The organism is Candidatus Mycolicibacterium alkanivorans (genome assembly GCF_022760805.1).
GTDB classification, from domain to species: domain Bacteria; phylum Actinomycetota; class Actinomycetes; order Mycobacteriales; family Mycobacteriaceae; genus Mycobacterium; species Mycobacterium alkanivorans.
In genome coordinates this window covers 2,972,545-3,030,215 of record NZ_JAIVFL010000001.1, presented here as the reverse complement: position 1 = coordinate 3,030,215, position 57,671 = coordinate 2,972,545, and the positions used below count along the sequence as shown (strand labels likewise).

47 protein-coding genes and 1 pseudogene (2 of these 48 only partly in view) are annotated in these 57,671 nt (G+C 67.9%); 35 read left to right on the top strand and 13 right to left on the bottom strand.

Translation table 11 applies throughout. From position 1 onward, the window contains the following. Positions 1 to 168: the 5' portion of a transketolase gene (gene tkt, locus K9U37_RS14830; RefSeq protein ID WP_243072329.1), read on the bottom strand. Its footprint begins 1,926 nt before the window's first position; the window shows 168 of its 2,094 coding nt (coding positions 1-168); the start codon lies at positions 166 to 168; its stop codon lies off the left edge, out of view. A gap of 245 nt (positions 169 to 413) precedes the next feature. Between tkt and K9U37_RS14825 the strand changes: the two genes are divergently transcribed. Further along, positions 414 to 1,343, top strand: a complete 930-nt coding sequence (locus K9U37_RS14825; RefSeq protein ID WP_243072328.1) for a heme o synthase — start codon at positions 414 to 416, stop codon at positions 1,341 to 1,343. Here K9U37_RS14825 and K9U37_RS14820 read toward each other — a convergent pair. Next, the gene (locus K9U37_RS14820) at positions 1,340 to 2,314 is read right to left on the bottom strand and encodes a quinone oxidoreductase family protein (protein WP_243072327.1); all 975 of its coding nucleotides are present in this window, start codon (positions 2,312 to 2,314) and stop codon (positions 1,340 to 1,342) included. The genes K9U37_RS14825 and K9U37_RS14820 overlap by 4 nt on opposite strands. Before the next feature lie 29 nt (positions 2,315 to 2,343). On the opposite strand from K9U37_RS14820, the gene K9U37_RS14815 reads away from it, so the two are divergent. Next, a complete protein-coding gene (locus K9U37_RS14815) occupies positions 2,344 to 3,282 on the top strand; it encodes an ATP-grasp domain-containing protein (protein WP_243072326.1) in 939 nt (312 codons plus the stop codon). On the opposite strand, the gene K9U37_RS14810 is transcribed toward K9U37_RS14815, so the two are convergent. The 4 genes from K9U37_RS14810 to mptB are packed head-to-tail and all read right to left on the bottom strand — an operon-like array spanning position 3,232 to position 7,652. Then, complete coding sequence (locus K9U37_RS14810) at positions 3,232 to 4,188, bottom strand: COX15/CtaA family protein (protein WP_243072325.1); 957 nt, start codon at positions 4,186 to 4,188, stop codon at positions 3,232 to 3,234. The genes K9U37_RS14815 and K9U37_RS14810 overlap by 51 nt on opposite strands. A 55-nt stretch (positions 4,189 to 4,243) precedes the next feature. Further along, on the bottom strand, positions 4,244 to 5,017 hold the full coding sequence (locus tag K9U37_RS14805) for an ABC transporter permease (RefSeq protein ID WP_243072324.1): 774 nt from the start codon (positions 5,015 to 5,017) through the stop codon (positions 4,244 to 4,246). Further along, the gene (locus K9U37_RS14800) at positions 5,014 to 5,922 is read right to left on the bottom strand and encodes an ABC transporter ATP-binding protein (RefSeq protein ID WP_243073391.1); all 909 of its coding nucleotides are present in this window, start codon (positions 5,920 to 5,922) and stop codon (positions 5,014 to 5,016) included. Before K9U37_RS14800 ends, K9U37_RS14805 begins: the two co-directional genes overlap by 4 nt. A gap of 20 nt (positions 5,923 to 5,942) precedes the next feature. Next, positions 5,943 to 7,652 carry a polyprenol phosphomannose-dependent alpha 1,6 mannosyltransferase MptB gene (mptB, locus tag K9U37_RS14795; protein ID WP_243072323.1) on the bottom strand — a complete coding sequence of 570 codons (1,710 nt, stop codon included), beginning with the start codon at positions 7,650 to 7,652 and terminating at the stop codon, positions 5,943 to 5,945. A gap of 74 nt (positions 7,653 to 7,726) precedes the next feature. On the opposite strand from mptB, the gene K9U37_RS14790 reads away from it, so the two are divergent. The 15 genes and pseudogenes from K9U37_RS14790 to K9U37_RS14720 all read left to right on the top strand — a co-directional run bounded on the left by K9U37_RS14790 (position 7,727) and on the right by K9U37_RS14720 (position 21,980). After that, the gene (locus K9U37_RS14790) at positions 7,727 to 8,437 is read left to right on the top strand and encodes a helix-turn-helix transcriptional regulator (RefSeq protein WP_243072322.1); all 711 of its coding nucleotides are present in this window, start codon (positions 7,727 to 7,729) and stop codon (positions 8,435 to 8,437) included. Between the two features lie 64 nt (positions 8,438 to 8,501). Continuing rightward, positions 8,502 to 11,078 (top strand): Fe-S cluster assembly protein SufB, encoded by a 2,577-nt coding sequence (gene sufB / locus K9U37_RS14785; RefSeq protein ID WP_243072321.1) that lies wholly within the window; start codon positions 8,502 to 8,504, stop codon positions 11,076 to 11,078. Beyond that, positions 11,078 to 12,262 (top strand): Fe-S cluster assembly protein SufD, encoded by a 1,185-nt coding sequence (gene sufD, locus K9U37_RS14780; protein ID WP_243072320.1) that lies wholly within the window; start codon positions 11,078 to 11,080, stop codon positions 12,260 to 12,262. Before sufB ends, sufD begins: the two co-directional genes overlap by 1 nt. Continuing rightward, positions 12,259 to 13,032: a Fe-S cluster assembly ATPase SufC gene (gene sufC, locus K9U37_RS14775; protein ID WP_243072319.1), complete on the top strand. Its 774-nt coding sequence runs from the start codon at positions 12,259 to 12,261 to the stop codon at positions 13,030 to 13,032. The genes sufD and sufC overlap by 4 nt, the downstream gene beginning before the upstream one ends. Before the next feature lies 1 nt (position 13,033). After that, the gene (locus K9U37_RS14770) at positions 13,034 to 14,281 is read left to right on the top strand and encodes a cysteine desulfurase (protein ID WP_243072318.1); all 1,248 of its coding nucleotides are present in this window, start codon (positions 13,034 to 13,036) and stop codon (positions 14,279 to 14,281) included. A gap of 2 nt (positions 14,282 to 14,283) precedes the next feature. Next, the gene (sufU, locus tag K9U37_RS14765; RefSeq protein ID WP_243072317.1) at positions 14,284 to 14,748 is read left to right on the top strand and encodes a Fe-S cluster assembly sulfur transfer protein SufU; all 465 of its coding nucleotides are present in this window, start codon (positions 14,284 to 14,286) and stop codon (positions 14,746 to 14,748) included. Between the two features lie 38 nt (positions 14,749 to 14,786). Further along, positions 14,787 to 15,122 (top strand): metal-sulfur cluster assembly factor, encoded by a 336-nt coding sequence (locus K9U37_RS14760; RefSeq protein WP_272888135.1) that lies wholly within the window; start codon positions 14,787 to 14,789, stop codon positions 15,120 to 15,122. Positions 15,123 to 15,190: 68 nt separating this feature from the next. Further along, the gene (locus K9U37_RS14755) at positions 15,191 to 16,825 is read left to right on the top strand and encodes a VWA domain-containing protein (RefSeq protein ID WP_243072316.1); all 1,635 of its coding nucleotides are present in this window, start codon (positions 15,191 to 15,193) and stop codon (positions 16,823 to 16,825) included. A gap of 10 nt (positions 16,826 to 16,835) precedes the next feature. After that, positions 16,836 to 17,405 (top strand): hypothetical protein, encoded by a 570-nt coding sequence (locus tag K9U37_RS14750; RefSeq protein ID WP_243072315.1) that lies wholly within the window; start codon positions 16,836 to 16,838, stop codon positions 17,403 to 17,405. A gap of 10 nt (positions 17,406 to 17,415) precedes the next feature. Further along, positions 17,416 to 18,555, top strand: a complete 1,140-nt coding sequence (locus K9U37_RS14745; RefSeq protein WP_243072314.1) for a hypothetical protein — start codon at positions 17,416 to 17,418, stop codon at positions 18,553 to 18,555. Positions 18,556 to 18,641: 86 nt separating this feature from the next. Then, positions 18,642 to 19,274 carry an RNA polymerase sigma factor gene (locus tag K9U37_RS14740; RefSeq protein ID WP_243072313.1) on the top strand — a complete coding sequence of 211 codons (633 nt, stop codon included), beginning with the start codon at positions 18,642 to 18,644 and terminating at the stop codon, positions 19,272 to 19,274. Continuing rightward, positions 19,271 to 19,507: an anti-sigma factor family protein gene (locus K9U37_RS14735; RefSeq protein WP_372489574.1), complete on the top strand. Its 237-nt coding sequence runs from the start codon at positions 19,271 to 19,273 to the stop codon at positions 19,505 to 19,507. Before K9U37_RS14740 ends, K9U37_RS14735 begins: the two co-directional genes overlap by 4 nt. 120 nt (positions 19,508 to 19,627) lie before the next feature. After that, complete coding sequence (gene trxA / locus K9U37_RS14730; RefSeq protein WP_243072311.1) at positions 19,628 to 19,993, top strand: thioredoxin; 366 nt, start codon at positions 19,628 to 19,630, stop codon at positions 19,991 to 19,993. Positions 19,994 to 20,040: 47 nt separating this feature from the next. After that, positions 20,041 to 20,333: pseudogene (locus K9U37_RS14725) on the top strand (enoyl-CoA hydratase); the annotation flags it as partial. A gap of 18 nt (positions 20,334 to 20,351) precedes the next feature. Next, positions 20,352 to 21,980, top strand: a complete 1,629-nt coding sequence (locus K9U37_RS14720; protein WP_243072310.1) for an ABC-F family ATP-binding cassette domain-containing protein — start codon at positions 20,352 to 20,354, stop codon at positions 21,978 to 21,980. A 28-nt stretch (positions 21,981 to 22,008) separates the two neighbouring features. Here the strand turns inward: K9U37_RS14720 and K9U37_RS14715 are convergent, their stop codons facing one another. Both K9U37_RS14715 and K9U37_RS14710 read right to left on the bottom strand, forming a co-directional pair. After that, positions 22,009 to 22,575 (bottom strand): TetR/AcrR family transcriptional regulator, encoded by a 567-nt coding sequence (locus K9U37_RS14715; RefSeq protein ID WP_243072309.1) that lies wholly within the window; start codon positions 22,573 to 22,575, stop codon positions 22,009 to 22,011. A 20-nt stretch (positions 22,576 to 22,595) separates the two neighbouring features. Beyond that, positions 22,596 to 25,424, bottom strand: a complete 2,829-nt coding sequence (locus K9U37_RS14710; RefSeq protein WP_243072308.1) for an aconitate hydratase — start codon at positions 25,422 to 25,424, stop codon at positions 22,596 to 22,598. 187 nt (positions 25,425 to 25,611) lie between these two features. On the opposite strand from K9U37_RS14710, the gene K9U37_RS14705 reads away from it, so the two are divergent. The 9 genes from K9U37_RS14705 to K9U37_RS14665 all read left to right on the top strand — a co-directional run bounded on the left by K9U37_RS14705 (position 25,612) and on the right by K9U37_RS14665 (position 34,742). Further along, the gene (locus K9U37_RS14705) at positions 25,612 to 26,175 is read left to right on the top strand and encodes an Rv1476 family membrane protein (RefSeq protein ID WP_243072307.1); all 564 of its coding nucleotides are present in this window, start codon (positions 25,612 to 25,614) and stop codon (positions 26,173 to 26,175) included. A gap of 193 nt (positions 26,176 to 26,368) precedes the next feature. Beyond that, a complete protein-coding gene (ripA, locus tag K9U37_RS14700) occupies positions 26,369 to 27,820 on the top strand; it encodes an NlpC/P60 family peptidoglycan endopeptidase RipA (protein ID WP_243072306.1) in 1,452 nt (483 codons plus the stop codon). 16 nt (positions 27,821 to 27,836) lie between these two features. Then, a complete protein-coding gene (ripB, locus tag K9U37_RS14695) occupies positions 27,837 to 28,535 on the top strand; it encodes an NlpC/P60 family peptidoglycan endopeptidase RipB (protein WP_243072305.1) in 699 nt (232 codons plus the stop codon). A gap of 300 nt (positions 28,536 to 28,835) precedes the next feature. Next, complete coding sequence (gene moxR1, locus K9U37_RS14690; RefSeq protein WP_243072304.1) at positions 28,836 to 29,954, top strand: chaperone MoxR1; 1,119 nt, start codon at positions 28,836 to 28,838, stop codon at positions 29,952 to 29,954. Continuing rightward, positions 29,951 to 30,895, top strand: a complete 945-nt coding sequence (locus tag K9U37_RS14685) for a DUF58 domain-containing protein (protein ID WP_243072303.1) — start codon at positions 29,951 to 29,953, stop codon at positions 30,893 to 30,895. Before moxR1 ends, K9U37_RS14685 begins: the two co-directional genes overlap by 4 nt. A 25-nt stretch (positions 30,896 to 30,920) precedes the next feature. After that, positions 30,921 to 31,928, top strand: a complete 1,008-nt coding sequence (locus K9U37_RS14680) for a VWA domain-containing protein (RefSeq protein WP_243072302.1) — start codon at positions 30,921 to 30,923, stop codon at positions 31,926 to 31,928. A gap of 107 nt (positions 31,929 to 32,035) precedes the next feature. Then, positions 32,036 to 32,800 (top strand): 3-oxoacyl-ACP reductase FabG1, encoded by a 765-nt coding sequence (gene fabG1, locus K9U37_RS14675; RefSeq protein ID WP_243072301.1) that lies wholly within the window; start codon positions 32,036 to 32,038, stop codon positions 32,798 to 32,800. 52 nt (positions 32,801 to 32,852) lie between these two features. After that, positions 32,853 to 33,662, top strand: a complete 810-nt coding sequence (gene inhA / locus K9U37_RS14670) for an NADH-dependent enoyl-ACP reductase InhA (protein ID WP_243072300.1) — start codon at positions 32,853 to 32,855, stop codon at positions 33,660 to 33,662. Positions 33,663 to 33,665: 3 nt separating this feature from the next. Further along, positions 33,666 to 34,742 (top strand): ferrochelatase, encoded by a 1,077-nt coding sequence (locus tag K9U37_RS14665; protein WP_243073389.1) that lies wholly within the window; start codon positions 33,666 to 33,668, stop codon positions 34,740 to 34,742. Here K9U37_RS14665 and K9U37_RS14660 read toward each other — a convergent pair. Then, complete coding sequence (locus K9U37_RS14660; protein WP_243072299.1) at positions 34,711 to 35,580, bottom strand: Rv1486c family protein; 870 nt, start codon at positions 35,578 to 35,580, stop codon at positions 34,711 to 34,713. The genes K9U37_RS14665 and K9U37_RS14660 overlap by 32 nt on opposite strands. A 78-nt stretch (positions 35,581 to 35,658) precedes the next feature. On the opposite strand from K9U37_RS14660, the gene K9U37_RS14655 reads away from it, so the two are divergent. Beyond that, the gene (locus K9U37_RS14655) at positions 35,659 to 36,093 is read left to right on the top strand and encodes an NfeD family protein (RefSeq protein WP_243072298.1); all 435 of its coding nucleotides are present in this window, start codon (positions 35,659 to 35,661) and stop codon (positions 36,091 to 36,093) included. Between the two features lie 34 nt (positions 36,094 to 36,127). Then, complete coding sequence (locus K9U37_RS14650; RefSeq protein ID WP_243072297.1) at positions 36,128 to 37,369, top strand: SPFH domain-containing protein; 1,242 nt, start codon at positions 36,128 to 36,130, stop codon at positions 37,367 to 37,369. On the opposite strand, the gene K9U37_RS14645 is transcribed toward K9U37_RS14650, so the two are convergent. Beyond that, positions 37,366 to 38,079 (bottom strand): TVP38/TMEM64 family protein, encoded by a 714-nt coding sequence (locus tag K9U37_RS14645; protein WP_243072296.1) that lies wholly within the window; start codon positions 38,077 to 38,079, stop codon positions 37,366 to 37,368. The two genes, K9U37_RS14650 and K9U37_RS14645, sit on opposite strands and share 4 nt — an antisense overlap. A gap of 154 nt (positions 38,080 to 38,233) precedes the next feature. Between K9U37_RS14645 and mutA the strand changes: the two genes are divergently transcribed. From mutA to K9U37_RS14610, 7 genes are all read left to right on the top strand, one after another. Next, positions 38,234 to 40,072 (top strand): methylmalonyl-CoA mutase small subunit, encoded by a 1,839-nt coding sequence (gene mutA / locus K9U37_RS14640; protein WP_372489523.1) that lies wholly within the window; start codon positions 38,234 to 38,236, stop codon positions 40,070 to 40,072. 2 nt (positions 40,073 to 40,074) lie between these two features. Continuing rightward, positions 40,075 to 42,330: a methylmalonyl-CoA mutase gene (gene scpA / locus K9U37_RS14635; protein WP_243072295.1), complete on the top strand. Its 2,256-nt coding sequence runs from the start codon at positions 40,075 to 40,077 to the stop codon at positions 42,328 to 42,330. Continuing rightward, the gene (gene meaB, locus K9U37_RS14630) at positions 42,330 to 43,319 is read left to right on the top strand and encodes a methylmalonyl Co-A mutase-associated GTPase MeaB (protein ID WP_243072294.1); all 990 of its coding nucleotides are present in this window, start codon (positions 42,330 to 42,332) and stop codon (positions 43,317 to 43,319) included. Before scpA ends, meaB begins: the two co-directional genes overlap by 1 nt. A 1,236-nt stretch (positions 43,320 to 44,555) precedes the next feature. After that, positions 44,556 to 50,837 carry a sulfolipid-1 biosynthesis phthioceranic/hydroxyphthioceranic acid synthase gene (gene pks2 / locus K9U37_RS14625; RefSeq protein ID WP_308197386.1) on the top strand — a complete coding sequence of 2,094 codons (6,282 nt, stop codon included), beginning with the start codon at positions 44,556 to 44,558 and terminating at the stop codon, positions 50,835 to 50,837. A 24-nt stretch (positions 50,838 to 50,861) separates the two neighbouring features. Continuing rightward, positions 50,862 to 52,298 carry a condensation domain-containing protein gene (locus K9U37_RS14620; protein WP_243072293.1) on the top strand — a complete coding sequence of 479 codons (1,437 nt, stop codon included), beginning with the start codon at positions 50,862 to 50,864 and terminating at the stop codon, positions 52,296 to 52,298. 5 nt (positions 52,299 to 52,303) lie between these two features. Further along, on the top strand, positions 52,304 to 53,695 hold the full coding sequence (locus tag K9U37_RS14615) for a hypothetical protein (RefSeq protein ID WP_243072292.1): 1,392 nt from the start codon (positions 52,304 to 52,306) through the stop codon (positions 53,693 to 53,695). 10 nt (positions 53,696 to 53,705) lie between these two features. Continuing rightward, on the top strand, positions 53,706 to 55,115 hold the full coding sequence (locus tag K9U37_RS14610; protein WP_243072291.1) for a hypothetical protein: 1,410 nt from the start codon (positions 53,706 to 53,708) through the stop codon (positions 55,113 to 55,115). Between the two features lie 8 nt (positions 55,116 to 55,123). Here K9U37_RS14610 and K9U37_RS14605 read toward each other — a convergent pair whose 3' ends face one another. From K9U37_RS14605 to K9U37_RS14595, 3 genes are all read right to left on the bottom strand, one after another. Further along, positions 55,124 to 55,849 (bottom strand): GAP family protein, encoded by a 726-nt coding sequence (locus tag K9U37_RS14605; protein ID WP_243072290.1) that lies wholly within the window; start codon positions 55,847 to 55,849, stop codon positions 55,124 to 55,126. A gap of 10 nt (positions 55,850 to 55,859) precedes the next feature. After that, the gene (locus tag K9U37_RS14600) at positions 55,860 to 57,125 is read right to left on the bottom strand and encodes a glycosyltransferase (RefSeq protein ID WP_243072289.1); all 1,266 of its coding nucleotides are present in this window, start codon (positions 57,123 to 57,125) and stop codon (positions 55,860 to 55,862) included. A gap of 122 nt (positions 57,126 to 57,247) precedes the next feature. After that, positions 57,248 to 57,671, bottom strand: partial view of a hypothetical protein gene (locus K9U37_RS14595; protein WP_372489522.1) — the 3' portion only. Its footprint extends 176 nt past the window's final position; only the last 424 of its 600 coding nucleotides appear in the window; its start codon lies off the right edge, out of view; it ends in the stop codon at positions 57,248 to 57,250.

Sequence of the window (57,671 nt, the reverse complement as noted above, 5' to 3'; positions counted from 1 at the left end):
GGCCAACGGCGCCAGGCTCATCGCCGTGCCGGGGTGTCCGTTGCCCACCTTCTGGACCGCATCGGCGGCCAAAACCCGCACCGTATCGACGGCCAGCGAGTCGATACCGCTCCAGTCGTCCGGATGGTGTGGCTGGGTCAGCGCGGAAATCTGTTCGAGTGTGGTCACTAACTCACTCCTGGCGTCGTCAGAGTGCTGGCAAGCTGGGGTCGTCTTCACCCTAGTGCCGGATGGGGTGCTATTGCAGTGTGCTCCCAGCAGCGTGACCCGCAGGTGAAGCTTTGCGGGTCCCAGCGCATCACCGAGGTGGAATCGCCGTGAATCGACCCTTCGGCTCCGGTCTGGGGCCGGCCGGTCTACCATCGTATGTAGTAGATCGTCGGCTTCGCCGCCGCGTGTCAGGAGTCAGCTGCGTGAGAGTTCGTGAAGTGCACCTCGTCGAGGGCGCGCCCGTTCGATTCCGCGACCGGATGCTGGGCTATCTAGCCCTGACCAAACCGCGGGTGATCGAGCTGCTGCTCGTCACCACCATCCCGGCCATGCTGCTGGCCCACCGGGGCAGCGTCGACCCGCTGCTGATCCTCAACACCTTGTTCGGTGGGATGCTCGCCGCAGCAGGCGCTAACGCGCTGAACTGTGTGGCCGATGCCGACATCGACAAGCTGATGAAGCGCACCGAGCGTCGGCCGTTGGCCCGGGCCACGGTGCCGCGCAGCCATGCGCTGGTGTTCGGGCTGGCACTCTCGGTCGCCTCGTTCTTCTGGCTGTGGTGGACCACCAACATGCTCTCGGCGCATCTGGCCGCCGCCACAATCGCCTTCTACGTGCTCATCTACACGCTGGTGCTCAAGCGCCGCACCTCGCAGAACGTGGTGTGGGGTGGGGCCGCGGGCTGCATGCCGGTGATGATCGGCTGGTCGGCGGTGACCGGCACCATCGGCTGGCAGGCGCTGGTGATGTTCGCGATCATCTTCTTCTGGACGCCGCCGCACACCTGGGCGCTGGCCATGAAGTACAAGGACGACTACCGCGCCGCCGGCGTGCCGATGCTGCCCGTGGTCGCCACCGAGCAGCAGGTGACCAAGCAGATCGTGATCTACACCTGGCTGACGGTTCTCGCCACGCTGGCGCTGATCCCGGGCGCCGGATGGCTGTACGCGTCGGTGGCCACCCTGGCCGGGGCGTGGTTCCTGGTGATGGCCCATCGTCTGCATGCGGGTGTACGCCGCGGTGAGTCCGTCAAGCCGCTGCGACTGTTCCTGCAGTCGAACAACTACCTGGCCGTGGTGTTCGTCGCTCTCGCGGTCGACTCGGCGATCGCCCTGCCCACGATCTTCCCCTAGGGCACCAACACGATCGAACCGGTCGTCTTGCGGCCTTGCAGGTCGCGGTGGGCTTGTGCCGCATCGGCCAGCGGGTAGTGCCCGCCGATGGTGATCGTGATCGAGCCGTCGGCAATGGCATCAAGCACTTCGCCTGCACGCCAGGCGAACTCGTCGGCCGTCCGGGTGAAGTGCGCGAGGTTGGGCCGGGTCAGGTAGACCGAGCCGGCCGCGTTGAGTCGCTGCGGGTCCACCGGCGGCACCGGTCCACTGGACGCACCGAACAACGCCAGCGTGCCGCGGACCGCCAAGCTGGCCAGGCTGGCGTCGAACGTGGTCTTGCCGACCCCGTCGTAGACCGCGGCGACACCGCGACCATTGGTCAGATCCCGGATCTTGGCGGCGAACTCGGCGGTGTTCTCGGGGTAGTCGAGCACCTCGACGGCACCCGCCCGCCGCGACAGCTCCGCCTTGTCGGGCGTGGAAGCCGTGGTGATCACCCGCGCGCCCAGGCTGGTGGCCCACTGGGTGAGGATCAGCCCGACGCCGCCGGCGCCGGCGTGCACGAGCAGGAAGTCGCGGGCCTGCACGGCGTAGACCGACTTGATCAGATAGTGCGCCGTCATACCCTTGAGCAGTGCCGAGGCAACCTCGTCGGACTGCACGGCATCGGGCACGTAGGCAACGAAATCCGCTGGTGCCGTGCAGAATTCGGCGTAGGCGCCGGAGGCGTTCGCGGTGACCACCCGATCGCCGGGCTTGATCGCCGCGACGTCGTCGCCCACCGCCGCGACCGTCCCGCACACCTCCGTGCCGACCACGAACGGGACTTCGCGCGGGTACAGGCCAGACCGGAAGTAGGTGTCGATGTAGTTGACGCCGATGGCGTCGGCCTCGATGAGCACCTCGCCCGGGCCCGGTTCGGGTTTCGGCTTCTCGACGTAGCTGAGGACCTCCGGACCGCCTGTCTGGGCGATTTCGATTGCGTGCATGTCATTATCATCCCCGGTGTGAGAACGGCATGAAGCTGGCCCGCCCCGATGTGTTCCATCCCAGGATCGTTCTGGCCGGCTGCCCGCAGCTGGTGGACGGCGACGGCGACGACGCCGGCCTCGTCGATGCGCTGCGCCGGCGCGGGCTGCACGCGCGGTGGCTGTCGTGGGACGACCCGCAGACCGAAGCCGCGGATCTGGTGATCCTGCGGGCGACGTGGGACTACGCCGCGCGGCGCGAAGAGTTCCTGGCCTGGGCCGCGCGGGTGCGCAACCTGCTCAACGCGCCGCAGGTAGTGGCCTGGAACAGCGACAAGCGCTACCTCGACGACCTGGCCGCCGCCGGTGTGCCGACCCTGCCGTCGTACTTCTTCGCACCGGGGGAGAAGGTTCGCCTGCCCCGGGGCGAGATCGTCGTCAAGCCGGCGATCGGTGCCGGCTCGGTCGACACCCGCCGGTTCACCGACCGTGCGGCCGCCCGCGAACATGCCGCCGCCCTGCAGGACAGCGGGCGCACCGTGCTGGTGCAGCCCTACGACGCGCGCGTGGAGGCGGGGGAGACCGCGCTGGTCTTCCTCGGCGGTGCACAGTCGCACGCCTTCACCAAGGGGCCGATGCTGCCCCCGGAGGGCAGGCTGCCCGAGCTCGACGAGTCCGGCACCTTCGCCGAGGAGTCGCTGACGCCGGCCGACCCGGACTTCGAGATGTGGGAGGTCGCCCACGCCGCGTTGGAAGCCGCCGCCGGACACCTCGGGCTTGCCATCGACGAGCTGCTGTACGCACGGGTCGATCTCATCGGGGGCGCCGACGACCCGCTACTTCTGGAACTCGAGCTGATCGAACCGTCGCTGGGCTGGCGCCAACTCGACGAGAACGCCCGGGAGTCACAGCAGCGACAGTTCGCGTTGTGTGTCGAGTCAGCTCTGGAGCGTCTTGGGCTCGGTCCGCTGTCGCATCGACGCCCATAGCGCCGCGGTCGCCGCGGTACAGGCCGCCGCACCGGCGACGTGGAAGGCCACCAGCACGGCCGGCACCCCGGTGAAGAACTGGACAGCCCCGAGCAAGCCCTGGGCGATCACCACGACGACCAGCACCGAGAGCCGGCGCATGATCAGCCGTGGTGCGTAAACGGCCAGCAGGCCGGCGCCCAGACCGATCAGCAGCGACAGATAGATGAACAGGAACGCGGAGTGCGCGTGCACCAGCGTGAGGATCTCCACCTCGAGACGCGGCACGATCCGCTGCGGGCTCTTGTCGCCGGCGTGCGGGCCCGCGCCCGTCACCGTGGTCCCCGTGACCAGGGTCGCGGACAGCGCGAGCGCGCTCAGTAAGGTCAAGTGCCGCAAGGGTTTCGGCACCAGCGCCGTCGGGATGCCGTCGTCGGGTTCGCCGATCTTGACGTAGAGCAGGGTGGCCAGCCAGACCATCAGCATCGAGGCCAGCAGGTGCACGGCGACCGTCCACCACAGCAGGCCGGTGAGCACGGTGACGCCGCCGATCACCGCCTGCAGCACGGTCGAGGCCGGCATCAGCCACGCGTAGACGAGCACCTCGCGGCGCCGGCCCGCCCGCGTGACGGCCAGCACCGCGAGGATCGCGGTGATCACGACGAGAAAGGTGATCATCCGGTTGCCGAACTCGACGGCCTGGTGGATTCGGGGGACTTCGGCGTGCGGGACGGGGGTGAAGCTGCCGGGGAAGCACTGCGGCCAGGTCGGGCAACCGAGGCCGGAGGACGTCACCCGGACGATCGAGCCGGTGACCGCGATTCCGGCCTGGGTGAGAATGACCGCCGCGGCGATGATGCGCTGCGTGCGCAGGCTCGGCAACGGAAGCAGGTCCACCAACCGCTGGAAAAACCGTCCGACGGGCACGGCCCGATCGTAGAGGACGCCCAACTACGCCCCGTAGTTGGGCGATCGGAACCCCTCAGGTGAAGCGGAACCAGCGCAGCGCGGCCAGCGCCGACAGCCCACCCCAGACCGCGAGCACCGCGATGCCGAACCAGTCGACCGACAAGGCCATCGCCTGCGACAGCGCCTCGGTCAATGCCCCCGACGGCGTCAGCCGCGCCACCCACGACACCCCGCGCGGGATCGCGCCCGTCTCCAGCGTCAGCGCGCCCAGCCCGGCGAACACGAACCACAGCAGGTTGGCGACCGCGAGCACGATCTCGGCACGCAGGGTTCCGCCGAGCAGCAGGCCCATCGCGGCGAATCCCGCGGTGCCCAGCGCGATGATCACCGCGCCGAGCAGAAGCCCTGCCGGATGGGGCCGCCAACCCAGGGCAAGGCCGATGCCGCCGAGCAGCAGCGCCTGCAGGAACACCACCGTCACCACCGCGAGCGACTTGCCGGCGATGATGCCCCACACCGGCAGGGCGGTGGCGCCCAGGCGTTTGAGCGCGCCGTATCGGCGGTCGAACGCGACGGCGATGGCCTGCCCGGTGAGCGCAGTGGAGATGACGGCCAGCGCCATGATGGCCGGTACGAACACCCCGACGCGATGCTCGCCGAACGAGCCCAGCGGCAGCAGCGTGAGCCCGATCAGCAGCGTGATCGGGATGAACATCGTCAGCAGCAACTGTTCGCCGTTGCGCAGCAACAGCCTCAGCTCCAGGCCGTACTGGGCCGCCAGCATCCGCGGCACGCTGTTGGGTCGCGGATCGGGGCGGAAGGTGCCCGCGGGGAAGAGCTCCGTCATGGCCGCAGCTCCTTGCCCGTCAGGTCCAGGAACACATCCTCGAGGCTGCGCTGCTCGACCCGGACCTCGGTGGTCAGCACGTTGAGCCGGGCGCACCAGGCCGTCACCGTCGCCAGCACCTGCGGGTCGATCTGACCCTCGACCAGGTACTCGCCCGGCGAAGCTTCTTTGGCCGAGTAGTTCTCCGGCAGTGCGGAGATCAACAGCGACAGGTCCAGCCGCCGCGGCGCGCTGAACCGCAGCTGACCTTCCGCCCCGTTGTGCATCAGCTCCGCGGGTGTGCCGGCTGCGACCGAGGAGCCGTGGTCGATGATGACGATCCGGTCGGCCAGTTCCTCGGCCTCCTTGAGTTGGTGGGTGGTCAGTACCACCGTCACACCGTCACGGCGCAGCGCGTCGATCAGCTCCCAGACCACCAGCCGCGCATGGGCGTCCATACCCGCGGTCGGCTCGTCAAGGAACACCAGCTCCGGCCGGCCGACCAGCGCGCACGCCAGGGCAAGGCGCTGCTGCTGTCCGCCCGACAGCCGGCGGTAGGTGGTGCGGGCGGCGTCGGTGAGTCCGAGGGTTTCCAGCAGCCAGGCCGGGTCGAGCGGGTTGGCGGCATAGGAGGCGACCAGCTTGAGCATTTCGCCGGCGCGGGCCGCCGGGTACCCGCCGCCGCCCTGCAGCATGACGCCAATCCGTTCGCGGACGCGGGCATTGTCGGCCACCGGGTCCAGGCCCAACACCTCGATGGTGCCGGAGTCGGGCCGCACGAATCCCTCGCACATCTCGACCGTCGTGGTCTTGCCGGCCCCGTTCGGGCCGAGCAACGCCAGCACCTCGGCGGCGTGCACGTCGAGATCCAGGTCCGACACTGCCGTTGTCGACCCGTAGCGCTTGGTGACCCCGCGCAGCCGCACGGGGGTATCGGAGCCAGGACTCACGGGGACTCAGCGTAGGCGTCCGCCGCCGGGCGCGGCGTGGGCGGCTCGGTCGGCGCGGGGGCGGGCTCCTGGCCGCTGAAGGTCTCGGTGGTGCCCGGCACGTTGCGCCACGGCAGCCGGTTGAGGGTCAGCGCGATCAGCAGCAGCACGATCACCGTGCTGGCCAGGGTGGCGTCGATGATCTGGAACAGTGCGAAGCGGTCGCCGTTGGCGGTCGGGCCGAAGATGCCGACGATGAGGGTCACCGCGATCGTCGCGATACGGAATCCCGGCCGAGTGGCCCAGGCGGCCAGCGGGATGATCGCCCACAGCAGATACCACGGCTGCACGACGGGGAACAGCAGGACCGTTGCGCCCAGGGCGACACCCAGGCCGCCGACCGGATGCAACCGGCCCCGCAGCACGGCCAGCAGCAGCCAGCTCACGGTGATGGTGATGATCAGCACGCCCATGGCGCGAGTCAGCGACAGCACAGCGGTGGTGTGATCGCCGAGGCCCAGTAGAATGCCCACCTGTCCGGTGCCCAACGCGAGCAGCGTGGGCGGGGACATCCAGCTGCGAACCACGTTGGCGGTGCCCAGCGTGAAGATCCAGCCGAAGCCCAGCCTGCTGGCCCAGCCGATCAGCGCCATCACCACCAGCGCGATGCTCATCATCAGCAGGCTGGCCGCAAGGAAGGGCTTGATCGTGCCGCCCCAGCGATGGGCCAGCGCCATGGCCACGAATCCCAGCGCGAGCAGCCCGGGCAGCTTGACCTGCGAGGACATCGTGATCAGTACGGCCCCGGCGATCAGCATGCCCAGCGGTAGCCAGGGCGCCCACTCGTCACGCCCGCGCGGCCACCGAAGCGGGTGCGGCCGCAGCGGGCCGGCCGAGTCGATTCCGCGCAGCGCGAACTCGGTTCCGGTCAGCATCAGCCCCAGCATCAGGGCCTCGTTGTGGATGCCCGCCACCAGGTGCATCAGTAGCAGGGGGTTGGCCGCGCCCAGCCACAGGGCGCTGACCTCGGCCACCCCGCAGCGGCGGGCCAGCCGGGGCACGGCCCACACGATCAGTCCGACGCCGATCAGCACCACGATGCGATGGCTGAGTACGGCCGCGACGATGTTCTCGCCGGTCAGTGCGGAGACGCCGCGGCCGATCCACAGGAACAGCGGTCCGTACGGCGCGGGTGTCTCGCGCCACAGGCTGGGCACCGAGAGCGTGAACACGTGGTCGAGCCCCAGCCCCGGAGCAGGGCCGACCTTGTAGGGGTTGAGCCCGATCCGTGAGATCTGGCTCTGCGCAAGGTAGGAGTACACGTCCTTGCTGTACATCGGTGGCGCGAGCAGCAGCGGCACCATCCACAGCAGCAGGGTGTGGTCGAGCTGGCTGCGCGACAAGCGGCGCGGGCCCAGCGTGAAGCGGCCCAGCATCAGCCACGCCAGCGCCATCATCACCGCGCCGGTGGTGGTCATCGTCAGCGAGACGGTCTGGATGCGCGACGGCAGGTTCAGCAGCCGCACCCCGAACGTGGGGTCCTGGACCACCGGCCTGGCCCCGGCGCCCAGGGCGCCGATACCCATCAGCACGGTTCCGGTGGCGCCGAACAGGCGGGTGCGCCGCAGCGCGCGAGCTTCGGCGTCGTTGAGGGGTGAGCCCACGGTGCGTTCGTCGCCGTGCAGACGGGCGATCGACGAACTCAAGGAGAGTTGGCGGGCTGCCACCACAGCACTCTAACCGCCGCAGCGGGGCCTGCCGCCGCCGCTGAGGCTGCCCTTACTGGACATCGCCCGGGGAATTGCGTCACACTGGTGTTGTGAAAATCCCGTCAGACGTTTATTCGGTGCCCGCTCCGGGCCCGGTCGCGCATGACGGTCCGACGCGCCGCGCCATCGTGCGCCTGCTGCTGGAGTCGGGACCGATCACCGCCGCCGAGATCGGACGCCGGCTGGGCATCTCCGCCGCCGGTGTTCGGCGTCATCTCGACGCCCTCATCGAGGCCGGTGACGCCGAGGCCAGCGCAGCGGCGGCATGGCAGCAGGTCGGCCGCGGCAGGCCCGCCAAGCGCTACCGACTGACCCCCGCCGGGCGCGCCAAACTCGAGCACACCTATGACGACCTGGCCTCGGCGGCCATTCGCCAGCTGCGCGAGATCGGGGGTGACGAGGCGGTGCGGGCCTTCGCCCGGCGCCGGATCGATACCATTTTGGCCGGGGTCACCGACGGCCCGCACGATGTCGAGTCGACGGCCGAGCGGGTGGCCGACGCGCTGACGAAAGCCGGGTACGCGACGGCCACGACTACCGTTCGCGGCCCCATCCAGGGCATCCAGATCTGCCAGCACCACTGCCCGGTTTCGCATGTGGCAGAAGAGTTTCCGGAGCTCTGCGAGACCGAGCAGCAGGCCATGTCGGAAATCCTCGGCACCCACGTGCAGCGGTTGGCGACGATCGCCAACGGCGACTGCGCATGCACCACCCACGTACCCCTGAACCCGGTACACCCCTAGCGCCACGACATCTTCGACGCACAGCCCGCGCCGGAGCCACCACGACCGCCTAAGGAGCGTCGCCATGACACTCACACCGGACACCAAGTCGGCCGAGCCGCTCAGTCAGGAGGAGGCGATCGCCTCGCTGGGCCGGTACGGCTACGGCTGGGCGGACTCCGACGTCGCGGGCGCCAGCGCGCAGCGCGGTCTGTCCGAAGCGGTGGTGCGCGACATCTCGGCCAAGAAGAGTGAGCCCGAGTGGATGCTCGACATCCGCCTCAAGGCGCTTCGCACGTTCGAGAAGAAGCCGATGCCGAACTGGGGTTCCAACCTCGGGGGCATCGACTTCGACAACATCAAGTACTTCGTGCGCTCCACCGAGAAGCAGGCGGCGACCTGGGACGACCTGCCCGAGGAGATCCGCAACACCTACGACCGGCTGGGCATCCCGGAGGCCGAGAAGCAGCGCCTGGTGTCTGGTGTCGCCGCACAGTACGAATGCCTCGCCGGGGACACTCTGGTGTGGACCGCCAATCGGGGACAGGTGCCGATCAAGGAGATCGTCTACGGCGATCGGGTTTTCGCCTACGACGAGGATGCCGAGCGGTTCGTCGTGGTACCCGTCAAAGCCGCAGCGCAGACAGATACCCGGCAGACCTACACCGTTCGCACGACCCGGCGCAGCCTGCGTGCCACCGACAACCACCCGATGCTTGTGTTGCGCGACGAACGCAAGCCGGGCCGGCAGCGGGCCCGTTATGCCCGTCGCTGGGTGACCGTCGGCGAGATCCAGCCGGGTGACTTCATCGCCGTGCCCCGCCAAATCCCGGTGTTCGGTGAGGCTGCCGAACTTCCGGCGGTCGCGGGTCTACATGCCCCGGCGACGAGCACTGTCGACCTGATGTGGCTGCTGGGTCTCTACCTCGGCGACGGCAATCTGCACCTGTCGCACAAGACCCATCGCGTTCAGTTCGCGATTCCGGACACCGACGTCGAACTGCGGGCTGAACTGACCCGCGTCGTCGGTGAGTTGTTCGGACTGCGCTGCATCGAGGCCGACCAGTACCGCGTCGTGGCGAACTCGAAGGCGCTGACCGAGTGGATCGTCGAGCTTGGTTTCGACGGACTGTCGCTCACCAAGCGTGTTCCGGATTGGGTCTATGCGCTTCCCGTCGATCAGCGGCTGGCGTTCCTCGGCGGCTGGGTCGACGCGGACGGCGACGTCCAGCCCGATCGAAGCGGCTCGATCATGTTGACCTCGGCCGATGAACCGCTCATCCGGCAAGCTCGAGAACTCGCCGAACTGTCGGGCCTTCGGGCTGCTGGGCCGTGGTCCTTCACCCAGCCCTATCGCCACGCGCCGGAGCGCATACAGACCGCGTGGCGGCTCGGAATCACCAGCGAGTTCGAGAAGCTCGGATGTCGCAACCCCAAGCGGACTGCTCGGTTCGGCCGCCGCCGCTGCTCGCACTCCTCGAACGGTGCGCACGGCACCACGATTCGCGTCCACTGCAACGACTGGCTGGGATTCGAACCGGTTAAGTCGGTGGAGCCATTCGCTGTCGAGCCGGTGTACGACATCGAGGTGGACGGTCCGCACAACTTTGTCGCCGAAGGCCTCGTCGCGCACAACTCAGAGGTGGTTTACCACCAGATCCGCGAGGATCTCGAGGCCCAGGGCGTCATCTTCCTCGACACCGACAGCGGTCTGCGGGAACACCCGGAGATCTTCAAGCAGTACTTCGGCACCGTGATCCCGGCCGGGGACAACAAGTTCTCCGCGCTCAACACCGCGGTGTGGTCGGGTGGCTCGTTCATCTACGTGCCGCCGGGCGTGCACGTCGACATCCCGCTGCAGGCCTACTTCCGGATCAACACCGAGAACATGGGCCAGTTCGAGCGCACGCTGATCATCGCCGACGAGGGCTCCTACATCCACTACGTGGAAGGGTGCACCGCTCCCATCTACAAGAGCGACTCGCTGCACTCCGCCGTCGTGGAGATCATCGTCAAACCCGGCGCGCGCGTTCGCTACACGACGATCCAGAACTGGTCGAACAACGTCTACAACCTGGTCACCAAGCGGGCCCGCGCCGAGGCCGGCGCCACCATGGAGTGGGTCGACGGCAACATCGGCTCCAAGGTCACCATGAAGTACCCGGCGGTCTGGATGACCGGCGAGCACGCCAAGGGCGAGGTGCTCTCGGTGGCGTTCGCCGGCGCGGGGCAGCACCAGGACACCGGTGCCAAGATGCTGCACCTGGCCCCGAACACCAGCAGCAACATCGTCTCCAAGTCGGTGGCCCGCGGCGGCGGACGCGCCTCCTACCGCGGCCTGGTCCAGGTGAACAAGGGAGCGCACGGGTCGCGTTCGAGCGTGAAATGCGATGCGCTGCTGGTCGATACGGTCAGCCGCAGCGACACCTACCCCTACGTCGACATCCGCGAGGACGACGTCACGATGGGTCACGAGGCCACCGTGTCGAAGGTCAGCGCCGACCAGTTGTTCTACCTGATGAGCCGTGGCATGACCGAGGACGAGGCGATGGCGATGGTGGTGCGCGGCTTCGTCGAGCCGATCGCCAAGGAGCTGCCGATGGAGTACGCGCTCGAGCTCAACCGGCTCATCGAGCTGCAGATGGAAGGCGCAGTCGGCTGATGACCAATCTCACCAAGGCGGTCGAAGGTTCACGCCCGGCCGCCTTCAACAAGGGCGAGCAGTTCGCCTCCTTCGACGTCGATGCCTTCGAAATCCCCGGCGGTCGCGACGAGCTCTGGCGGTTCACCCCGCTCAAGCGGCTGCGCGGTCTGCACGACGGCTCGGCACCTGCCACCGGCAGCGCCCGGATCGGCGTCTCGGAGCAGCCCGGAGTGACCGTGGAGACAGTGCGCCGCGGTGACGAGCGCCTCGGCCAGGGCGGTGTGCCCGCTGATCGTGTTGCCGCGCAGGCATTCTCGTCGTTCAACGAGGCGACCGTCGTCACCGTCGCCCGCGCGAGCCACCTCGAGGCCCCGGTCGAAATCACCCTCACTGGACCGGGGCAGGGTGCCACCGCCTACGGCCACCTGCAGATCCGCGCCGAGGAACTGGCCGAGGCCGTCGTGGTCATCGATCACCATGGCAGCGGAACCTACGCCGACAACGTCGAGTTCGTCGTCGGGAACGCCGCCCGGCTGACCGTCGTGTGGATCGCCGACTGGGCCGACGACACGGTGCACGTCAGCGCCCAGCACGCCCGGCTGGGTAAGGACGCTGTGCTGCGCCACGTGGCGGTGACCCTCGGTGGCGAGGTGGTCCGGATGTCGGCGACCGTCCGCTACGACGCCCCCGGTGGTGATGCTGAGCTTCTCGGCCTGTACTTCGCCGACGAGGGCCAGCACCTCGAGTCCCGGCTGCTGGTGGATCATGCGCAGCCCAACTGCAAGTCCAATGTGCTGTACAAGGGCGCGCTGCAGGGCGATCCGGACTCGAAGAAGCCCGACGCGCACACCGTGTGGGTGGGCGACGTGCTGATCCGCGCCGAGGCAACCGGCACCGACACCTTTGAGGTGAACCGCAACCTGGTGCTCACCGACGGCGCCCGCGCCGACTCGGTGCCCAACCTGGAGATCGAGACCGGCGAGATCGTCGGCGCCGGCCACGCCAGCGCAACCGGACGCTTCGACGACGAGCAGCTGTTCTACCTCCAGGCCCGCGGCATCCCCGAGAAGCAAGCCCGCCGCCTGGTGGTGCGCGGGTTCTTCGGCGAGATCATCTCCAAGATCGCCGTGCCGGACGTCCGGGAACGCCTGACCGCTGCCATCGAACACGAACTGGCCATCACCGAAGAGAGAACACAGTGAGCACTCTGGAAATCAAGGACCTCCACGTCAGCGTCGCCAACGAGGACGGCACCGAAAAGGAGATCCTCAAGGGCGTGAACCTGACGGTGAAGTCGGGGGAGACCCACGCGGTCATGGGCCCCAACGGATCCGGCAAGTCCACCCTGTCCTACTCGATCGCCGGGCACCCCAAGTACCACGTCACGTCGGGGTCGATCACCCTGGACGGCGAGGACGTGCTGGCGATGAGCGTCGACGAGCGGGCCCGCGCCGGACTGTTCCTCGCGATGCAGTATCCGGTCGAGGTGCCGGGGGTGTCGATGTCGAACTTCCTGCGCACCGCGGCCACCGCCGTGCGGGGTGAGGCGCCCAAACTGCGGTTGTGGATCAAAGAGGTCAAGGCCGCGATGACCGATCTCGGAATCGACCCGCAGTTCGCCGAACGCAGCGTCAACGAAGGCTTTTCCGGCGGTGAGAAGAAGCGCCACGAAATCCTGCAGCTCGGGCTGCTCAAGCCGAAGATCGCGATCCTCGACGAGACCGACTCCGGTCTGGACGTCGACGCGTTGCGCGTGGCCAGCGAGGGAGTCAACCGCTATGCCGAAGCCGAGCACGCGGGCGTACTGCTGATCACCCACTACACCCGCATCCTGCGCTACATCCACCCGCAGTTCGTCCACGTCTTCGTCGACGGGCGCATCGTCGAGTCTGGCGGTCCCGAGCTGGCCGACGAGCTCGAGGAGAACGGCTACGAGCGGTTCGCCCACCAAGCCACACCGGCAGGGGCATGACATGACCGCCTCGGTTGACCTGGACGTCCCGGCGATCCGTGCCGACTTCCCGATCCTGCAACGGGTGATGCGGGGCGGACACCAACTGGCCTACCTGGACTCCGGGGCGACCTCCCAGAAGCCGTTGCAGGTGCTCGACGCCGAGCGGGATTTCCTGATCAACCACTACGGTGCCGTGCACCGCGGTGCGCACCAGCTGATGGAGGAGTCCACCGACGCCTACGAGCAGGGCCGCTCCGACATCGCGGAGTTCGTCGGTGCCGCACCCGAGGAGCTGGCGTTCACCAAGAACGCCACCGAAGCGCTCAACCTCGTGTCGTACGTGCTGGGCGACAGCCGATACCCCGGCGCGGTGGGATCCGGCGACGTGATCGTGACCACCGAGCTCGAACACCACGCCAATCTGATTCCCTGGCAGGAACTGGCCCGTCGCACCGGCGCCACCCTGAAGTGGTACGGCGTCACCGATGAAGGACAGGTCGACCTGGACTCGCTTCAGCTCGACGAGCGGGTGAAAGTGGTTGCCTTCACTCATCATTCGAACGTGACCGGAACGGCACCGGCAGTGGCCGAGATGGTCGCTCGGGCCAAAGCCGTCGGCGCGCTGACCGTGCTCGACGCCTGCCAGTCGGTGCCGCACCAGCCGGTGGACTTCCGGGCGCTCGACGTGGATTTCGCCGCCTTCTCCGGGCACAAGATGCTCGGTCCCACCGGAATCGGCGCGCTGTACGGCCGCGCCGAGCTGCTGGAGAGCCTGCCGCCGTTCTTGACCGGCGGGTCGATGATCGAAACTGTGACGATGGAGGGCGCCACCTACGGGCCCCCCCCGCAGCGGTTCGAGGCCGGCACCCAGATGATCTCCCAGGTTGTCGGATTGGCGGCTGCTGCAAGGTATCTCGACGGGATCGGCATGCCGGCAGTGGCCGACCACGAGCACCGGCTGGTCGCGGCCGCACTGGACGGTCTGACCGCGATCCCCGACGTGCGGATCATCGGCCCGACCACCGCCGCTGAACGTCACTCCCCGGTGGCGTTCGTGGTCGACGGTGTGCACGCCCACGACGTCGGGCAGGTGCTCGACGACGACGGGGTCGCGGTGCGCGTCGGCCATCACTGCGCGTGGCCGCTGCACCGCCGGATCGGCGTGGCCGCCACCGTGCGAGCATCGTTCGCGGTGTACAACACCCTCGACGAGGTCGACCGGTTGATCGCCGGCGTCCGCCGGGCCATCGAGTTCTTCGGTAGGTAGACATGCGGTTGGAGCAGATGTACCAGGAAGTGATCCTGGACCACTACAAACACCCACACCATCGCGGGCTGCGGGAGCCGTTCGGCGCCGAGGTCCACCACGTCAACCCGACCTGTGGTGACGAGGTGACGCTGCGGGTGGCGCTGTCCGAGGACGGCGAGCGTGTCGAGGACATCTCATACGACGGTCAGGGCTGCTCGATCAGCCAGGCCGCCACATCCGTGCTCACCGATCAGGTGATCGGCCAGACGGTGGGGGATGCGCTCAAGATCGTTGCGGCGTTCTCCGAGATGGTCTCATCGCGGGGGACGATCGAGGGTGACGAGGATGTGCTCGGCGACGGGGTGGCCTTCGCCGGGGTGGCGAAGTATCCCGCGCGAGTGAAATGCGGGTTGCTGGGCTGGCTGGCTTTCAAAGATGCCCTGGCTCAGGCATCGCATCGAAAAGACTTGGAGGACAAGAAGTGAGCGAGACACCGACGGTCAGGAGCGAAGCGACCCGGGAATTGGCACAGCCGGAGGAACTTCTGGCCGACATCGAGGACGCAATGCGTGACGTGGTCGATCCCGAACTCGGCATCAACGTCGTCGACCTCGGCCTGGTGTACGGCGTGAACGTCGAGAAGAGCGACACCGGCACGGTGGCCTTCGTCGACATGACGCTGACCTCGGCCGCCTGCCCGCTGACTGACGTGATCGAGGACCAGACGCTCAACGCGCTGGTCGGTGCCGGACTGGTCAACGAGGCCAAGATCAACTGGGTGTGGAATCCGCCGTGGGGGCCGGACAAGATCACCGAGGACGGCCGCGAGCAACTGCGCGCACTCGGGTTCACCGTCTAGCGGCCTACCGTTTTCTGGGTGTTCACTTCGTCAAAAGTCGGTGACGCACCCGTCGATTAGGGTGAGGCATGCGCAAGGCCTATGCGGCGGTTCTCGCGGCCCTCGTGTTCGTGGCCGGCTGTTCGAGCGGGACGACCACCGCCCCCGGTGGCTACAGCAGCGACCCCAAGGTGCTTAGCATCGTGATGGGCTCCGAACAGCATCTGGTTTTCGACCAGATCGTACGGCCGTGGTGTGAGAAGAACGGACTCACCTGCACCCCAAAGGAACTGGGGTCGGTAGATCAGGCGAACCTGCTCAGCGAGGACTGTTCGAACCTGCCTCCGTATGACGTGTTCTGGTTCGCCTCGACGGTATTCGAGCAGATCGGCAACGAGCGGTGCGGCAAGCTGGTCGACTCCAAGCCGATGTTCTCCTCACCGGTGGTGTTCGCTGGGTGGCGCCATGTCATGGATCGATTGGGTTTCACGCCCGGCAGCAACACCTCGATCCAGCAGATTTTAGACGTGGTGGAAGCGGGCAAGGCCAAGGTCTGGATCACCAACCCGACGCAGTCAAACTCCGGTGCGACGGCGTTCTTCGGCTTCTTGAACTACTTCGCCGGAAACCCGCCCGGAAAAGCGCTCACCCAGGAACAGCTCGATTCGGAGCCGGTGCGCAGCGGCATCACACGGTTGATGAGCAAGTTCGATCACACGCCGCCGTCGACGAAGACGCTGATGGACGACTGCATCGCCGCACCGGACCGCTGCGAGGCCGTATTCACCTACGAGGCGCTGGTCATCGAGACCAACCGCGACCGCGTACCCAAAGGCGAAGAACCGATGACGGTGGTGTACCCGCAGGGATCGCTCGCCTTCGCCGATTCGCCACTGGGCTTCTTGCCGCACGGCGACAATTCCGAGAAGCAGGCCAACTTCGTCAAGCTCCAGACGTATCTGCTCAGCCCGGAGGCGCAGCAGGCGTTGCTGCTGCTGGGCCGACGGCCCGTCAACAGCAGCGGACTGTCGTTGCCCAATCTGCCGCAGGATCTCCGCAACACGGTGTTCCGGCCGGACTGGGGCATCGTGACCGACCGCCAAGAGCAGCCGATCCGGTTCCCGGCTGCGTCGGTCATCCAAAACGCCTTGTACAACTACAACGTCGAATATCGCCAGCCCGGCAACTTCGTCTACTGCCTCGACGGCTCGGGGAGCATGCAGGGGGACGGCTGGAACGGAGTACAGCAGGCCGCCGACATCCTCTTCGACCCCGACACCGCGCGAAGATACATGCTGCTGGCCAATCCCAAGGACAGCACAACGGTGTTCGTCTTCGATGACGGCATCAAGGGCGGTCCATGGACGGTGAACGGAAACCGCAAGGACGATCTGCTCGGGCTGCGCAAAGACATTACCGACAGCAGCCCCGGCGGCGGCACGAACATCCGCGGCTGCCTGCAGCACGCCGTCGACGTGTTCGGCAGCTACGGCGACGACGGCCGCAAGAAGGCCGTGGTGCTGATGACCGACGGACAGGACGGCGGTGACGACAACACCGCCATCGAGGAACTGGCGCAGATGGGCATACCGGTGATCGCGATCGGGTTCGGCGACGTCGACGAACACGATCTGCGCGACGTCATCGCCGCCGGCACCGGCGGCACGTACATCCACAAGGACAGCGTCGTCGGAGCACTGCGCGACGCTGCGGGATTCCGTTGAGGCTCAGCCGATGATGCCTTCGCAGCAGACCGTGCTCGCCGCGCTCGCCGCCGGAGCGGTGGGCTTCGTCGTCCTGTTCGCCCTCGGCGTCGGATGGCCGCTGGCGGCAGGACTCGGGGCTGGGCTGGCGCTGTCGGTGTGGTTCGCGCTCGGCTACCTGACTCCCTCTGACACCGAAGGCGAGCTCAACGACTGCTTCCGGCAGATCGACAAGACCGCCGCCCGCATCCGGGCGCTGAGTTTGCGAGTCAGCGACCGGGCAACAGCGGCTGCGCTGCAGTCCGGCTGCGACGGGATACCGCGCATGGTCGAGCTGATCCGTCAGCGCGATGTTCGGGTGGCCCTGCCGTTGGCGCAGCGCAGTCTGGCTTACGTCACGAACGTTGCCGGCGCGCTCGACGACTACGTCGACGTCCAGCACAGTGGTGACCCCGAATATCTGCGGCTGGGCCGCGAGGAGTTGAAACGGTTGGTGGACTTCACCTCCCAGCCCGACAAGGACCTGTCGGCGCGACAGATGGACGAGTACATCAACTCGCTCACTGCGCTCAACCTCAACCCGCCACCGGAGCTGTCGTGAGCCCGCGGCTATGAAGAAGTCCAAGGGTCTGTTCTATCTCGGGATCGCCGGGATCATCACCGTCGTGGTGGTGGCCATCGTGCTGATCACCATGGGCAGGGGCGGCGGATCGGGTGGCACCTCGGGATCGGGTGAGGGCGCCACCCGGATCACCTGCTACGGCGGATCCGAAAAAGGGGATTTCATCAACGACCCCGAGGTCAAGAAGATCCTGGCCGACAAGTACCGCCTCGAGGTCGACTTCATACCCAAGGGGTCCTACAAGCAGGTGCAGATTCCGCCCGACGAGCTCAAGTCGAACAAGATCGATTGCCTGTGGCCGTCCTCGGCCAGCGCCCAAGCGATCTTCGAAGGGTCCGGCTACAGCAAGGCTTTCGGCAACGATTACGAAGCGGCATCCGTGCTGCAGTCTCCGGAGGTGCTGTACGCCAACCAGGAGGCGGCCGACGGCCTGAAGCGGAGCCGGATCGTCGAGGAACGCGACAACGTCGATTACATCGTCGATTTCCGACGCCTGCTCGAGGACTACCTGCTGCCCGGCAAGTCATGGTCGGATCTCGGTGTGTCGCTGCCGGCCGGGCCCGTGCTGATCAACAGCAGCGATCCGGCGACGTCGAACTCGGGCATGACGCTGGCGCAGCTCGAACTCGCTACCGTCGCATCGGGGAATCCGTACCAACCCGCGAGCACCGCGCAGGCCGGCGCCGCCCTCGGGAAGGTCAAGGCGCTCATCGAAGCCCAGGGGCTGATGCGGACCGGTTCGGACAGCGCGTTCGAGCAATGGGTCATCCAGCAGACGGGCGGGTTACTCGCCGGTTACGAGAACCAGCTGCTGAACTGGATCACGACCCGCAACGGCGGCGCCGTCCCGCCGGGGATCGTCACGCTCTACCCCGAGCCGACGATCTTCAACGATCACCCGATCCTTGCCCTGACACCGGCCGGGCGGGGATTGATTCCGGCGGTGCAAGACGACGCCATTCAGGATATCGCCTGGAAGCGGTACGGATTCCGTTCCGGCACAAGGGTTGTCGAACAGATCTTTCCCGGCGTGACCGTGCCCCCGACGCACACCGTGAAGAAGACCCAGGCCCCCGGCTACGCTGTCACCAAACTGCTGTTGGACTGCTTCGTCAACAACCAGTGCTGAGCCGGATCGCCGGACGTCAGGAATCGCGGACTTCCTCGGCCGCGTCCGGGCACGTCTGTAGGTGCGGCGGTTAGCATCTGCAGTCGATGGCAGCTGCTCCGGACGAGACGGCCTTGATCGCGGCGCTGCGCGCACGCGACGAAGCGGTGTTCGCCCAACTCGTCGATCAACACTCGCCGGCGCTGTTGCGGGTGGCGCGGGGATATGTCTCCAGCCGCGAGATCGCCGAGGAAGTGGTGCAGGAGACATGGATCGCGCTGCTTAAGGGTATCGACAAGTTCGAGGGCCGATCATCTTTGCGCACTTGGCTTTTCACGGTGATGATCAACATCGCCAAGACGCGCGGCGTCCGGGAGCGTCGCGGCGACGACGCCGAGATCGCAGCGTTCACCGGCGGTACCGTTGACCCGGCACGGTTCCGCCCGGCCGGGCAGCGGTGGGCCGGGCACTGGAAGAGCAGTGAGCAGCCCTCGCCATTTCCCGACACCCCGGAGGGGTCGGTGTTGGGGCGCGAACTCGTCGACGTCGCGCGCGCCGAACTGGACAAGCTGCCCGAGCGGCAACGGCAGGTGGTGACCATGCGAGACATGCTGGGATTCGACTCCGGCGAGGTGTGTGAACTGCTGGACATCAGCGTGGCCAACCAGCGGGTGTTGCTGCACCGGGGCCGCGCCGCGGTGCGCAAGGCGCTGGAAGACTATCTGGCGGGATGCGCATGAGAACCCTGGACTGCAACGAGCTCGTCGAGTTGGTGACCGCCTACCTCGACGGCGCACTCGACCTCGACACCCGGGAACGCTTCGACCTGCACCTTGCCGAGTGTGACGGCTGCGAGAACTACCTGGAGCAGTTCCGCAGCACGGTGCGTACCCTGGGCAGAATCGAGGAATCCGACCTCGACCCGGACTTCCGCAATCGGCTGCTCGACGCCTTCCGCGACTTCCGGGACTGAGCGGGGAATCAGGTGGGCGGTGCCGAGGTGCTGCGGGGGCTGGCCCGCGGTCACCACCCTGTCCCGTTTGTCCTGACCCAGGCCGGGAACACACCGGCTGACCCCGACGTTAGCATTTTCGTGGCTATTCGAGACCTCTCCGCAGCGGACTTCAACGACACCGTCACTGGCAACGACATCGTGCTGGTCGACTTCTGGGCGTCCTGGTGCGGTCCGTGCCGCGCCTTCGCGCCGACCTTCACCGCCTCCTCGGAGAAGCACCCCGATGTCGTGTTCGGCAAGGTCGACACCGAGGCCGAGCAGCAGCTCGCGGCCGCCGCGGAGATCCGGTCCATCCCGACCCTGATGGCCTTCAAGAAGGGCACGCTGGTCTTCAACCAGGCCGGCGCGCTTCCGCCCGCCGCGCTGGAGGATCTGATCCGGCAGGTCAAGGACTTCGACGTCGACGCGGCGATCGCCTCTCAATCCCACGCCGAAGACGTCTGAGGGCCCGCACGCGATAGCGTGCAACGGTGATTCGAGACTCTGGTTTCATCGTCGACGCCGTGGAAGCCGAACGGATCGGTCTGGTGTCGCGGCAGGTTCCGGCCGAGGACCTGCTTCCGGGCTGCTCTGAGATGGCCGCACGCATCGCGGCGTTCTCGCGCCCCGGGACCGAATTGACCAAGCGGACGCTGTGGAGCGGGTTGGACGCCAGTACCCTGGAGGGGCATATGCAGGCCGAGGGCCTCGGGCAGCTCTACGTGCGCCTGCCTACCGCCAATTTCGAAGAGGCGGTCGCCGCGCGTGCCGGGAAGCGCGTCCGGTCTTCATCGACGACAAATAGCCACAGGAGAGCAGCGCCGTGATAACCGCAACGGACCTCGAGGTCCGCGCCGGGGCGCGCACGCTGCTGCTTGCGGAAGGTCCTGCGCTGCGGATCCAGCCCGGCGACCGCATCGGTCTGGTCGGACGCAACGGCGCAGGCAAGACCACCACCATGCGGATCCTGGCCGGTGAGGGTGAGCCCTTCGCCGGAACGGTGATTCGCAGCGGCGACGTCGGCTATCTGCCGCAGGATCCACGCGAGGGCGACCTCGATGTCCTCGCCCGCGACCGGGTACTCTCGGCGCGCGGTCTGGACACCCTGCTGGCCGACCTGGAGAAGCAGCAGGTGCTGATGGCCGAGGTGGTCGACGACGCCGCTCGCGACAAGGCGGTGCGCCGTTACGGCCAGCTCGAGGAGCGCTTCGCCGCTCTGGGCGGCTACGCCGCCGAGAGCGAGGCCAGCCGCATCTGCGCCAGCCTGGGCCTGCCCGACCGGGTGCTGACCCAGGCGCTGCGCACCCTGTCCGGTGGTCAGCGCAGGCGGGTCGAGCTGGCTCGGATCCTGTTCGCCGCCAGCGACACCGGCGCTGGATCGGCCACGACGCTGCTGCTCGACGAGCCGACCAATCATCTCGACGCCGACTCGATCGGCTGGCTTCGTGACTTCCTCAAGGCGCACACCGGCGGTCTGGTGATCATCAGCCACAACGTCGAACTGCTGGCCGAGGTCGTCAACCGGGTGTGGTTCCTCGACGCCGTGCGCGGCGAGGTCGACGTCTACAACATGGGCTGGCAGAAGTACCTCGACGCGCGAGCCACCGACGAGCAACGCCGCCGCCGCGAGCGCGCCAACGCCGAGAAGAAGGCGTCGGCGTTACGTGTCCAGGCCGCCAAGATGGGGGCCAAGGCCACCAAAGCCGTTGCCGCCCAGAACATGTTGCGCCGCGCGGAGCGGATGATGGCGTCTCTCGACGATGAGCGGGTTGCCGACAAGGTCGCCAAGATCCGCTTTCCGACACCCGCCCCGTGCGGGCGCACCCCGCTGGTGGTCAAGGGACTGACCAAGAACTACGGCTCGCTGGAGGTGTTCACCGGGGTGGACCTGGCGATCGACCGCGGTTCACGCGTGGTGGTCCTCGGTCTCAACGGCGCGGGCAAGACCACCCTGCTGCGGCTGCTGGCCGGCGCCGAAACCCCCGACGCCGGGGGCCTGGAACCCGGGCACGGTCTGAAGATCGGTTATTTCGCACAGGAACACGACACCCTCGACAACCTCGCGACGGTGTGGGAGAACATCCGCCACGCCGCCCCCGACACCGGCGAGCAGGAGTTGCGCAGCCTGCTGGGCGCGTTCATGTTCAGCGGTCCGCAGCTCGACCAGCCGGCCGGCACGCTGTCCGGCGGTGAGAAGACCCGGCTGGCGCTGGCCGGGCTGGTGGCCTCGACGGCCAACGTGCTGCTGCTCGACGAGCCGACCAACAACCTCGACCCCGCCTCCCGTGAGCAGGTTCTCGACGCGCTGCGCAGCTACCTCGGTGCGGTGGTGCTGGTCACCCACGATCCCGGCGCCGCCGAGGCCCTGGAGCCGCAGCGTGTCGTGCTGCTGCCGGACGGGACCGAGGATCACTGGTCAGAGGACTACCGGGATCTCATTGAACTCGCCTGAGTTCGGCGATCTGATTGACCTCGCCTGACTATTGGCGCTGGCGCACCGATTCCTCGACGACGTCGAGGACCGCAGACAGCCGTCTGGGATCATCGCCTGCGGCCAGCCGAGCCACCAGCCCGTCGAGCACTAGGTCGAGATAGCACTGCAGCACGTCGCTTGGCACGTCGTCGCGCAGCCGGCCCGCCTGCTTCTGGCGCAGCAGCCGGTCACTGGTTGCCGCCGACAGCTCCGCTGAACGCTCGGCCCACCCGCGGTGGAACGCCGGGTCGTTGCGCAACTTGCGGGCGATCTCCAATCGCGTGGCCAGCCAGTCGAATTGGTCGGGTGCGGCCAGCAAGTCGCGCATCACCTGGATCAGACCCTCACGGGAGGCGACCTCGGCCATCCGCTCGGCGTCCTCCCGGGCCAACTCGAAGAACAGCGTGTCCTTGTCGCGGAAGTGGTGGAAGATCGCACCACGCGACAAACCGATGGTCTGCTCGAGCCGGCGAACGGTCGCCTTGTCGTACCCGTACTGGGCGAAGCAGCGCCGTGCGCCGTCGAGGATCTGGCGGCGGCGGGCCGCCAGATGATCCTCGCTGACCCGGGGCATGTCCTTTCGATCGCGTCCGGTTAACCGGCGCGCAGCATGTTGCGCAGCACGTACTGCAGGATGCCGCCGTTGCGGTAGTAGTCCGCCTCGCCGGGGGTGTCGATGCGGACCACGGCGTCGAACTCCACCGCGGAGCCGTCGGCCTTGGTTGCCTTGACGTGCACCGTCTTCGGGGTCTTGCCCTTGTTGAGTTCCTCGATCCCGGTGATGTCGTAGACCTCGGTGCCGTCCAGCTTGAGCGAGGCCGCCGATTCGCCGGCGGGGAACTGCAGCGGGATGACGCCCATGCCGATCAGGTTGGAGCGGTGGATGCGCTCGAAGGACTCGGTGATCACCGCCCGCACACCCAGCAGGCTGGTGCCCTTGGCCGCCCAGTCGCGCGACGAGCCCGAACCGTATTCCTTGCCACCGAGCACGACCAGCGGAATACCTTGTGCCGCATAGTTTTGCGCGGCGTCATAGATGAACGCCTGCGGGCCGTCCGGCTGGGTGAAGTCCCTGGTGTAGCCGCCGGAGACGTCGTCGAGCAACTGGTTGCGCAGCCGGATGTTGGCGAAGGTGCCGCGGATCATCACCTCGTGGTTGCCGCGCCGCGACCCCAGCGAGTTGAAGTCCTCCGGCTTGACCCCGTTGGCCTCCAGGTACTGCGCGGCGGGGGTGCCCTTCTTGATGCTGCCCGCCGGCGAGATGTGGTCGGTGGTCACCGAATCGCCAAGCAGGGCAAGGACTCTGGCGCCCTTGATGTCGGCCACCGGCTGCGGTTCGGCGGGCATCCCGTCGAAGTACGGGGGTTTGCGCACGTAGGTGGAGGCGTCGTCCCACTCGAAGGTGTTGCCCGCCGGCGTCGGCAGGTTCCGCCAGCGCTCGTCGCCCTTGAACACGTCGGCGTAGCTGCTGGTGAACATGTCCCGGCTGATGGAGGAGGCGATGGTGTCGTCGATCTCCTTCTGCGCCGGCCAGATGTCCTTCAGGAAGACGTCGTTACCTTCGGAATCCTTGCCCAGCGGATCGGACTCGAAATCGAAATCCATGGTGCCCGCGATGCCGTAGGCGATCACCAGTGGCGGCGAGGCGAGGTAGTTCATCTTCACGTCGGGGGAGATGCGCCCCTCGAAGTTGCGGTTGCCCGAGAGCACCGCGGTGACACTGAGGTCGTTGTCGTTGATGGCCTTCGAGATCTCCTCGGGCAGCGGGCCGGTGTTGCCGATGCAGGTGGTGCAGCCGTAGCCGCCCAGGTAGTAGCCGAGCTTCTCCAGGTACGGCCACAGGCCGGCCTTGGTGTAGTAGTCGGTGACCACCTGCGAGCCGGGCGCCATGTTGGTCTTGACCCACGGCTTGGAGGTCAGCCCCTTTTCGACGGCCTTCTTGGCCAGCAGCGCCGCACCCAGCATCACCGACGGGTTCGAGGTGTTGGTACAGGAGGTGATTCCGGCGACCACGACGGCGCCGTGGTCGAGCACGAAGTCGCCGTGCTCGGCCGAGCGAACCTGGACCGGCTTGCTCGGCCGGCCCTCGGCGCCGTTGGCGGCCGACGGGCGGACGTCGACCGCGCCGTCGTCGGCGAACGACAGCGCCACCGAGTCGCTGGCCGGGAAGGACTCGTCGACGGCCTCGTCGAGCTTGGTCTCCGGCGCCGGGCGGTTCTCCTCGACGTAGTTGTGGATGTCCTTGCGGAACGCGTTCTTGGCGTCGGTCAGCTCGATGCGGTCCTGCGGGCGCTTGGGCCCGGCGATGGAGGCCACCACCGTGGACAGGTCCAGCTCGAGGTACTCGGAGAAGACCGGTTCCTTGTCGGGGTCGTGCCACATCCCCTGGGCCTTGGCGTAGGCCTCGACCAGAGCCACCTGCTCGTCGCTGCGGCCGGTCAGTCGCAGATAGCTGATGGTCTCTTCGTCGATCGGGAACATGGCTGCGGTGGAGCCGAACTCGGGGCTCATGTTGCCCAGCGTGGCGCGGTTGGCCAGCGGCACCTCGGCCACACCCTTGCCGTAGAACTCGACGAACTTGCCCACCACACCGTGCTTGCGCAGCATGTCGGTGACGGTGAGCACCACGTCGGTGGCGGTCACGCCCGGCTTGATCGCACCGGTGAGCTTGAAGCCGACGACGCGGGGGATGAGCATCGACACCGGCTGGCCCAGCATGGCGGCCTCGGCCTCGATACCGCCCACACCCCAGCCCAGCACGCCCAGGCCGTTGACCATCGTGGTGTGGCTGTCGGTGCCCACACAGGTGTCTGGGTAGGCCACCCCGTCGCGCACCATGGTCACCCGGGCCAGGTACTCGATGTTGACCTGGTGCACGATCCCGGTGCCCGGCGGCACCACCTTGAAGTCGTCGAAGGCGCCCTGGCCCCAGCGCAGGAACTGATAGCGCTCGCCGTTGCGCTGGTACTCGAGTTCGACGTTGCGCTCGAAGGCGTCGGGGCCGCCGAAGAAGTCCAGGATCACCGAGTGGTCGATCACGAGTTCAGCGGGGGCCAGCGGGTTGACCTTCTCGGGATCGCCGCCGAGCTGGGTCACGGCCTCGCGCATGGTGGCCAGGTCGACGATGCACGGCACGCCCGTGAAGTCCTGCATGATCACCCGGGCCGGGGTGAACTGGATCTCGATGCTCGGCTCGGCCGAGGGATCCCAGTTCGCGATGGCCTCGATGTGGTCTTTGGTGATGTTGGTGCCGTCCTCGGTGCGCAGCAGATTTTCGGCGAGCACCTTGAGGCTGTAGGGGAGTTTCTCGGTGCCGGGTACCGCGTCGAGGCGGTAGATCTCGTAGCTGTTGTCGCCGACCTTCAGGGTGTCGCGCGCGTGAAAAGAGTTCAGGGATGATTTCGTCGAATTATCGCTGCTCACATCAACTCCCGGCGTTGGTGATGATGTCGACGGGCTGTGCCGACATCCGGCTTGATACTAACAGTACGGTTGTCCTGCTAAGCGGGCGGTCCGCGTCCGAACCCGGCGGCGGTCCCGGCTGTCCAGTCTTGTCTTCCTCGGCGCGCGGTGCCACCCCCGGTCGCGGTGCGCGGTACGGTCTGGGATCGTGACGATTCCGCACGCGCCGATCTTCGTCCCGGTGGAGGTGTGCAGCAGCGTCGGCCTCGACCCGGCGACGCCGCTGGATCAGTGCATGAACACGGTCCAGGCCGACGTGGCCAGGGACGGCGTCGCCGCGCCGGCCGCCGATGTCGCCGGACTGCAGAAGGTGGTCGAGGGAGCCAGGGCGCACGGCATCGACCTCAAGGTCGTCGTGATGGAGAAGAGCCCGCCGATCGACACTCCGCTGCGCGATGTGGCCACCGAGATCGGCCACGCCAATCCGGGTTCGACGGTGCTGGTGCTCAGTCCCGGTTGGGCCGGCACCTACAGCACGACCTACGACCGGGTGCTGCTCGAGGCCGGCCAGGACGTGGCCAAAACCGCCCCCACCCCGGTGGTCGGGGCGCAGGCATTCGTCGACCAGTTGCAAACGCCCGACTTTCCCTGGATGGGACTAACCATTGCGCTCGTCCTCGGGGTCGCATCAGCGGCGGTATTGGCGCGAGTTCTGCAGCTGAAGGCGAAGCGATCACGAAATAGTAAAACCGCTACCGAGCTGGTCAAATAGCCTATTTTGGCAAATCAATAAGATTACTATTCGGCAACATCCCGTAAATGACAAACATGTAATTCTCGCCTGTAGTTTCCTCTGCGACAAGTGTGACGTACGGTGCAAATGACGCCACTGGTATTGATGTGACTGATGTGACATCAGTGAATGGGCGTGACTGTATGTGTCAAGCAAAGGGGACCAGAGTCGAATGAGAAGTTCCGATCGCGGCTCTCTTTTCCAACCGGCCCGCCGAATCGCCAAGCCGATGTGCCCGTTGGTGCTCACCGTCGCCGTCATCCTGAGCACGCCGGGGCTGGCGCTCGCCGAGCCGCAGCCCGCACCGAACACCCTCGCGGCACTCGTCGCTGACGTCGCCGAAGCCAATCAGCGCCTGCAGGACGTGGGCGCCAAGGTCCAGGCCGAGCAGGAGGCCGTCAACAAGGCGCTCGTCGAGGTGCAGGAGGCGCGCGATGTCGCCGCCACCGCCCGGCAGCAGGTCGATGCCAGCGGCCAGGCCGTCAAGGACGCCGACGCGGCCATCACCGCGGCGCAGAAGCGGTTCGACACCTTCGCAGCGGCCACCTACGTCAACGGTCCGGCGGGCGCGCTGGTGATGGCCACCAATCCCGACGAGATCATCTCCACCGCGACAGCCGGCCAGACCCTGGCGGTCAGCGCCGAGCAGGTGATGACCGACCTGCGACGGGCGCGTACCGAACAGGTCAATAAGGAATCCGCGGCCCGGCTGGCCAAGCAGAAGGCCGATGACGCCGTCGTCGCCGCCGAAGCCAGCCAGAACTCGGCCGTCTCGGCACTGACCGAGGCGCAGAAGACGTTCCGGGACCAGCAGGCCCAGATCGACCGGCTCGCCGCCGAGCGCAAGACCGCCCAGCAGAAGCTCGACGCCGCGCGCGAGTGGTCGGCTCCGGCCGGCGGCCCCGCCGCCGTGCCGCAGTCCGCCGCGGCCGGCGCCGGCACGTCGGGGGACCGCTGGGATCCGGCCGCCCCCGGCGCCAGTGCCGCGCCGGGGGACGCCAAGGTGCCCTACGGCAAGGCCTCCGAATGGGACCTGACCCTGCCCGCGGTGCCGAGCGCTTTTGTCTCCGGTGACCCGATCCAGATCATCAACGCGGTCCTTCAGATCGCGTCGAGCTCGATGCAGGTCACCCAGCAGCTCGGCAAGAGCTTCCTGCAGCAGCTCGGCATCCTGAAGCCCACCGACACCGGGATCACCAACGGTGCGATCCCGTTCGTCTACGGCTCGACGGCCGTCGAGTACGTCATCAAGCGGGGCATGTCACAGATCGGCGTGCCGTACTCCTGGGGCGGTGGCACCGCGGCCGGCCCCAGCAACGGCATCGACAGCGGAGCCGGAACGGTCGGGTTCGACTGCTCCGGGCTGATCCTCTACGCGTTCGCCGGGGTCGGCATCAAGCTGCCGCATTACTCGGGCTCGCAGTACAACATGGGCACCAAGATCCCGACGTCGCAGATGCGCCGCGGTGACGTGATCTTCTACGGCCCGGGCGGCAGCCAGCACGTGACCCTCTACCTGGGCAACGGCCAGATGCTCGAAGCCCCCTACACCGGCTCGACGGTGAAGGTTTCGCCGGTGCGCACCAGCGGCATGACACCATTCGTCGTCCGCTACATCAACTAGCGACGGAGCTGTTTCCATGTCCCGCAATGCTTCTCGACGGCTCCGCGCGGTCGGGACGGTCCTGACCGCACTGGTACTGGCGTTGGGTTTCGCCAGTCCGGCGAGCGCCGACCCCGGCGAGTGGGATCCGACGCTGCCCAAGGTCCTGAGCGCAGGCGCGCCTGGCGACCCCGTCGCCATCGCCAACGCCTCGCTGCAGGCGACCACCCAAGCCGCCCAGGCCACCGTGGACATGGGCCGCAAGTTCCTGGCCGGTCTCGGGATCGGCGGCAGCGGGTCGCGCATGGCACTGCCCGGGGGCCGGGTCAGCGGACCGCAGGCCATCGAGTACGTGATCGCCCGCGGCGCGTCCCAGCGCGGCGTGCCCTACTCGTGGGGCGGTGGCGCGGTCAACGGCCCCAGCGCAGGTGTGGACGAGGACGCCGGCAAGCTGGGCTATGACTGCTCGGGCTTCACCCGCTACGCCTTCGCCGGTGTCGGCGTGCTGCTGCCCAAGTACTCCGGCGACCAGTACAACGCCGGCCGGCACGTGCCGCCCTCGCAGGCCAAGCGCGGCGATCTGATCTTCTACGGGCCCGGCGGCACCCAGCACGTCACGATCTACCTGGGTAACGGGCAGATGCTCGAGGCGTCGTCGGCGGCCGGCCAGGTGACCGTGAGCCCGGTCCGCACCGCGGGCATGACGCCCTACCTGACCCGCGTCATCGAGACCTAACGTCGAGTCGACGATGCCGCCGCGCAGCGGTGGAGGAGGAGCGAGACAGTTCCACGCGTCGAGTCGACGATGCCGCCGCGCAGCGGTGGAGGAGGAGCGAGACAGTTCCACGCGTCGAGTCGACGATGCCGCCGCGCAGCGGTGGAGGAGGAGCGAGACACGGCTACCCGAGCCCTAGGCTCCCGACGCGCCAGCGAACGGGGCACGTCGACGGATTCCGGAACGCCTGGAATAGTTGTGTGAGGGCGGGCCCGGTGCGACGGCGCAGCCCGAGGAATCCAACAGCTGTGGAGGAAGTCGATGACGTCACCAGGTGGGTCACCCGCGGGCCCCGGGGGTTTTGCCGGCCCGAGCGGAGCCCCAGTGCCACCGCCGTCCGGCGGTAACGGGCTGGCCGGTGAGGTCCACACCCTGGAACGCGCGATCTTCGAGGTCAAGCGCATCATCGTCGGCCAGGATCTGCTCGTCGAACGTATCCTCGTCGGACTGCTGGCCAAGGGCCACGTGCTGCTCGAAGGCGTGCCCGGCGTGGCCAAGACGCTGGCCGTGGAAACCTTCGCCCGCGTCGTGGGTGGCACCTTCGCCCGCATCCAGTTCACGCCCGACCTGGTGCCCACCGACATCATCGGTACGCGCATCTACCGCCAGGGCCGCGAGGAGTTCGACACCGAGTTCGGTCCGGTGATGGTCAACTTCCTGCTCGCCGACGAGATCAACCGCGCCCCGGCAAAGGTTCAGTCCGCCCTGCTTGAGGTCATGGCCGAGCGCAAGATCTCCATCGGCGGCAAGGACTACCCGCTGCCCAAGCCGTTCCTCGTGATGGCGACTCAGAACCCGATCGAGAACGAGGGCGTCTACCCGCTGCCCGAGGCGCAGCGCGACCGCTTCCTGTTCAAGATCAACGTCGACTACCCGACGCCGGAGGAAGAGCGCGAGATCATCTACCGGATGGGTGTCACGCCGCCGGAGCCCAAGCAGATCCTCGACACCGGCGACCTGCAGCGCCTGCAGGGGGTGGCCGCCAACAATTTCGTCCACCACGCGCTGGTCGACTACGTGGTGCGCGTCGTGACCGCCACCCGCCGCCCCGAGCAGTTCGGCATGAGCGACGTCAAGTCCTGGGTGGCATTCGGCGCCTCTCCGCGCGCCTCGCTGGGCATCATCGCCGCCGCCCGCGCGCTGGCGCTGGTGCGCGGGCGCGACTACGTCATCCCGCAGGACGTCATCGACGTGATCCCCGACGTGCTGCGCCACCGGTTGGTGCTGACATACGACGCGCTGGCCGACGACGTCAAGGCCGAGACGGTGATCAACCGCATCATGCAGACCGTCGCGCTGCCTCAGGTGAATGCTGTTCCGCAGCAGGGACATTCGGTTCCCCCCGTAGTTCCCGCCGCGGCAGGTAACAACGGTCGGTGAGTGAGTCCGAGACCGTCCACCCGCCGTCGTTTGAGCGCGGTGAGATCGGTGACGCCAAGCTGTCGGCCGCGCTGCGGACCCTCGAGCTGACCGTCAAACGCAAGCTCGACGGGGTCCTGCATGGCAACCATCTCGGCCTGATCCCCGGCCCCGGCTCGGAGCCGGGGGAGTCGCGGCTCTACCAGCCCGGCGACGACGTGCGGCGGATGGACTGGTCGGTGACCGCCCGCACCACCCACCCGCACGTGAGGCAGATGATCGCCGACCGCGAGCTGGAGACCTGGCTGGTGGTCGACATGTCGGCCAGCCTCGACTTCGGCACTACCGGCTGCGAAAAGCGCGATCTGGCCGTGGCGGCCGCCGCGGCCATCGCCTACCTCAACAGCGGCGGCGGCAACCGCATTGGTGCCGTGATCGCCAACGGTGACCAGGTCATTCGGGTGCCGGCGAAGTCCGGTCGCCAGCACGAGCAGACCCTGCTGCGCGCCATCGCGACCTCGCCGCGGGCCCCGCTGGGCGTGCGCGGCGACCTGGCTGCGGCCATCGACGCACTGCGCAGGCCCGAGCGCAGGCGCGGCATGGCGGTGGTGATCAGCGACTTCCTCGGACCGATCAACTGGATGCGTCCGCTGCGGGCGATCGCCGCACGCCACGAGGTGCTCGGTATCGAGGTACTGGACCCCCGCGACGTCGAGCTGCCCGATGTCGGTGATGTGATCCTGCAGGACACCGAGTCCGGCGTCACCCGCGAATTCACCATCGACGAGCAGCTGCGCGACGACTTCGCCCGGGCCGCGGCGGCCCACCGCGAGGAGGTCGCGCGCACGCTGCGCCGGTGCGGAGCGCCCCTGATGACCCTGCGGACCGACCGCGACTGGATCGCCGACATCGTGCGGTTCGTCGCCTCGCGTCGCCGCGGCGCCCTGGCGGGCAGCCAGTAAGCCAACCCAGAATGACAGGTCTGTTATGACATTGCCGTTGCTCGGGCCGATGACGCTGTCCGGCTTCGCACATCCGTGGTTCTTCGTGTTCCTGCTGATCGTGGCCGCGCTGGCCGGGCTGTACATCATCGCCCAGTTCGCCCGCCAGAAGCGGATCCTGCGGTTCGCCAACATGGAACTGCTGGAAAGCGTTGCGCCCAAACGACCCAACCGCTGGCGACACCTGCCGGCGATCCTGCTGATCGCGTCGCTGGTGTTGTTGACCGTCGCCATGGCCGGGCCTACCCACGACGTGCGCATCCCGCGTAACCGCGCGGTGGTCATGCTCACGATCGACGTCTCGCAGTCCATGCGCGCCACCGACGTCGAGCCGAGCCGGCTGGCCGCCGCGCAGGACGCCGCCAAGCAGTTCGCCGACCAGCTCACCCCCGGCATCAACCTCGGTCTGATCGCCTACGCCGGCACGGCCACCGTGCTGGTGTCGCCCACCACCAACCGCGACGCCACCAAGGCCGCGATCGACAAGCTGCAGCTGGCCGACCGCACCGCCACCGGCGAGGCGATCTTCACCGCGTTGCAGGCCATCGCCACGGTCGGCGCCGTCATCGGCGGCGGGGACACCCCGCCGCCGGCGCGCATCGTGCTGATGTCGGACGGTAAGGAGACTGTGCCGTCCAACCCGGACAACCCCAAGGGCGCCTTCACCGCCGCGCGCACCGCCAAGGACCAGGGTGTGCCGATCTCCACGGTGTCCTTCGGCACCCCCTACGGCTACGTCGACATCAACGACCAGCGCCAGCCGGTGCCGGTCGACGACGCGATGCTCAAGAAGATCGCCGAGCTCTCCGGCGGCAACGCCTACAGCGCCTCCAGCCTGCAGCAGCTCAAGGAAGTGTTCACCTCGCTGCAGAACCAGATCGGCTACGAGACCATCAAGGGCGAAGCCAGCACCGGCTGGCTGCGGCTGGGTTCACTGGTGCTGGCGCTGGCCGCGCTGGCGGCGCTGCTGATCAACCGCCGCCTGCCCGGCTGATCTCTTGTGGATTCGGCGCGCTTGCGTTCGGTCAGCGACGGTTATCGCGCCGAAATCGCCGATGGGCGATTTCGGCGCGGCCGACGTGAGGCACTAAGTTGACGGGCATGACCGGTACCGCCACTACTGATACGGCCTCCAGCGCCGCGGCCGGCAGGCCGCCGTTTGTCTCCCGTTCGGTCCTGGTCACCGGCGGTAGCCGGGGGATCGGCCTGGCGATCGCGCAGCGGCTGGCGGCCGACGGGCACAAGGTGGCCGTCACCCACCGCGGCTCCGGCGCGCCCGAGGGGTTGTTCGGGGTCGAGTGCGATGTCACCGACAGCGACGCCGTCGACCGCGCCTTCAGGGCGGTCGAGGAGCACCAGGGTCCCGTCGAGGTGCTGGTTTCCAACGCCGGCATCGCCAAGGACGCCTTCCTGATGCGGATGACCGAAGACCGGTTCACCGATGTCATCGACACCAACCTCACTGGGTCGTTCCGGGTGGCCCAGCGCGCCTGCCGCAGCATGCAGCGCAATCGGTTCGGCCGGATCATCTTCATCGGTTCGGTGTCCGGGATGTGGGGGATCGGCAACCAGGCCAACTACGCGGCCGCCAAGGCCGGCCTGATCGGCATGGCCCGATCGATCTCCCGCGAGCTGTCCAAGGCCGGCGTCACCGCGAATGTGGTGGCACCGGGCTACATCGACACCGAGATGACCCGTGCACTCGACGAGCGGATCCAGGCGGGTGCCCTGGACTTCATTCCGGCCAAGCGGGTCGGCACCGCCGAGGAGGTCGCCGGGGCGGTCAGCTTCCTGGCGTCCGAGGACGCCAGTTACATCGCCGGTGCGGTGATCCCGGTCGACGGCGGCATGGGGATGGGCCACTAACTAGCGGCTGGCCACCACGAACTGAGCGCCACTGGTAGAGACAAGGACTGATATGGCAGGGCTTCTCGAAGGTAAGCGGATCCTCGTCACGGGGATCATCACCGACTCGTCCATCGCGTTCCACATCGCCCGCGTCGCCCAGGAGCAGGGCGCGCAGATCGTCTGCACCGGATTCGATCGGCTGCGGCTGATCCAGCGGATCATCGACCGGCTGCCCAGCCCGGCGCCGCTGCTCGAGTTGGACGTGCAGAACCCCGAGCACCTCGACACCCTGGCCGACCGCATCACCGGGGTGATCGGTGAGGGCAACAAGCTCGACGGTGTGGTGCACTCCATCGGTTTCATGCCGCAGACCGGGATGGGCATCAACCCGTTCTTCGACGCGCCCTACGAGGACGTCTCCAAGGGCATCCACATCTCGGCCTATTCCTACGCCTCGCTGGCCAAGGCCACCCTGCCGATCATCAACCGCGGCGGCGGGATCGTCGGGATGGACTTCGACCCCACCCGCGCGATGCCGGCCTACAACTGGATGACAGTGGCCAAGAGCGCGCTGGAGTCGGTGAACCGGTTCGTCGCGCGCGAGGCAGGCAAGTACGGTGTGCGCTCCAATCTCGTTGCAGCAGGGCCGATCCGGACGCTGGCGATGAGCGCGATCGTCGGCGGTGCGCTCGGCGACGAGGCCGGCGCGCAGATGCAGCTGTTGGAAGAGGGCTGGAATCAGCGCGCCCCGCTGGGTTGGGACATGAAGGACCCGACCCCGGTGGCCAGGACCGTCTGCGCACTGATGTCGGAGTGGTTGCCCGCCACCACCGGAACGGTCATCTACGCCGACGGTGGCGCCAGCACGCAGCTGCTGTAGATGATGTCCCCCGGCCCGGTCGACGCGCTGTTGGTCCTGTCGTTCGGCGGACCGGAAGGCCCCGAGCGGGTGATGCCGTTCCTGGAGAACGTCACCCGGGGGCGCGGCATACCGCCGGAGCGGCTGGCCGGTGTGGCCGAGCACTACCTGCATTTCGGTGGCGTCTCGCCGATCAACGGCATCAACCGCGCGCTGATCGACGAGATCCGCGCCGAACTGGCCGACCGCGGCGAAGCGCTGCCGGTGTACTTCGGCAACCGCAACTGGCACCCGTTCGTCGAAGACGCCGTCGCCGCCATGGCTTCCGACGGGATTCGGCGCGCCGCGGTGTTCACCACCTCGGCCTGGGGCGGCTACTCCGGGTGCGCCCAGTACCAGGAAGACATCAGCCGGGCCCGGGCTTCCGTCGGCCAGGGCGCACCCGAACTGGTCAAGCTGCGCCAGTTCTTCGACCATCCGCTGCTGGTGGAGATGTTGGCCGAAGCGGTCACCGATGCCGCCGCCACGCTGCCGGAGCCGTTGCGCGACAGCGCAAGACTGGTTTTCACCGCGCATTCCATCCCGGTGCGCGCGGCCAACCGGTGCGGTCCGGACCTGTATTCCAGGCAGGTCGGCTACACCGCGGGTCTGGTGGCCGCGGCGGCCGGTTACGGCGACTACGACCAGGTGTGGCAGTCGCGGTCCGGTCCGCCACCGGTGCCGTGGCTGGAACCCGATGTGGCCGAACATCTTTCGGATCTAGCCGAATCGGGCACCAAAGCCGTCATCGTCTGCCCGGTCGGTTTCGTCGCCGATCACATCGAGGTTGTCTGGGACCTCGACAACGAGTTGCGCCAGCACGCCGAGCACCTCGGGATCGCGATGGCCAGGGCGTCGACGCCCAATGCTCAGCGCCGGTTCGCCAGACTGGTGCTCGGCCTGCTCGACGAACTGCGTGACGGCGGTGTGCCGCTGAGAGTGGTCGGCGGCCAACCCGTTCCAGGTTACGGCTCCAGCGTCAACGGCCAGTTCTGCACGCCCGAGTGCGTGGCCACCGCCGCTGCCGCTGCTAGTGCCAGGCCGACTCCAGGATCGCGTTGACCGCCGCAATCCGCGCCGAACGCACGACACCGGCCAGTGGCCGCAGCGCCTCGTCGGCGATCTGAGCCGCCGAGGCACTCTGGGTACCGATCGGCATCAGCCCCGAACTGACCGTGATGATCGCATCGACACGGGCAGCGTTCTCCAGCACGCGAAGCGCCCGGGCGGGCGCGTGGTCGGGAGCGCGATGGTGCCTGTTCGTCTCGAGCACCTGCTCGACAAGTCCACGCGGATCGTCCACTGCACCCGAGGAGCCCAGCTGCAGAGCGCTCAGCGCCTCGGCGGCCGAGCGCACCGCCGAACGCAGCGTGTACTCCGCCTCGCCGAGATCGAGATGGTCCAGCAGCGGAGTGGAGGGCAGCGAGTAGACCGTCCACGACAACGCGCACAGTTCGGGAACCCGGTCGCCGTCGGGGAGCTCGTCGTCGGTGTCGTCGTACTCGAAATCCGGCACCAGCCCGACGGCTTCGGCGTCCGGACCGGTGATGATGATCGCCTCGCCGGAGTTCAGCGCGTCACGCTGGAACTGGGTTCCCGCCGCCAGGCCCCGGACGTCGCCGGGAACCGGTAGCACAAGCCCGATCCCGGGCCGTGCAGGCCAGGCGATGTCGGCCCGCCGTCCCGCAGCGGTACGCAACGTCTGCAGCAGCGACATCGCGCCCGCGTCATCGACATCGGGCCACGGCAGACCGGTGCGGCCGGCCGCCACTGAATCGTAAGCGGTCACGGAATGCGTTGGCGCCCTGGCGGATAACGCATCCAGGACGTCATCGGGCGCAGCCCGACCAGCTAGCCAGGCGTTGGCCCACGTCGACAGCGAAGCACTCGGGCACCACATGATGCTCGCAGTGTAGTAGTTCTCGGCTGAACCAGCCGTCTGCAACCGCACCGGCGTTTCCCGCGATATCCTGGCGACATGCCCGCGGCGCTGATCTGGCTAGTGTTCGCCCTGGGTCTTGCCGGTGCCGAGGCGCTGACCGGCGACATGTTCCTGTTGATGCTCTCCGGCGGCGCACTGGCGGCCGCCGGGTCGAGCTGGCTGCTGGACTTGCCGGTGTGGGCCGACGGCGCGGTGTTCCTGGTGGTCTCGGTGCTTCTGCTGGTGCTCGTCCGCCCGGCGCTGCGCCGCAAGCTCACCGCGGGCAAGGGGCTGCCTGAGCCGGTCAAGGCACTGGAGGGCAAGCACGCCCTGGTGCTCGGCCGGGTGTCGCAGCATGACGGCCAGGTGAAGCTCGACGGCGAGGTCTGGACGGCCCGTCCCTACAACGACAACGACGTGTACGAACCGGGCGACCAGGTCACCGTCATGCACATCGACGGCGCCACCGCCGTGGTCTGGAAGAACGAGTGAGAAGTCAGGCACAACCCGCTAAGGAGAACCCGTTATGGACGGTGCCATAGCCGGCCTGGTGCTGCTGGCGGTGCTGGTGATCTTCGCCATCATCGTCGTCGCCAAGTCCGTCGCCCTGATCCCGCAGGCCGAGGCCGCCGTGATCGAGCGGCTCGGCCGGTACAGCAAGACGGTCTCGGGGCAGCTGACGCTCCTGATCCCGTTCATCGATAAGATCCGCGCACGGGTAGACCTGCGCGAGCGGGTGGTGTCTTTCCCGCCTCAGCCGGTGATCACCGAGGACAACCTCACCGTCAACATCGACACCGTCGTCTACTTCCAGGTGACCAACCCGCAGGCGGCCGTCTACCAGATCAGCAACTACATCGTGGGTGTGGAGCAGCTCACCACCACCACGCTGCGCAATGTGGTCGGTGGCATGACGCTGGAGCAGACGCTGACCTCACGCGATCAGATCAACGGGCAGTTGCGCGGCGTGCTCGATGAGGCCACCGGCCGCTGGGGCCTTCGGGTGGCCCGCGTCGAACTGCGCAGCATTGACCCGCCGCCGTCGATCCAGGACTCGATGGAGAAGCAGATGCGCGCCGACCGCGAGAAGCGCGCGATGATCCTCACCGCCGAGGGCAGCCGGGAGGCGTCGATCAAACAGGCCGAGGGCCAGAAGCAGGCACAGATCCTGGCCGCCGAGGGGGCCAAGCAGGCCGCGATCCTGGCCGCCGAGGCCGACCGGCAGTCCCGGATCCTGCGGGCCCAGGGCGAGCGCGCCGCGCAGTACCTGCAGGCGCAGGGCCAGGCCAAGGCCATCGAGAAGACTTTCGCCGCGATCAAGGCCGGGCGGCCGACGCCGGAGATGCTCGCCTACCAGTACCTGCAGACCCTCCCGCAGATGGCGAAGGGCGAGGCCAACAAGGTGTGGCTGGTGCCCAGCGACTTCGGGTCGGCGTTGCAGGGGTTCACCAAGCTGCTCGGCGCACCGGGCGAGGACGGGGTGTTCCGCTACCAGCCCTCGCCGGTCGAGGAGGACCTGCCCAAACCGGAGGACGATTCCGCCGAGGTCGCCGACTGGTTCAACACCCAGACCGATCCGGAGATCGCGCAGGCGGTGGCCGCCGCCGTGGCCGACGCGCGTTCGTCGGTCGACGACCTCGCCCCGCCCACCCAAGTGAGCCTCCCGCCCGTGATGGCCTATCCGCCGCTGACCGAGCAACAGGCTCCGCCGTCGCAGTACGCACCGCAGCCGCCGTCGGCACCGCGGCACGGCTCGACCGGGGGCTAGGGCGTGCGCAGCCGGTGGTGACGGCGGTGCTGACGCACCTCGATGACCAGGCCGGCGACGCCCAAGGCGGCGGTGCACAGCGACACCAGGACGAGCAGCGGGCTGACGTTGCCGGTCAGCGCGTCACCGAGCACGACGACCGCGGAGGTGCCGGGCAGCAGACCGACCAGGGTGGCCAGCAGGTAGGGCACCAGGCGTACCGCCGAGGCGCCGGCCGCGTAGTTGAGCACCGAGAACGGCACCGCGGGGATCATCCGCAGCGACAGGATCGCCGGCCACCCGCGGGCCCGTAGCCGCGCATCGACCGACTCGACGGCGGGGTGGCTGACCAACCCGTTGAGTCGCCAGCCCAGCGCGCGCACCAGCAACAGCGCGATGACGGCGCTGAGCGTGGAGGCCACCACGGCGATCGCGATGCCCGGCGCCGGGCCGAACAGCAGACCGGCCGCCAGGGTGAAGGCGGTGCGGGGAAACGGGAACACCGTGACGACGACATGCGCACCCAGGAACGCCAGCGGGAACCACGGGCCGACCGACGTGGCCCAATCGCGCAGCTGCACCGCGGTGGGCAAGGGCACCAGAAGCGCCACCGCGACGAGCATCACAGCGGCAGCCGCGGCGGCGATGATGCGTCTGCGGGGCACCTGACGAGCCGTGGCCACTACCGCCGCGACCACGTTGCGCAGCGCGCTGGGAGCCTTCGACGTCACGTTTACCAAGATTACGGGCCCTTTGTGACCTCTCCGCGGACGCAAAGCGAATTTCCGCAGTGCCGGACCGCACTCGCCGGAGGTCATCATTTAGCCTGAGTAGCTGACGGTGTATCGCCCCATAGGCTGCAAGCTGCGACAACAGGAGTTGCCGGTGTCCGTAGAGGCGGAGGAGGAGCGCGCCCGCTGGCGCGCCGCGGTGGCCGGTGTGCTGGCCAAGAGCAGCCGCCGTGATCCGGCCGAGCTGGGCGAGGAACCGGAGCGCCTGCTCGACTCGCCCACCTACGAAGGCTTTCCGATCCGGCCCCTCTACACCGCGCTCGACGCCTTGCCCGAACCGCCGCTGCCCGGCACCTGGCCGTTCATCCGCGGCGGTGACGCGCACCGCGACGTGATCGCCGGATGGAAAGTGGCCGAGGCGTTCCCGTCCCCGGACTGCACCGGTGCGGTGGCCGACGGCAACGCAGTCGTTCTGGGCGCGCTCGCAGACGGGGTCAGCGCGCTGGTGTTACGGGTGGGTGCAACCGGTGTGGCGCCCGCCGACCTGGACCGCCTTCTTGAGGGTGTCTACCTGGACCTGGCACCGGTGCTGGTGGACGCCGGCGCCGACTTCGGGGCCGCCGCCACGGCGATTCTGGCCCTGGTGGCCGGCGCCGAGGACTCCGCGCGCGCCTCGATGTCGATCGACCTCGGTGCCGACCCGCTGACCGCGCCACTCAGCGGCCGCGATGCGCCCGCCGTCGACGAGGTGGTGGCACTGGCGTCCAGCCTGGCCGGCAAGCCCGGGGTGCGGGCGGTGACCGTCGACGGTGCCGCATTCCACAACCGGGGTGCCAACGCGGCGTGGGAGCTCGCCGGGGCGCTTGGTGCCGCCGTGAGCTACGTGCGGCTGCTGGTCGAGGCCGGCCTGGGCGCCGCCGGGGCGTTGCGCCAGATCAGCTTCCGGCTGGTCGCCGATGACGACCAGTTCATGGCCATCGCGAAATTCCGTGCCGCACGCCAACTCTGGGCCAGGGTCGCCGATGTGCTGGGGGAGCCTGACAGCGGGACGACGACGCTGCACGCGGTCACCTCGGTGCCGATGATGACCCAGCGCGATCCCTGGGTGAACATGCTGCGCACCACACTGGCCGCCTTCGGCGCGGGCGTCGGGGGGGCCGACACCGTCCAGGTGTTGCCGTTCGACGTGGCGATTCCCGGTGGTTTCCCCGGCATCAGCGCGGGATTCTCCCGTCGCATTGCGCGTAACACGCAACTGCTGCTGCTGGAGGAATCGCACATCGGCCGGGTGCTCGACCCCGCCGGCGGCTCCTGGTACGTCGAAGACCTCACCGAAAGCCTTGCCGCACAAGCCTGGTCGCAGTTCCAGGCGATCGAGGCCGATGGCGGGTTCCTTGAGGCGCGCGACCACGTCGCCGAGCAGATCGAGCAGGTGCGCGCGCGCCGTGCCGACGACATCGCCCACCGCCGCACCGCGATCACCGGTGTCAACGAGTTCCCGAACCTCGCCGAACCGCCACTGGCTGCGGCGCCGTCGGACACCGTCGCCCGCTACGCGGCCGGCTTCGAGGCGCTGCGCGACCGCTCCGATGCGCACCTGGAGCGCACCGGTGCCCGGCCCGCCGTGCTGCTGCTGCCGCTGGGACCGCTGGCCGAACACAACATCAGGGCGACGTTCGCGGCGAATCTGTTGGCGTCCGGCGGAATCGAAGCCGTCAACCCCGGAACCGTCGACGCCGGGGCGGTGGCCGACGCGGTTCGCGCCGCCGGTTCCTCGGTGGCCGTCATCTGCGGCACCGACGCCCGGTACGGCACCGATGCCGCCGGGATCGTCGAGGCTGCCCGCGCCGCGGGCGTCGAACAGGTACTGCTGGCCGGTCCGGAAAGGGCCGTCGCCGACGTGCCCGCCGACGCCCGTCCCGACGGCTATCTGACCGCGAAGATCGATGCGGTCGAGGCGCTTTCGTCCCTGCTCACCCGATTGGGGGCCTGATCATGACTACGAGCGCAACCGGAACGGTACCGAGCTTCGCCGAGGTACCCCTGCACGGCGATCGGGTCGGCGTTGCTCCCACCGAATCCGATGTGACACAATACATCTCGGATGCCGCGACCGCCCACGGCTACGTCGCCGATCAGCTGGAGTGGCAGACGCCGGAGGGCATCGCGGTCAAGCCGGTCTACGTCGGCGCCGACCGCGCGGCGGCGGCGGCTGCGGGCTATCCGCTCAACAGCTTCCCGGGTGAGCCCCCGTTCATCCGCGGCCCCTACCCGACGATGTACGTCAACCAGCCGTGGACCATCCGTCAGTACGCCGGGTTCTCCACGGCCGCCGACTCCAACGCGTTCTACCGCCGTAACCTGGCGGCCGGCCAGAAGGGCCTGTCGGTGGCGTTCGACCTGGCCACCCACCGCGGCTACGACTCCGACCACCCGCGGGTGCAGGGCGACGTCGGCATGGCCGGGGTGGCGATCGACTCCATCCTCGACATGCGCCAGCTCTTCGACGGCATCGACCTGTCGGCGGTGTCGGTGTCGATGACCATGAACGGCGCGGTGCTGCCGATCCTCGCGCTCTACGTGGTGGCCGCCGAGGAGCAGGGTGTGCCACCGGAAAAGCTCGCCGGGACCATCCAGAACGACATCCTCAAAGAGTTCATGGTCCGCAACACCTACATCTATCCGCCGAAGCCCTCGATGCGGATCATCTCCGACATCTTCGCCTACACCAGCGCCAAGATGCCGAAGTTCAACTCCATCTCGATCTCGGGTTACCACATCCAGGAAGCCGGTGCGACAGCCGATCTGGAGCTGGCCTATACCCTGGCCGACGGGGTCGACTACCTCAAGGCGGGCCTGGCTACCGGTCTGGACATCGACAAGTTCGCACCCCGGTTGTCGTTCTTCTGGGGTATCGGGATGAACTTCTTCATGGAGGTGGCCAAGCTGCGGGCGGGCCGGCTGCTGTGGAGCGAGCTGGTGGCGCAGTTCGGCGCGAACAGCGCCAAATCGCTGTCGCTGCGGACCCATTCGCAGACCTCCGGCTGGTCGCTGACCGCCCAGGACGTCTTCAACAACGTCGCGCGAACCTGTATCGAGGCGATGGCCGCCACCCAGGGCCACACTCAGTCGCTGCATACCAATGCCCTCGACGAGGCGCTGGCGCTGCCCACCGACTTCTCGGCGCGCATCGCCCGCAACACCCAGCTGCTGTTGCAGCAGGAGTCCGGCACCACCCGGCCGATCGACCCGTGGGCCGGTTCCTATTACGTGGAGTGGCTGACCCACGAGCTCGCACAGCGGGCCCGCGCCCACATCGCAGAGGTCGCCGAGCACGGCGGCATGGCGCAGGCGATCAGCGACGGCATCCCCAAGCTGCGTATCGAGGAGGCCGCCGCCCGCACACAGGCCCGCATCGACTCCGGCCAGCAGCCGGTGATCGGCGTCAACAAGTACCGGGTCGACGAGGACCAGGACATCGAGGTCCTCAAGGTCGAGAACAGCCGGGTGCGCGCCGAGCAGCTCGCCAAGCTGGCAGAACTGCGGGCCAGCCGCGACCGGGCTGCCGTCGCGGCCGCCCTGGCCGAGCTGTCCCGGGCGGCCGCGGCGCACGGCCAAGCCGGCGAGGACGGGCTGGGCAACAACCTGTTGGCCCTGGCGATCAACGCCGCCCGGGCCAAGGCCACCGTTGGGGAGATCTCCGGCGCCCTGGAGAAGGTCTACGGCAGACATCACGCCGAGATCCGCACCATCGCCGGGGTCTACCGCGACGAGGTCGGGAAGGCCCAAAACCTGAGTACCGCAACAGAATTGGTGGAGAAGTTCGCCGAGGCCGACGGCCGCAGGCCCCGCATCCTGGTCGCCAAGATGGGTCAGGACGGCCACGACCGCGGACAGAAAGTCATCGCCACGGCCTTCGCCGACATCGGGTTCGACGTCGATGTTGGTTCGCTGTTCTCCACTCCGGAGGAGGTTGCACGCCAGGCCGCCGACAACGACGTCCACGTGGTGGGGGTGTCCTCGCTGGCCGCCGGCCACCTGACGCTGGTGCCGGCGCTGCGCGACGCGCTGGCCGAGGCGGGCCGGCCCGACATCATGATCGTTGTCGGCGGGGTCATCCCGCCCGGCGACTTCGACGAGCTCTACTCCGCTGGAGCCACCGCGATCTTCCCGCCGGGCACCGTCATAGCCGATGCCGCCGTCGACCTGCTGCACAAGCTGGCCGGCCGGCTGGGCTACGACCTGTCCTGATGACCGACGGACCCGACGTCGCAGCCCCGGCAGAGGCCATCCGCACCGGTGATCGCGCGGCGCTGGCCCGGGCCATCACCCTGGTGGAGTCGACGCGGGCCGATCATCGCGAGCAGGCCCAGCGGCTGCTGCTGGAGCTGATGCCCGACGCCGGCAAGGCCCTGCACGTCGGGATCACCGGCGTGCCCGGGGTGGGGAAGTCGACCACCATCGAGGCGCTGGGGATGTACCTGATCGATCAGGGGCACCGCGTCGCGGTGCTGGCTGTCGACCCGTCCTCCACCCGTACCGGTGGTTCCATCCTGGGCGACAAGACCCGGATGGCGCGGCTGGCCGTGCATCCGGACGCCTACATCCGGCCGTCGCCGACCTCGGGAACCCTGGGCGGGGTCGCCAGGGCGACCCGGGAGACGATCGTGCTGCTCGAGGCCGCCGGCTACGACGTCATCCTGGTGGAGACCGTGGGCGTGGGACAATCCGAGGTTGCGGTGGCCAACATGGTGGATACCTTCGTGTTCCTGACCCTGGCCCGCACGGGCGATCAGCTGCAGGGCATCAAGAAGGGCGTGCTGGAGCTGGCCGACATCGTGGTCGTCAACAAGGCCGACGGCGAGCACCTCAGCGAGGCCAAGGCCGCCGCCCGCGAGCTCTCGGCGGCGATCCGTCTGATCTATCCGCGCGAAACACTGTGGCGCCCGCCGGTTTTGACGATGAGCGCGTTGGACGGCACGGGTCTGAGTGAGATGTGGGACACCGTGTTGAAGCACCGAGAGGTGCTGACCGCCGCCGGTGAGTTCGACGCCAGGCGCCGGACCCAGCAGGTGGACTGGACGTGGTCGATGGTCCGTGACGCGGTACTGGACCGGGTACTCACGCACCCGGCGGTCCGGACCATGAGGGCGGAGATCGACCGGCAGGTGCGCGAGGGCGAACTCACCCCGGCCCTGGCCGCCCAACAGATCTTGGAAGCCGCTGAGCAGCGAAGTTAACAGATCGGCAACATTGTCCACAGCGCTCGCGCGCAGCCGCTGATGGCTTCATCGGCATGGCTGCGCTGATCCGGCTCGGGGCCGCGGAGGCCCGCCGGCGCGGGTTCCGGCCGGTCGAGGAGTTTGCAGCGCCGTTTGCGCCCGACGCGGCGGATGTGATTGCGCTCTAATTAGCCCGGCGCCTGGTTTCGTGGCGGCGGTCGCCCGTACCACCCTGCCTTCTTCGCGGGTCAGTGCCTCGTCCGAGCGCGCCTGCGGGACGTTTCGGCGTGTCGCGCGTGGTCGGCGTGTCGCCCTTCTCCGGCCCTCGGACAACCGCCTCGCCAGGCCCCTGACGCGGGCTCCAGCTAACTTCGGCCGAAGGTTCGATTCGGCCATCTGGGCAGTGACTAGCGTCACTGCAAGCATTATTTAGACCCCTCGAAGTGAAATGAAGGACGCAACTACGCCAATTACTGGCCGCTGTCCTGGGGCTTATCCAATAACATTTGCTGACCGCTGGATGTGGGCGGAAATTTGCGGGTATCTGCCATGATTCGGTGCGGCTTTATCTATTCTTGGCTGCACCTGATAGGTGCCTGAGACACCCCTCTTAACCTATTCTCAGGTCAGTAGCCATATGGTGCCTGGCCCAATGGAATCCCCAGGCGGCAGCCTGACAAGAACCTGAGTGGCAATAGCGGAAACTCTCAGGAAGGTCTAGTTTGGGCCCAGTGGTGCGGCGGCTCAATTATCACTGGCAGCCAATAGATGAGCCGCCTGGGCGCGTAATTCACTCGCGGAATTTACCCCAGTGATGATTCCGGTGATTAGCTATTTGCTAGCCGCGCCGACGGCAATTCGGTCCAAGATTGCGGTGGAAAACCCACTGCAACTTCCCCCGACGCCCGCCCAGTGCCCATCGGGGCCCGCGATGCTGGCCGACTCGTGCCCGCAGTCAGGTTAAATCCCCTGTACAGGCCATGTTTTCCCGGATCCGGGCGCCATATCGCGGTCGACATTTTGCTTGAAGTTGCGCAAAGCTCAGCTACCAGATATCGACAGACGCCGCTAGAGGGCGTGCACTGCACGGTAACACCGGCGATTCTGTAATCAAAATCGGAAAACATTTGTCGCCCCCGTAACAAAATGCGGTTAAGCTACCGATCATGTTGGCAACGTTGGTTTGATGGTTCTGCAACCAGAGCAACCCTCGTGGCCATGTTCAGAGTTGATGAAGAGTGAGGATGACCGGACGTGCGTGAGACATCTGTCGCCCCGATCGCAGTGGTCGGTATGGCCTGCCGGCTGCCTGGCGGGATCGACTCGCCCCACAAGCTGTGGGAGGCGTTGCTGGACGGCACCGACCTCGTCACCGAGGTTCCCGCCGATCGGTGGGACGCCGATGAGCTCTTCGATCCCGAGTCGGGCGTGCCCGGCCGCTCGGTGTCTCGCTGGGGTGCCTTCGTCGACGACGTCACAGGTTTCGACCCCGACTTCTTCGGCATCAACGAGCGCGAGGCCACCGCGATGGACCCGCAGCACCGTGTGCTGCTGGAGACCGCCTGGGAGGCCGTCGAGCACTCCGGCATGACGCCCGCACAGATGTCGGGCACGTCCACCGGCGTCTTCATCGGCATGTCCCACGACGACTACGCGATGGTGACCAGCGACGCCGGCGCCTTCGACCAGGCCTACGCCTTCACCGGCACGCCGTTCAGCATGGCCTCCGGCCGCATCTCACACGCACTTGGATTGCAGGGCCCCGCCCTGACCCTCGACACCGCCTGCTCCTCGAGCATGGTGGCCGTCCACACCGCCTGCCGCAGCCTGCACGAGGGCGAGAGCGACATGGCGCTCGCCGGTGGCGTGATGCTCATGCTCGACCAGCGCCTCTACGCGTCGGCCTCCGGCCAGGGCATGCTGTCGCCGACCGGTCGCTGCCACGCGTTCGATGTCGCGGCCGACGGTTTCGTCCGCTCCGAGGGCTGCGGCATCGTGGTGCTCAAGCGCCTCTCGGACGCCGAGCGCGACGGCGACCGCGTGCTGGCCGTCATCAAGGCAACCGCCTCAAACCAGGACGGCCGGACCGAGAACATCCTCACCCCCTCGACGGAGGCCCAGGTCTCGGTCGTCCAGTCCGCGCTCGCAGCTGCCGGTGTCGACCCCGACACCGTCGGCATGGTCGAGGGCCACGGCACCGGAACCCCGGTGGGTGACACCAAGGAGTTCAACAGCATCTCGCAGGTGTACGGCAATGCCGGTCCCTGCGCGCTGACCTCGGTCAAGACCAACTTCGGCCATGCCGAGTCCGCCGCGGGCGTCCTGGGCCTGATGAAGACCGTGCTTTCGGTGCACCACGGTCTTGTACCCCAAAACCTGCACTTCAATCGTCTTCCTGACAATCTCGCACAAGTCCAGACCGGAATGTTCGTTCCCAGCGAGGCCACCGAGTGGCCGGTGGCCGAGGGTCCGCGCCGGGCGGCGGTGTCGTCGTACGGCATGTCCGGGACAAACGTGCACGCCATTCTCGAGCAGGCGCCCGAGCCGGCCGCCGCGCGGGACGCGTCGACGCAGGACGCCGAAGCCGGGCTGCTGGTCTTTCCGGTCAGCTCGACGTCGGCCGACGAATTGCGCCGTACCGCTGACCGGCTGGCCGACTGGGTCGAGGGCGGCGACAAGGATCTCTCGCCGACCGACCTGGCCTACACCCTGGCTCGCCGTCGCGGACACCGCCCGGTGCGCACCGCTGTCATCGCCAGCGACCGCGCCGAGCTGATCCAGCGTCTGCGCCAGGTCGCCAAGGGCGACGAGCCCTACCAACCGGCTGTCGGTCACGACGACCGCGGGCCGGTCTGGATCTTCTCCGGGCAGGGTTCGCAGTGGGCGTCGATGGGCGTCGGCCTGCTGGCCACCGAGCCGGTGTTCGCCGCCAAGATCGCCGAGATCGAGCCGTTGATCGCCGCCGAGTCCGGTTTCTCGGTCACCGAGGCCATCACGGCCCGCGAGACCGTCGAGGGCATCCACAAGGTCCAGCCGGCCATCTTCGCGATGCAGGTGGCCATGGCCGCCACGATGAATGCCTACGGCGTACAGCCCGGTGCGGTCATCGGTCACTCCCTGGGCGAGGTCGCCGCGGCCGTCGTCGCCGGCGCGCTGTCGCTGGAGGACGGTGTCAAGGTCATCTGCCGCCGCTCGCTGCTGTGCCTGCGGCTGGCCGGCGGCGGGGCGATGGCGTCGGTGGAGATGCCCGCCCAGCAGGTGCGGGAGGAACTCGAGAAGCAGGGCATCGAGGACGTGGTGGTCGCCGTGGTGGCGTCCCCGAACTCGACGGTGATCGGTGGTGCCACCCAGACCGTCCGCGACATCGTGGCGGCGTGGGAGCAGCGCGAGATCATGGCCCGCGAGGTCAACGTCGACGTGGCGTCGCATTCGCCGCAGGTCGAGCCCATCCTCGACGAGCTGTCGGACTTGCTGGCCGACATCACCCCGATGGCCCCGGAGGTCCCGTACTACTCGGCGACCTCGTTCGACCCGCGCGAGCAGCCCTACTGCGACGCCGACTACTGGGTCGACAACCTGCGCCACACCGTGCGGTTCTCGGCGGCCGTGCAGACCGCGCTCGAGGACGGCTTCCGCGTGTTCGGCGAGCTGTCGCCGCACCCGCTGCTGACCCGCCCGATCGACCAGACCGCCGCCGCCCTGGACATCACGGTGGCCGCCCTGGCCGGCATGCGCCGCGGTCAGGAGGTTCCGCACGGGCTCGGTGAGTTCCTGGGCAACCTGTACGCCGCGGGCGCCGAGGTGGACTTCTCCGTGCTGCTGCCCGCAGGCAAGCTCGTGGACGCGCCGCTGTCGACGTGGACCCACCGCACGCTGGTTCTGACCCCGGACGCCGACCAGCAGTCCCGGGGCGCCCATCTGGTGGCCGCGCATCCGCTGCTCGGCTCGCATGTGCGCCTGCTGGAGGAGCCGGTGCGGCACGCCTGGCAGGCCGAGGTCGGCACCGCCGCGCTGCCGTGGCTGGTTGACCACCAGATCAATAATGTGCCCGCCCTGCCCGGTGCCGCCTACTGCGAGATGGCGCTGGCCGCCGCCCGCACCGCGCTCGGTTCGGCCTCGGAGGTCCGCGACGTCAAGTTCGAGCAGATGATGCTGCTCAAGGACGAGACGCCGGTCAGCGCGATGGCCGCCGTGCAGTCGCCCGGTGTGCTGGAGTTCGTCGTCGAGACCGATTCCGACGGCGAGCGGGACCGTCGCGCCAGCGCCGTGCTGCACGCCGCCGAGGACGACGAGCAGCCGCGCTCCTACGACCTGGACACGCTGCTGGCGTCCCATCCAGACCGCGCCGACGGCGCTGAGGTCCGCTCCTGGTTCGATGGCCGAGGTGTGCAGTTCGGCCCGGCGTTCACCGGCCTGGTCGCCGTCAACGCCGGCGGCACCGAGTCCGACACCGTGCTCGCCGAGATCGGCCTGCCGACCGCGATCCGCACCCAGCAGACCGCCTATGGTGTGCATCCCGCCCTGCTGGACGCCTGCTTCCAGTCGGTCGCCGCCCACCCGGGTGTGCAGGCCTCCGGCGCAGGCGGCCTGTTGCTGCCGCTGGGCATCGACCGGCTGCGCGTGCACGGCCCGACCCGCAACGCGCGGTACTGCCTGACCCGGATCACCTCGCTGGACGGGTCCTCGGCCGAGGCCGACATCGACCTGCTCGACGACTACGGCACGGTGATGCTCTCGGTGCACCGCCTGCGCATGGGCAGCGGCATGTCGGAAGCCCACGAGGGCGACCGCGTGCTCAACGAGCGACTGCTGGCCATCGAGTGGCGCCAGCAGCAGCTCACCGAGGTGACTCACCAGAATTCCGCGACCTGGTTGGTGGTCAGCACCTCCGACGTGGCCGACCTGCTGGCGTCCGCGCTGACCGATGCGCTCAAGCTCAGCGACGCCGACGTGACCACGATGTCGTGGCCGCAGCACGCCGATCACGCCTCCAACGCCGAGCGCCTCGGCGGGTACTTCACCGAGGGCGGCTTCGACAACGTCGTGGTCGTCACTGCCGGCCTCAACGGCTGCCCCGAGGAGCAGCTGCCGGTGCGCGGCGGCGAGCAGGTGCGCCACTTGGTGCGCATCGCCCGTGAGCTCGCCGACGTCGAGGGGGACGCGCCGCGCCTGTACGTCGTCACCCGCAACGCCCAGACGGTGTTGCCGCAGGACCGGCCCAATCTCGAGCAGGCGGGCCTGCGCGGTCTGCTGCGCGTGATCGGTGCCGAGCACCCGCAGCTGCGGCCCACCCAGATCGACGTCGACGACGCCGTCGACGCCAAGCTGGTGGCGCGTGAGCTGCTCAGCGGGAACGAGGAGGACGAGACTGCCTTTCGTGACGGACAGTGGTACACCGCCCACCTGTACCCGAGCCCGCTGCGGCCCGATGAGCGCTACACCACCGTCGTCGACCACTCCCGCGACGGGATGCGACTGGAGATCCGCACCCCGGGTGACATCGAAACTCTGGAGCTGGCGGCGTGCGACCGCATCCCGCCGGGCCCCGGACAGATCGAGGTCGCCGTCACCGCGTCCAGCCTGAACTTCGCCGACGTCCTGGTGGCCTTCGGCCGGTACCCGAGCTTCGAGGGCCGTCAGCCGCAACTGGGCATCGACTTCGCCGGTGTCGTGACCGCGGTCGGCCCGCAGGTCACCTCGCACCGGGTTGGTGATCACGTCGGCGGCATCTCGCCCAACGGGTGCTGGGGCACCTTCGTGACGTGCGACGCCGACGTGGCCGCGACCCTGCCTGCCGGCCTGCGCGACGACCAGGCGGCCGCCGTCTCCACCGCGGCGGCCACGGCGTGGTACGGCCTGCACGACCTGGCGCACATCAAGGCCGGCGACAAGGTGCTGATCCACTCCGCCACCGGCGGCGTGGGGCAGGCCGCCATCGCCATCGCCCGTGCGGCCGGAGCCGAGATCTACGCCACGGCCGGCACCGAGGAGCGTCGGGAGTTGTTGCGCGGCATGGGGATCACCCGTGTGTACGACTCGCGTACCGCCGCCTTCGGTGAGCAGATTCGCCGCGACACCGACGGCTACGGCGTCGACATCGTGCTGAACTCGCTGACCGGGGCGTCGCAGCGGGCCGGCGTCGAGTTGCTGGCCTTCGGCGGACGGTTCGTCGAGATCGGCAAGAAGGACATCTACGGCGACACCCGGCTGGGTCTGTTCCCGTTCCGCCGCAACCTGTCGTTCTACGGTGTCGACCTGGCACTGATGGCCACCACGCACCCCGAAAAGATCCGTGCCCTGCTGGACACCGTCTACCGCCTGACGGCCGAGGGTGTTCTGCCTCGACCGGAGACCACGCACTACCCGCTGGCCGACGCGGCCACGGCGATCCGCGTGATGGGTGCCGCCGAGCACACCGGCAAGCTGCTGCTGTCGGTGCCCGAGGTCGGCCACAGCACCGCGGTGGTGCCGCCCGAGCAGGCCCCGGTCTTCCGCCGGGACGGCTCCTACATCATCACCGGTGGTCTGGGCGGGCTGGGCTTGTTCCTGGGCGCGAAGATGGCGGCGGGTGGCTGCGGCCGGATCGTGCTGAACTCGCGTTCGCAGCCCAAGCCCGAGGCGCTGGAGGAGATCGCCCGCATGCGGGCCGCCGGCGCCGAGGTCGAGGTCGTCACCGGCGACGTCGCACGGGCCGAGACCGTTGACCGCCTGGTGGCGGCCGCAACCGTGACCGGCCTGCCGGTTCGCGGTGTGCTGCACGCTGCCGCGGTGGTCGAGGACGCCATCTTGACCAACATCACCGACGAACTCGTCGACCGGGACTGGGCGCCCAAGGTGTACGGCGCGTGGCACCTGCACCGGGCTACCACGGCACAGCCGCTGGACTGGTTCTGCTCGTTCTCGTCGGCGGCGGCCCTGATGGGCTCGCCGGGCCAGGGCGCCTACGCCGCGGCCAACAGCTGGCTGGACGGGTTCACCCAGTGGCGCCGGGCCCAGGGCCTGCCCGCGACGGCGATCGCGTGGGCGGCGTGGGATCAGATCGGCGCGGGTGCTCACCTTGCCGCCGGTGGCGACACCGCGATGATCAGCCCGGAAGACGGCGCCCACGCCTTCGAGGCACTGCTGCGGCACAACCGTGCCTACAGCGGCTACGCGCCGGTCATCAGTACGCCGTGGCTGACCGACTTGGCGCAGCGCAGCCCGTTCGCCGAGGCGTTCCAGTCCAGCTCGGACCGCCCCGGCGACACCAGCAGCTTCCGTTCCGAACTGCACACGCTGTCGCGCGAGGAGTGGCCGACCCGGGTCCGCCGACTGGTCTCCGAGCAGCTCAGCCTGATCCTGCGTCGCTCGATCGACCCGGATCGGCCGATTTCCGAGTATGGTCTGGACTCGCTGGGCAACCTCGAACTGCGTACTCGCCTCGAGACCGAGACGGGCATCCGCGTGCGTTCCATGGACATCACGACCGTCCGGGCGCTGGCCGAGGGCCTGTGCGAGACGTTGGCCGGTGTGATCTCGTCAGCACCATCCCGCTGACAGGTGCGAATAGGGGACTAGAGAGTGGTTGCGCTCACAGCAGTCCATGACTGGGTTGATGCGCCGGGAACGGTCGTGTCGTGGACACCTTCGCCGGGCTGCCTGGCGAAGGTGTCAGACGCTCCGATCAGCGACGTGCCGCCCAGCTATCAGCAGGAACAGCACATCCGCAGCTATCGCAACCACTCCGCCAACGGGCTGGAGATGGCGCGGTTGCTCATCCCGGCGTGGAACATGCCGGGCCGCTGCGACATCCGCGCGATGACCTACGTCATCAACTCCTACCTGCGCCGGCACGACACCTACCACAGCTGGTTCGAGTTCGGCGACGACGACGACGTCGTCCGCCACACCATCAGTGACCCGGGGGCCATCCAGTTCGTGGCCACCAAGCACGGCGAGATGAATTCCGGCCAGTGGCGTCAGCACGTCCTGGACACGCCGAGCCCGCTGCAGTGGGACTGCTTCCGGTTCGGCGTCATCCAGCGCGCCGACCACTTCACGTTCTACGTCAGCATCGACCACTTGCACGCCGACGCCATGTTCATGGTGGCGTTGTTCGTCGAGATGCACATGAACTACGAGGCAGTCGCCGGCGGCGGCGCCCCGATCCGGCTACCGGAGGCGGGCAGCTACAGCGATTACTGCCTGCGTCAGCGGGAGTTCACCGCTGGGCTGACCTTAGATTCTCCCGATGTCCGCACCTGGGTGGAGTTCCTGGAGAAGAACGGCGGCACGTTGCCGACCTTCCCGCTTCCGCTGGGTGATCCGTCCGAGCCGTGCAGCGGGGACCTGCTGACGGTGCAGTTGATGGACGACCACGAGACGGACCGCTTCGAATCGGCGTGCACGTCGGCCGGGGTCCGGTTCATCGGCGGGGTATTCGCTTGTGCCGCAATCGCACATCGCGAGCTGACCGGTGACGACGACTACTACGTCATCACACCGACCACCACCCGGAGCACTCCCGCGGAATTCATGACGACCGGGTGGTTCACCGGGCTCGTTCCGGTGTCGGTTCCCGTGGCGGCCCGGTCCTTCGCGGAGGTGGCGCGCGCCGCCCAGGCGTCGTTCGATTCGCGGATGCCGGTTGCGAACGTTCCGATCGAGCGTGTCTTCGAGCTCGCCGAGTCGATCCCCGGGATCCGCCCGCCGGGTCCCGGCGTGCCGATGCTGTCGTATCTCGACGTCGGACTGCCCCCGCTGAATCCCTTGATCGTCTCGCAGTGGCACGGGCTCAACGGCCACGTCTACACCGATCTCGGTGCCGCCAATCAGGTTGGCATGTGGGTGAATCGGCGTGCGGAGGGCACCATCATCACGGTGGCCTACCCCGACAATCTCGTCGCGCGTGAGTCGGTGGCGGAGTTCGTCGAGCAGCTGAAGTGCATCTATTTGCGGGTGGCTGAGGGCCGTGCCGAGTCCGTGTCGTCTCCCCGGCTGCCGAAAGCGACGGTCTGATCTTCGTGGCTGACGACCGCCGACTGCTTCGGCGCTTTCGCCGCCGTGCGCCGCGCCCACTGCCGGACAACGTGGTGCCCTTCGCCGATCAGGCGCTCCTGCTGGCGCTGCGTGGCGCCGAACAAGCCGCCGTCATGCAGGCGATCTGGGTCTACCGCCACCCAGTCGACCTCGACGGGGTGCGTCGGTTCCACCAGACGCTCGGCCACGGACTCGTGGCCCGGTTGATCGAACGCTCGCCGGTGCCTTTCGGCCGCCACCGCTGGGTCTCGGTGCCGGGACCGCAGACCGCACTCGACGTCGGCGAGCACCCGCGACCTCGCGAGGAGTTCTACCAGTGGGCTGACGATCAGGTCGAGCTGCCGCTGGATCCGGAGCGCGGGCCAGGCTGGCGCATGGGTGTGCAGTTGTTCACCGACGGCACTACCGGCATCAGCCTGGTCATCTCCCATGCTGTGGCCGACGGAGGCGCCGCGGTCTTCTCCATCCTGGACACGATCAGCGGCGGTGAGCAGAACCTGGACTATCCGGCGCCGCACTCGCGTCCTCGCCGCCGTGCGGTGATCGAAGACCTCCACCAGACCCTCGCCGACCTGCCGGAGACGGCGCGCACCCTGGTCAAGGCGGCCAAGGTCGCGGTTGCGCGCCGCCACGAGCTGGTCGGGCCGAAACCGCCGGTGCCGGCCAGTGCCGGTGATGAGCGAGTGGTGCTGCCGACGGCGGTCGCTGCCATCGACATCGACGAGTGGGATTCACGAGCGGAAACCCTTGGTGGAAACCGGCTTTCGCTTGTTGCGGGATTCGCGGGCAAGCTTGCCGAGAACCTCGGACGCACTCGTCCGGAGGATGGCGCGGCCACCTTGATGGTTCCGGTCAGTGAGCGGTTCACTCTCGAGGACACCGGCGGCAACATGGTGACGATAGCCAACATCCGCGTCGACCCGGAACCGGTCACCAAAGACCTCTCAGGTCTCCGCACGGCGATCAAGCAGGGCTTGGCCGCGGCCCGGGAGACCCCCGACGAGATGGTCGAACTGCTTCCACTGATCCCGTTCCTGCCCAAGCGCGCGATGCGCGCGATGGCCGACATGACGTTCGGTTTCTCCTCCGATATGCCGGTCACCTGCTCGAACCTCGGAGAAGTGCCCGAGTACCTGCTTCTCATCGACGGGACGCCCGCCGACTCCATGTGGTTCCGCGGCGTGGACCGCAACGTCAAGCGGTCGGTTCTGGAGCGCCGCGGTGGCTTGCTGACCGTGATCTCGGCGCGTCTGGCCGACAAGATGCTGGTCTCGGTGATCAGCTACCAGCCGGGTGCCGAGAACACGATCGCGAGTCTGCGCGAGGTGATCGGACAGACGCTGGCGCAGTTCGATCTGTCCGGCGTGATCGAGTGAGGTTTGCGCTATGACGACTGAATCACAGGCCAAGCGAAGGCTTTTCGCACGCAGAGCGCAGCCGGACGCGGTGGCCGACCACCGGCTGGAATTCCTCGACCAGACGGCGTTCGAATTGATGCGCGCCACCGGCCGCGGACAGCTGATGCAGTGCGTCTGGGTCTACGAGCATCCGCTCGATTTCGACGCGGTCAGGCGTTTTCATCGCAACTTCGCCGAATCCCATGGCGGCAGGCACATCGAACGCTCGCCGCTGCCCTTCGGGCGACCCCGGTGGGTCAAGCCAACCAGCGCGCCGTCGGAGATCAGGTTCAACGAGCAGGCCCGGCCCCGCGCCGCGTTGCTGGACTGGGCGGACGAACTGGCCAGCCTGCCGATCGACCCCGAGCACGGGCCGACCTGGTATCTCGTCGTTCAGCCCCTGACCGACGGCGCCACCGCCATCAGCATGGTCGGGTCGCATGTGATCGGCGACGGTATCGGCGCGGGTCTCGCCATCTTCGAAGCCGTCACCGGCAACGTCCGCGACGCCGGCTACGACCGGCCTGGCACGCGACCCCGCTGGCAGGCGCTGAAGGCGGATCTGCGCCAGGCCGTGCACGACCTGCCGCAGACGCGCCGGGGGTTCGTCAAAGGCGTCAAGCTGGTCTACGGCAAGCGCCGCGAACTGGCGGTGTCGAGGAAGTCGCGTGCCGCCGCCGAGCAGGGCGGCCCCGGGGACCAGATCGTCGCGGTGCCCTCGATCGTGCTCTTCGTCGACATCGACGACTGGGATGCGCGCGCGAAAGACCTTGGCGGGAGCAGCTATTCGCTGTTTGTGGGGTTCACCGCGAAGCTTGCGGAGCGCCTCGGGCGTCGTCGGCAGTCAGACGGGGCGGTCACCTTGGTGATCGCGATCAACCTCCGGGAGAGCCTGGATGACGACCGCGCCCTGGCGATGGCTTTCGCCAACGCCACCGTCGACCCGACCTCGGTGACCACAGACCTCACCGAGGCGCGAGCGGTGGTGCGGACGGCGCGGGAGACGGCCAAGAATGAGCCCGATCCGACCTTCGAGTTGCTGCCGCTGATGCCGTGGCTGCCCAAAGCCGCGGTAAAGGGGGTAGCGGAGCTGCTGTTCGCCTACTCCGAGGATCTGCCGGTGTCGTGCTCCAACCTGGGTGATCTGCCCCCTCAGTTGGCTCAGGTCGACGGCACCGACGCCGAATACGTGTTCATCCGTGCGCTGGATCAGAACGTGACGCTGCGTGAGTTGGAGCGCTCGCACGGCCAGCTGGTCGTGGTGTCCGGGCGGATCAATGGCAAGGTGGTGATCTCGGTCGAGGCGTATCAGATCGGCGCGGAGAACTCGAAGGCCAGGTTGCGGGCGCTGGCGGCCTCGGTGCTCACCGAGTTCGGCCTGACCGGGGCCATCGAATAACGCGCCGACTACCGGCCCCTGACACCGATGCCGATCATGATCAACCCGATGATCGTCAGCAGGATGGCGAACTCCCGGCGAGTCCGGGCCTGAATCCAGCTCTGGAATCTGGCAACGGCATCGTGGGTCTTCGCCGGCGCGATCAGGTAACTCACCAGCGGTACCGCGACCACGGCATGGCCGAGGGCGAGGAACGTCACGAGCGCAGCGGCCTGAGCCGGGGGAGCCGCCCCCGAGGCACCGATGACGATCAGAATCGCCATGTAGTCGACCGAGGGAAGCCCCACACCGAGACCGACGAGGGCGGCGATCCAGGGTGAGTTGCCCTTCTGCAGAATCTTTTTCACCATGGTCGACATCCGGTCGATTGCCCGGGGAGCAGGCGGCTGCGGTTCGGCACCAGCCGCCGGGTCCGTGGCCATCGTACTGGGCACCGGGTCGCTCGAGGTCCTGCGCAACGTCAGGTTGCTCGCCAGGACCGCCGCCACGATGAGGGCAACGCCGCCGACGACGATCTGGATCAGAGCGCCGTTCGTCTTGTCGGTGCCGAGCGGACTCTTGTGGAATACGAACAGCACAAGAAGTCCGACGCTGAGCGTCATGGTCAGGCAGCCGCACAGGAACGCGAAGAGCTGAAGCAGCGGACGCGGCCGCGCGAGCATCAGCGGTACCAGGCCGATTCTGGTTGGCTCGAAGTTCACCGCGATGGCGAGCACCAGTACGGTGGTCCACACAGAGCCGACCCTATCGGCTCGCGCCGTTGTCACTGGCGTGGTCGGCAGCTGCCTCGAGGAGATCGGCCGCTTTGGCGACGCCGTCGGCCGGTCTGATCATCCGGGTGGACAACTCCCGGGCGCGCTGGGCATAGCCGGGTTCGAGAACCCTGCGCAGCGCCGCGAGCAGCGACTCCCGGCTGAGTTTCGAGAATCGTTGGGCGACACCCACCTTCAACCGCTCCACGCGGTTGGCCCACACCGGCTGATCGGCCACGGACCAGAGGATCACGGTGGGAAGACCTGCCCGCAGACCCGCCGACGTGGTCCCCGCTCCGCCATGGTGCACGGTTGCGCGGCAATTCGGGAACACCGTGGGGTAGTTGGCGGACTTCACCACCCTGATGCGGTCCACGCCGGGGCGGTCCGACCAGATGCTCGAACAGATCAGGGCCCGTTCACCGAGTTCCGCGCACACCGCGTCGATCACGGCGTACACCTCGTCCGGCGAATCAATTGGTGTACTGCCGAACCCGAAGTAGATGGGCGGACTTCCCTCGGCGAGCCACCTCGCCACGTCTTCGTCAGTCTCCGTGCTCAATTCCATCGTGATCGAGCCGACGAAGGGCCGCGTGTCGCCCCACTCGGCTGCGAGTCCCGGGAAGAGTGCTTCGTCGTACGCCTGGATCTCGAGCGTGCCGCGCTCGACGATGCGGCGCATCGACCGAGTGGTCGCCGGAGGAAGACCGAGCTGCCGTCGTTGTCGGTCCTCGGCCTGTTTCAGCAGGCGCCAGTAGGCCCACTCACCGACGACCATTCCGGCTCGTACGACGGGTCCGGGCAGCGGAACCGGGAGAATCTCGCCCAGGACGGCGTTGGGCCTGGCCGGGAAGTAGTGCAATGTCGCCAAGGGAAGATGCTGGTACTCACCGACATTGGCGGCGACTTCCTGATAGGTGGTTCCGGTGAGGATGAGGTCGGATCCCTCGGACAACGACGTCAGAGCCGAGCCCATCTCGTCCCAGCCGTCGGTCGCGTAGTCGCGCAGCCGCTGTAGCGCCGTGAGGGGGTTCCTGGCCTTCCACCAGTTCTGGAAGACGTCGGATTCGACCTGCTGCTGGGAATGGACACCGTATCCGACAGCGGGGGACAGGCCGGCGTGCTCGACGAAAGGCACTAGGTCCGGGGGCACCGCCATCCGAACTTCGTGACCCCGGCGGCGCAGCTCCAGGCCGACAGCCGCGCACGGCTCGACGTCTCCGCGGGTTCCGTGAACTGCGAGCGCAAAGATGCTCATCGAGTCCCGTAACTCCGCCCGTCTCCGCTTCGACGCATGTGCCGATTAGAACACAGCCGAGCAGTGGCACCGCCCGCGCGACCGGACGGGGAAACACCGGGATCCGGTTACCCCTACCTCAATCAACCGGGGTATGCGTGAAAATCAACCGGGGTATGCGTGAACCACTTCGTCTTGATTCGCCAGGAGTGCACGGAGGCGAGGGTGAACCCCGCACCGCAGGTGCAGGCGAAAAACCACACCAGGGTGCCGCCCTCGAGCCGCTGGAGCCCGGGCAGGTAGGCGGTGATTATGCGGATGGAGCAGGCGAGGACGCAGGTAGGTACTGGCGATCCGCCGCGAGCGGGGTCCCTGCGCAGGATCAGCAGGGCCCGCGACCCGTAGACCAGCAGGTAGATCAGCATGCCGCAGAGCAGCAGCCGGTAGGTGGACGGCCAGAAGTCGGTGGGCACCTGGAAGAAGTCCGACCGGTAGACGGCAGCTCCGTTGCCCATCGAGAACGTTGCCAGCAGCAGCGGAATGCACAGTGTCGCCGGCCGCTCGACG

Excerpts from the sequence above, each read along its gene's own strand:
- K9U37_RS14820 (WP_243072327.1), bottom strand. The coding sequence starts at position 2,314 with ATGCACGCAATCGAAATCGCCCAGACAGGCGGTCCGGAGGTCCTCAGC.
- K9U37_RS14815 (WP_243072326.1), top strand. The coding sequence starts at position 2,344 with ATGAAGCTGGCCCGCCCCGATGTGTTCCATCCCAGGATCGTTCTGGCC.
- K9U37_RS14805 (WP_243072324.1), bottom strand. The coding sequence starts at position 5,017 with ATGACGGAGCTCTTCCCCGCGGGCACCTTCCGCCCCGATCCGCGACCC.
- sufB (WP_243072321.1), top strand. The coding sequence starts at position 8,502 with ATGACACTCACACCGGACACCAAGTCGGCCGAGCCGCTCAGTCAGGAG.
- sufD (WP_243072320.1), top strand. The coding sequence starts at position 11,078 with ATGACCAATCTCACCAAGGCGGTCGAAGGTTCACGCCCGGCCGCCTTC.
- K9U37_RS14770 (WP_243072318.1), top strand. The coding sequence starts at position 13,034 with ATGACCGCCTCGGTTGACCTGGACGTCCCGGCGATCCGTGCCGACTTC.
- sufU (WP_243072317.1), top strand. The coding sequence starts at position 14,284 with ATGCGGTTGGAGCAGATGTACCAGGAAGTGATCCTGGACCACTACAAA.
- K9U37_RS14755 (WP_243072316.1), top strand. The coding sequence starts at position 15,191 with ATGCGCAAGGCCTATGCGGCGGTTCTCGCGGCCCTCGTGTTCGTGGCC.
- K9U37_RS14750 (WP_243072315.1), top strand. The coding sequence starts at position 16,836 with ATGATGCCTTCGCAGCAGACCGTGCTCGCCGCGCTCGCCGCCGGAGCG.
- K9U37_RS14745 (WP_243072314.1), top strand. The coding sequence starts at position 17,416 with ATGAAGAAGTCCAAGGGTCTGTTCTATCTCGGGATCGCCGGGATCATC.
- K9U37_RS14740 (WP_243072313.1), top strand. The coding sequence starts at position 18,642 with ATGGCAGCTGCTCCGGACGAGACGGCCTTGATCGCGGCGCTGCGCGCA.
- K9U37_RS14735 (WP_372489574.1), top strand. The coding sequence starts at position 19,271 with ATGAGAACCCTGGACTGCAACGAGCTCGTCGAGTTGGTGACCGCCTAC.
- K9U37_RS14715 (WP_243072309.1), bottom strand. The coding sequence starts at position 22,575 with ATGCCCCGGGTCAGCGAGGATCATCTGGCGGCCCGCCGCCGCCAGATC.
- ripA (WP_243072306.1), top strand. The coding sequence starts at position 26,369 with ATGAGAAGTTCCGATCGCGGCTCTCTTTTCCAACCGGCCCGCCGAATC.
- ripB (WP_243072305.1), top strand. The coding sequence starts at position 27,837 with ATGTCCCGCAATGCTTCTCGACGGCTCCGCGCGGTCGGGACGGTCCTG.
- moxR1 (WP_243072304.1), top strand. The coding sequence starts at position 28,836 with ATGACGTCACCAGGTGGGTCACCCGCGGGCCCCGGGGGTTTTGCCGGC.
- K9U37_RS14680 (WP_243072302.1), top strand. The coding sequence starts at position 30,921 with ATGACATTGCCGTTGCTCGGGCCGATGACGCTGTCCGGCTTCGCACAT.
- fabG1 (WP_243072301.1), top strand. The coding sequence starts at position 32,036 with ATGACCGGTACCGCCACTACTGATACGGCCTCCAGCGCCGCGGCCGGC.
- inhA (WP_243072300.1), top strand. The coding sequence starts at position 32,853 with ATGGCAGGGCTTCTCGAAGGTAAGCGGATCCTCGTCACGGGGATCATC.
- K9U37_RS14665 (WP_243073389.1), top strand. The coding sequence starts at position 33,666 with ATGTCCCCCGGCCCGGTCGACGCGCTGTTGGTCCTGTCGTTCGGCGGA.
- K9U37_RS14660 (WP_243072299.1), bottom strand. The coding sequence starts at position 35,580 with ATGTGGTGCCCGAGTGCTTCGCTGTCGACGTGGGCCAACGCCTGGCTA.
- K9U37_RS14655 (WP_243072298.1), top strand. The coding sequence starts at position 35,659 with ATGCCCGCGGCGCTGATCTGGCTAGTGTTCGCCCTGGGTCTTGCCGGT.
- K9U37_RS14650 (WP_243072297.1), top strand. The coding sequence starts at position 36,128 with ATGGACGGTGCCATAGCCGGCCTGGTGCTGCTGGCGGTGCTGGTGATC.
- scpA (WP_243072295.1), top strand. The coding sequence starts at position 40,075 with ATGACTACGAGCGCAACCGGAACGGTACCGAGCTTCGCCGAGGTACCC.
- meaB (WP_243072294.1), top strand. The coding sequence starts at position 42,330 with ATGACCGACGGACCCGACGTCGCAGCCCCGGCAGAGGCCATCCGCACC.
- K9U37_RS14610 (WP_243072291.1), top strand. The coding sequence starts at position 53,706 with ATGACGACTGAATCACAGGCCAAGCGAAGGCTTTTCGCACGCAGAGCG.
- K9U37_RS14600 (WP_243072289.1), bottom strand. The coding sequence starts at position 57,125 with ATGAGCATCTTTGCGCTCGCAGTTCACGGAACCCGCGGAGACGTCGAG.